This window comes from Peribacillus psychrosaccharolyticus ATCC 23296, assembly GCF_000305495.1.
Taxonomy (GTDB): Bacteria; Bacillota; Bacilli; order Bacillales; family DSM-1321; genus Peribacillus; species Peribacillus psychrosaccharolyticus.
Map to the genome: position 1 here is coordinate 1 of NZ_AJTN02000230.1, position 57,671 is coordinate 57,671.

The window sequence follows — 57,671 nt, forward strand, 5'->3', positions numbered from 1 at the left end:
ATAGATTGAAATATTTTTCTAAACCATTGAAGATTCCAGTAGCCGCCTTAGTCTGGTACGCGTCTGTGGCAATGACTTTTTCTTCAGTTGGATTGGAGATAAAGCCAAGTTCAACTAAAATTGAAGCCTGTTTATTCGAACGAATGACTTGGAAGTTTCCTTCTTTAACACCACGGCTCTTCATGCCGGTGGCTTTAATCACTTCTTCTTGAATACATTTTGCCAGCTCGTATTCATTCACATTCGTTTTGTAATAGAATGTATCCACACCATTAGCTGTTTTGCTCGTACTTGCATTGTAATGAATACTAATAAATACATCAGCTTTATATTTTTCGCTGATTTCTACACGTTTGGTAAGAGAAGGATAGATATCACCTGTGCGTGTCATAATGACAGTCGCGCCGGCATCCTCTAATTTGGATTGTAGCTTTTTAGCTGTTTTCAGGGTAAGCGTTTTTTCATTATTATTTTTGCCGCTTGCCCCAGGATCTGTCCCGCCGTGGCCAGGATCAAGCACGATTACTTTACCACTTACTCCTCTGACTGGTTCTTCATCAGTTAAATACTTCATTGATGCCCAGCCAATAACTCCGGCTGTGGTTAGTACTTTACCCCAGTTGTCATCGTTTACTTCAAGTAAGGTTACTTCATCATTTTTTTTAACGGTTGTTACAACCTTAGCTGTTGTATTGGCGTCTTTACGGATATTCAACCCGTTAGCCGTTACGTAGTATACTCCTGAATCACTATCCGGTTCAGTAGAATCCTCAGCTGGTTTTGCTTCTTCAACAGGGTCCTTTTTAACAGGTGCTTTCTTTGTTAAGTAAGAAGTATTAGCCCAGCCGCTTTTCCCAGATGCCGTTTTTAAGCTGGCCCATTTACCACTGATTTTACTAACGGTTACTTTATCATTTTTTTTCACCGATGTAACAACTGCCGCGGAAGTAGAGGCTGATTTTCTGATATTAAGTGTTGAGGCGGTAACATAATAGACTGTACCTTTAGCTTCCGTTTTTACAGCTGTAACGGGTTTTTTATCAGTTATGTACGACTTGGAAACCCAACCTGTTTTTTTAGTGGAAGGAACATACACTTTATACCATGTGCCGCTTGTGGATTTAATATTGACGAGTAACCCTTTTTTTAAGGTCGCCAAGGTTTTGCTGCTCGTGGAGGCAGATGACCGCAGATTTAAAGAAGTAGCTGTTACATAGCCGTTCTTTGTTACAGAGGCAGCCGCTGCTTTAGCTGTCTTTACTTTGGTCAAGTACTTGGATGAGACCCATCCGTAGGTCTTGCCATAAGGAATTTTGCTCCAGCCGCTCTTTTCCTGAGAAATCGTCACGGTGTTCCCTTTTTTTAGTGTCCCTAACTTTTTAGCGCTTGTGCTTGCTTTAGCCCTGACGTTAAGGGAACTTGCATTAACCTTTGCTTTTACCGTGGCAGCTGCTAATACTGATTCAGCAGGATTCACAACTGTGAATAGTGATAAGAAGAGTACCGTGGCTAACAATAGAGATCCTAATCTTTTTTTCATGCTGTTCGCCGCCTTACATAAAAGTATTTTTTCAAAACCCATTTTTTGCCTAGTACAATAATAAACTATTTTTTTACACAAAAGACAAAAAAACTAAAAATAATCTAAAAAAGTAATATTATTACACTTTTTTAGACATAAAAAACAGCTAAACTATCAAAATATGCTAAAAACAGGTATGGGTAATATCGGCTAAAATGTCATTAGTTGAATAGGTTTTACTTCATATTAAGTCTTTTGAACTATCAATAGGAATCATTTACCTTCAATTTATTTTAGAAAAGGAATATTTTCTTTAATTGAGGGATATTACTGGGTGTAAATTAAAAAGGAGGAAGAAAATTGATAAACGAAAACGAAAAAATAAAAAACGAGCAGATAATGAAAATGAAGAAACATTAACTAACAGACAAGGACATCCAGTCACTAATAATCAGAACATGCGGACCGTAGGAAATCGCGGGCCTACTACATTAGAGAATTATGATTTTTTGGAAAAGATCAGCCACTTTGACAGGGAAAGGATTCCAGAAAGAGTAGTTCATGCACGTGGTGCCGGAGCTCACGGGTATTTTACCGCTACAGGAAAAGCTGGGGACGAGCCTGTTTCAACCTATACTCGTGCCAAGTTATTTCAAGAAGAAGGGAAGCAAACTCCTCTTTTTGTGCGTTTCTCTTCGGTAATTCATGGCGGAACTTCTCCAGAAACGCTGCGTGATCCACGTGGATTTGCAGTGAAATTTTATACAGAGGACGGCAATTGGGATTTGGTCGGAAACAATCTAAAAATATTCTTTATCCGTGATGCGATCAAGTTTCCGGATCTTATTCATGCGTTTAAACCGGATCCTGTCACAAATATCCAAGATGGAAAGAGAATATTTGATTTTTGCTCTAGTTCACCGGAAACCTTCCATATGATTACGTTCTTATTTTCACCATGGGGAATACCGGCCAATTACCGTATGATGCAAGGGTCAGGTGTGAATACCTATAAATGGGTGAATGAAGAGGGCAAAGCTGTTCTTGTTAAGTATCACTGGGAACCGAAGCAAGGAATTAAAAACCTGACACAAGACGAGGCGGATAAAATTCAAGCTACTAATTTTAATCACGCGACACAAGATTTATATGAAGCCATTGAAAAGGGCGATTTTCCAGAATGGGACTTGTTTGTTCAAATTATGAGTGATGATGACCATCCAGAGCTGGACTTTGATCCGTTGGATGATACGAAACTTTGGCCAAACGATACCTTCCCATGGAAGCATGTTGGGACTATGACGCTGAACAAAAATCCCGAGGATTATTTCACTGAAGTAGAACAAGTTGCATTTGGAACCGGAGTACTGGTTGACGGGCTTGATTTCTCAGATGATAAGATGCTGCAAGGCCGGACCTTCTCCTATTCTGATACACAACGTTACCGTGTTGGTCCCAATTATCTACAGCTGCCAATTAATGCGCCTAATAAAAGGGTTGCAACGAATCAACGCGGCGGCCAAATGCAATACAAAGTAGATTTAGGTGAAAAACAAAATCCTCATATTAATTATGAGCCTTCTACCATTGATGGGTTAAAGGAAGCAAAACCTACTGCAAAGGAATACACACCTTTTATTGAAGGACATTTGGTTCGAGAGTCCATTGATCGTCCAAGTAATACGAAACAAGCTGGTGAAACGTTCCGTAATTTTGAAGAATGGGAGAGAGAAGAATTAATTGCTAACTTAGTCAGTGCACTGGGACCTGCTGATAAGCGGATTCAAGAGAAAATGATTGCACTTGCGGAAGAGGCAGATCAAGAGTATGGCCGCCGCTTAAGAGATGGGCTTGCCAATGCACCCAAAGGTGAAACAGAGCACTCAAAACCAATCAGCTCCAAAGAAGGTAATGATGCGCCTGAAGAAGCCGTAGAAAAAGGTCATGACGCTGAACCATATTAAGGATCAAAAGTAAATTTCCTATCGAAGGAAATTTACTTTTTTTAGATAATCAATAGCATTGTCGGCGATAATCCATTAAACTGAATACCAATCATATAATAAGACTTTTCTCTTTAAGGAGATGAATAAATGATTAAGCTTTTATCTGCCCTTTTTCTTCCTTGCCTATTAGTGATGCTATTCTCTAGAGTTACCTATAATCGCTATGTCGGACTGGGGTTAACCGTTGCTTTAATCGCTGCTTCAGCCTATAAAGGATATACCCATGCCTGGTGGCTGGTTATTGTTGATGCTTTGTCATTGACAGTTGGTTTTTACCTTTCTACAAGAATGATGAATCGTACCATGAAGAGCGCCTGAAAAGGTGTCTTTTTTTGGTATATTGAGCTGTATCTATTAAATAAAAAACGAATAAATGTTCGCTTTTTTATGGTTTGTTTTTTATGCTTTGTGGTAGAATGAGTATAGAAGTATTTGTAAAAGGGTTATAAATAAAGAGGGTGCAGCTTCTGGTAGTAGAGGGAGCTTCCTTTATATATATTATAGAAGTTAAACAAGAAAATCCCGTTTAGGAGGGTACTAGGTGAAGGATAAATTCGAGTTGGTTTCAAAATATACTCCCCAGGGAGATCAGCCGCTGGCTATACAGGAACTTGTAAAAGGTATTAACGAAGGAAAACGATACCAGACCCTTCTCGGTGCAACTGGTACAGGAAAAACATTCACAGTTTCTAATGTTATTAAAGAGATAAACAAACCGACACTGGTCATTGCTCACAATAAGACATTAGCAGGACAGCTATACAGTGAGTTTAAGGAATTCTTTCCTGAAAACGCGGTTGAGTATTTTGTCAGTTACTACGATTACTATCAGCCTGAAGCATATGTTCCGTCTACGGATACATTTATTGAAAAAGATGCGAGTATTAATGATGAGATTGATAAGCTTCGGCACTCTGCAACGTCTTCACTATTTGAACGCCAAGATGTCATCATCATTGCCAGTGTTTCTTGTATATACGGCCTCGGTTCACCAGAGGAATACAAGGAAATGCTTGTCTCGCTGCGAACTGGTTTAGAAATAGACCGGAATACCTTGTTACATAAACTGGTAGATATTCAATACGAACGAAATGATATTGCCTTTCAACGGGGGACCTTTAGAGTGCGTGGAGATGTTGTTGAGATTTTCCCGGCATCTCGCGACGAACAATGTGTTCGGATAGAATTTTTTGGTGATGAGATTGATCGTATTCGCGAAGTAAATGCGCTAACCGGAGAAATTACAGGAGACCGAGATCATATTGCTATTTTCCCAGCTTCTCATTTCGTAACACGAGAAGAAAAAATGAAAGTAGCCATAAAAAATATTGAAGCTGAGCTCGAAGAACGACTAATTGAATTACGTGAGAATGATAAACTCCTCGAAGCACAGCGACTAGAGCAGCGGACTCGTTATGACTTGGAAATGATGGCTGAGATGGGCTTTTGTTCTGGAATTGAAAACTATTCGCGTCATCTTACCTTACGCCCGCCTGGATCAACACCCTATACGTTAATTGATTATTTACCAAAAGACTTCCTGCTCGTTGTGGATGAGTCCCATGTGTCCTTGCCGCAAATAAGGGGAATGTTTAATGGTGATCAGGCACGTAAACAGGTCCTAGTTGACCATGGTTTTCGGCTTCCATCTGCAAAAGACAATCGCCCGCTCCGTTTTGAAGAGTTTGAGCAGAAAGTCAGCCAAGCTATTTTCGTCTCTGCTACACCTGGTCCATATGAGCTCGAGCATACGCCGGAAATGGTTGAACAGATTATTCGGCCGACGGGGCTTCTTGATCCGACAATAGAAGTCAGGCCGATAGAAGGTCAGATTGATGACTTAATTGGTGAAATTAATGAGCGCGTTAAACGAAACGAACGGGTCTTGGTCACTACGTTAACGAAGAAGATGTCTGAAGACTTGACTGATTATTTAAAAGAAATTGGCATCAAGGTTCAATATCTCCATTCTGAGGTAAAGACTTTAGAAAGAACAGAAATCATTCGTGAGCTAAGAATGGGTAAATATGATGTGTTAATTGGGATCAATTTATTGCGTGAAGGGTTGGATATTCCTGAGGTATCGCTTGTAACCATTCTCGATGCGGATAAAGAAGGATTCCTTCGTTCTGAACGATCACTCATTCAAACAATGGGCCGGGCAGCTCGGAATGAAAACGGCCAAGTAATTATGTATGCTGATCGAATGACGAATTCCATGGAGCTGGCGATTCAGGAAACAACACGTCGCCGGGAAATTCAAGAAAAGTATAATCAAGACCATGGAATTACTCCGAAAACCATACAAAAAGATATTCGCGACTCGATTCGTGCAACATATGCTGCTGAAGAGCAGGAAGAATACGCCGTTCCAAATTATAAAACACTGACAGAAAAAGAACGGGTTGAAGTGATTGCAAGTACAGAGAAACAGATGAAGGAAGCGGCTAAAGCGCTTGATTTCGAGCGTGCAGCAGAACTTCGTGATTTATTAATAGAATTAAAGGCGGAAGGATGACGATACATGGCTATGGATAAAATTACGGTTAAAGGAGCACGAGCCAATAACCTGAAAAACATTGACGTCATCATCCCGAGAGACAAAATGGTGGTTATTACAGGCTTATCAGGTTCAGGGAAATCATCACTGGCGTTTGATACGATTTATGCAGAGGGGCAGCGCCGCTATGTAGAATCACTGTCTGCCTATGCCCGCCAATTTCTTGGACAATTGGATAAGCCCGATGTTGATGCGATTGAAGGACTATCACCAGCGATTTCTATTGATCAAAAGACTACCAGCAGAAATCCTCGGTCGACAGTAGGAACAGTAACAGAAATCTATGATTACCTGCGTTTGCTTTATGCACGAGTAGGAAGACCAACCTGTCCGATTCATCATATCGAGATTTCATCACAAACAATTGAGCAGATGGTAGACCGCATCATGGAGTATCCGGAACGAACCAAACTCCAAGTGCTTTCACCGTTGGTTGCAGGAAGAAAAGGCTCGCATGTGAAAATTCTTGAAGATGTGAAAAAGCAAGGATACGTACGGGTGCGGATTGACAAGGAAATGCATGATCTAAGCGATGAAATCTCACTCGAAAAAAATAAAAAACATTCCATTGAAGTAATCATTGACCGAATTGTTGTGAAGGAAGGGGTAGAAGCGAGACTTGCTGATTCCCTAGAAAGTGCCTTAAAGCTCGGCGGTGGAAAAGTCCTTATAGATGTGATCGGAAATGATGACGAATTGCTGTTTAGTGAACATCACGCCTGTCCTTACTGCGGCTTCTCCATTGAAGAACTGGAGCCGCGGATGTTTTCCTTTAACAGTCCGTTTGGCGCTTGTCCGGAATGTGATGGTCTAGGAATTAAAAGAGAAGTGGATCCTGAGTTAGTCATTCCTAATAAAGAGTTGACGCTAAAGCAGCATGCAATCGCGCCTTGGGAGCCGACAAGTTCACAGTATTATCCACAGCTGCTTGAAACCATATGCAAGCATTTCGGAATTGATATGGATGTTCCGGTTAAGGAATTGCCAAAAGATCAATTGGATATCATTTTATATGGCTCAAAAAAGGAGAAAATCTATTTCCGCTATAAAAATGATTACGGACGGGTACATGAAAGTTTTATTGCTTTTGAAGGTGTTTTAAAAAATATTGAGCGTCGTTTCAAAGAAACCAGTTCTGATTATACCCGTGATCAAATGGAAAAATACTTAGCTAATCGTGCTTGTCCTAGTTGTAAAGGTTACAGGCTGAAACCGGAAAGTTTGGCAGTTTTAATACAAGGGCAGCAGATTAGTCAAACTACATCGCTCTCTATTGAGGAATCATTGGCGTTTTTTGCTAATCTGGAATTAACAGAAAAAGAACAGGCCATTGCGAAGTTGATCCTTCGAGAGATTAAAGAACGTCTTGGATTTCTGGCGAATGTTGGACTTGAATATTTAACGTTGAGCAGAGCAGCGGGAACTCTTTCTGGCGGAGAGGCACAGCGTATCCGTCTGGCTACACAAATTGGTTCACGACTGACAGGCGTCTTATACATTCTAGATGAGCCTTCTATCGGTCTCCATCAGCGCGATAATGACCGGTTAATTGATACATTGAAGAATATGCGTGAAATAGGAAATACCCTGATTGTTGTCGAACACGATGAGGATACGATGCTTGCGGCTGATTATTTAATCGATGTTGGACCAGGAGCAGGTTCTCATGGAGGCGAAATAGTTGCTGCCGGTACTCCGAAAGAAGTAATGGAGAATCCACGTTCTTTAACTGGTCAATATCTTTCGGGTGAGAAGTTCATACCGCTGCCGGTGGAACGTCGGGTTAGTGATGGACGATTTATCGAGATTAAGGGTGCGAAAGAAAATAACCTTAAAAATGTAAATGTGAAGTTTCCACTTGGAACATTCATTGCTGTAACAGGTGTTTCGGGTTCAGGGAAAAGCACCTTAATTAATGAAATTCTTCATAAAGCATTAGCACAGAAATTAAACCGAGCCAAAGCGAAGCCAGGGGATTTCCGAGAAATTAAAGGCATTGACTACCTGGATAAAGTCATTGATATCGATCAATCACCCATTGGGCGAACACCGCGATCCAATCCGGCAACCTATACAGGTGTCTTTGATGATATACGTGATGTGTTTGCTTCAACTAACGAAGCAAAAATCCGCGGGTATAAAAAAGGCCGTTTTAGTTTTAATGTAAAAGGCGGCCGGTGTGAAGCTTGCCGTGGAGATGGCATTATTAAAATTGAAATGCATTTCCTGCCTGATGTGTATGTACCTTGTGAGGTATGTCATGGAAAACGTTATAATCGTGAAACATTGGAAGTAAAGTACAAAGGGAAAAACATCGCCGATATTCTGGAGATGACCGTTGAAGAGGCAAATCCATTCTTCGAAAATATCCCGAAAATCAAACGTAAAATACAGACTATTTATGATGTTGGTTTAGGCTACTTACAGCTTGGTCAGCCTGCAACCACGCTTTCCGGCGGGGAAGCTCAGCGTGTGAAACTTGCATCTGAACTTCATAAACGTTCGAATGGCCGCTCATTCTATATTCTTGATGAGCCGACGACTGGTCTGCACGTACATGATATTGCAAGACTTTTAGAGGTATTGCAGCGTTTGGTTGATAATGGTGATACTGTTCTGGTAATCGAACATAATTTGGATGTAATTAAAGCTTCTGATTATATTGTTGACCTCGGTCCTGAGGGAGGAGATAAGGGTGGAACAATTTTGACAACGGGTACTCCTGAGGAGATTATGATGTTTGATGGATCGTATACGGGAAAATATTTGAAACCGATTATCCTTCGTGATCAAATTCGAATGGAAAATAAGATTAAAGCCAAAGAGCATGAATCGGTCCAATAAATGAAAAGCAAGCCTTTTAGGTTTGCTTTTCTTTACTACTAATAGGTTTAGACTGTGTCAATAAATTGTTAAATCGTGTCAGTCAATGTTAAATGTTGTAACGGGAAATTTAATTAATCGATTAATTAAAGCTGGTGATTTCTTATTATTTCCGAGGAAATCTAAGTAAATGTGCTGCAAAGATTGTCAGCATTATTTGTCGAAATCATTTAGCAGTATTATAGAGAAATCATGGAACTTTTTGTAGGTATGAGCGTATGAAACTACAAGGAGTTAAAAATCTAAGTCTTTATTTTGAAAGTGAGGAGTCGGTTATGCAGGAGGAAAAAAAGAAAATACTTCAAATGGTACAAGAAGGATTAATTACGGTAGAAGAAGCTTACACAATTCTGAATGAACTGGATAAAGCAAACAAGGAAAGTGAAAAAAAAGAGGAGAATCTTCTCAATGAATTGTCTACGGTTGTTCTAAATAAGGAAACACCGAAGGAAAATGAGTCCTTAAATAAGAGGGTTCAATTTTCAAAGGAAAAAATCCTAGGCTTTGTTGAGACAGCCATTCAAAAAATTAAAGATACGGATTTGGATTTTAATTTCGGAACGTCACAGGAAATTAATCATATCTTTCAGGATTTGCCGCGAGACTTAAAGGAAATCGAAATAGAAATTGCTAACGGAAAGCTCGCGATTGAAACTTGGGATCAGCCAGATATTAGAATTGAATGTGCCGCGAAGGTTTATCGTAGTGAAACACAGGCTCAAGCACGGGAAGAGTTCCTAAAAAATGTACACTTTACGAATGAAGAAGGCAGAGTTAGATTTCATGTTTTGCAAAAGTCAGTTAAAGTAGATACAAAAATATTTGTACCAGTTAGACACTATGAGTCTATTTCCATAAGATTGTTTAATGGTGGAATAACGGGGGGTTCATTACTCGTTGATACCTTAAAAACCAAAACAGCAAATGGCGCAATCACTTTGCAAAAAGTAGAGGGAAAAACGTGCGATGCTGAAACGGGTAATGGAAAGATTACGATTAATGATTCACGTCTTGAGATTGTTGAAGCAGAGTCGCTAAATGGAGCAATAGTGGTTAACGGTCATTACAAGCAGATTGATGCACAAAGCTTTAATGGGCAAATTTCCTGTCAGGTACTTGAAGCGGCTTGTGAATCGATTCAAGCCAAATCTGTGACAGGTTCGATTCAGCTGCAGCTTCCTTCAGGTACCTCAGCGGATGGGGAGTTAAAGTCTAATTTGGGCAGCTTTAATATAAGTATAGGCGGAATCGATGTCATTGAAGAAAAAAGTGATGTCATTCAAAAGGTACTTAAATTTAAAACCCAAAAAAATACCCTCCCAAGTCTGCATCTATTTGCCGATACAAAGACGGGTGCTATAACAGTATCATAAACCAGAGCTGTCCTAAAAAGGGGTTAGATCCCCTTTTTAGGACGCTTTTTTTGTACTTCTACTTTTTAGCCATTCTATAAAACTGAACAATACTTTTGCCAATTGAATTAGCACATGTTTTTCGGTAGATTTCGGATTTTAGCAGAGCGGCTTCGCGATGGTTTGTCATAAAGCCGCATTCAATGAGAATCGAAGGACACTGGGTATAACGTAACACGTGAAACTCAGCTGTTTTAATCCCGCGGTTTTTGAGACCTGTGACAGAAACTAGGTCTAGTTGTATACAGTTTGCGAGAGCTAATGCCTCACTCGGTTTAGATAAATAGATATAGGTTTCAATTCCTTTGGCAGCATGCCAGCCCCCGCTGCCGGCGGCATTGGCATGAATAGAGAGATATAAATCGACTGAAAGGGTGTTAGCTTTGTTTGTACGTTCTCTAAGTGGAACATCTTCGAGATCTGAGTGAGCAAAGTAAACGTAAGTATCTTTGAACCCTTTTAAGTAGTTTTTTAAATGAGCGGCAACAGAACGATTGAAGATATATTCCTTCATTCCATCAGGCGTTTGTTTTCCATGAGTCTGGTATCCGTGTCCAGCATCAATCATAATTTTCATGAGCCATCTCCTATTCTGTTTTTTCGTACAATCCTTCGAAGGATATATACCGTTCAAACGGAAAAAAGGAGCATGCTTATGAAAAAAAGTTGTATAGCTAATTAGTAAGTCACTTCCTTAAATGTGGTAATATAGTGTCAGGCAAAAGGACGTAAGTCGGAATTAACTTTATAGTTTCCTTTAGTTATTGAAAGGGATTTGCTAAAATGAAATCTATATTTACAGAAGAATACATTAACTCCATGAGAGAGGAGCAAAATAGATGGCGCGCGTTCGTACAAAGGATTTGTTAGATACATTTGATTTAGAACTAATCAGTGGGGAAGAAGGGATTAACCGTCCGATTGTAACAAGTGATTTATCAAGACCAGGTATTGAGCTCGCGGGATATTTTGAATATTATCCTTCTGAACGAGTGCAGTTGCTTGGTACAACAGAGATGTCTTTTTTTGAAACGCTGAGTCCTGCTGAACGAGTGAACAGAATGAATGATTTATGTCGTGATTTGACCCCGTGTATCATCATAACAAGGGGCTATGAGATCCCTGATGAATTAATTGAGGCTTCCGAGAGAGAATCGGTTCCAGTGATGCGTTCAAATTCGAAAACGACAAGGCTGTTCAGCCACTTAACAAACTTTTTAGAAAGCAAGCTCGCTCCAACGACTGCTGTCCATGGAGTATTAGTCGATATTTATGGCGTAGGTGTTATGATTACTGGGAAAAGCGGGGTCGGTAAAAGTGAAACCGCTCTTGAACTAGTAAAAAGAGGTCATCGTCTGGTAGCTGATGATTGTGTGGAAATCAGACAAGAGGATCAAGATACCTTAGTCGGGAATGCTCCTGAACTGATTGAGCACTTGCTTGAGATTCGCGGCCTGGGGATTATTAATGTGATGACGCTGTTCGGTGCTGGTGCGGTTCGCAGCAATAAAAAAATATCCTTGGTCATTAACCTGGAGTTATGGGAAAAGAACAAACAATATGACCGGGTAGGTCTTGATGAAGAAGTTATCAAAATTATCGATACAAACGTTACGAGATTGACTGTGCCAGTCCGCCCTGGTCGAAATCTTGCAGTTATTATTGAAGTAGCTTCGATGAATTTCCGTTTGAAAAAAATGGGTGTCAATGCGGCTGAACAATTTTCAGATCGCTTGAACAATACCATATCCAGAGGTCACGAGGATCTGTGAGTCATGCTAAATAGAAAAGAGGGGTAAAATGGAACAAGGAATACAGCCGCTTAATCCCATTGCTGTCGACTTAGGGCCAATAACTGTCCATTGGTATGGGCTGATTATTGGGTTGGGCGTCTTGCTGGGTCTATTCATAGCGGTGCGTGAAGCTGAACGTAGAGGGTTGGATAAGGAAACGTTTATAGATGTTATTTTATTTGCGGTTCCAGCAGCTATTATTTGTGCAAGGATTTATTATGTATTTTTTCAATGGGACTTTTATTCACAAAACCCGGGACAAATCATTAAGATTTGGGAAGGCGGGATAGCCATCCATGGTGCCATCATCGGCTCTGTTTTAACGGGGTATATTTTTTCTAAAGTAAAAAAATATCATTCTGGAAGCTTGTTGATATTGCTGCACCGGGTTTATTAATCGGTCAGGCTATTGGACGATGGGGAAACTTTATGAATCAGGAGGCTTACGGAGGAGAAGTGAGCCGCTCTTTTTTAGAGTCGACCTTGCATTTACCTGATTTCATCGTAAATCAAATGTACATAAATGGTGTGTATCATCATCCAACTTTTTTATATGAATCGCTATGGAATTTGGCAGGCGTCGTTTTATTAATTTTGATAAGAAGAACAAGTCTGCGTACGGGTGAAATTTTCTTATCATACCTTATCTGGTACTCCATAGGACGTTACTTTATTGAAGGGATGAGAACCGACAGCTTAATGCTGACGGAGAATCTTCGGATTGCACAAGTTATTTCAATTGCTTCAATTGCAGCGGCGATTTTGATCTGGATCTATAGAAGAAAAACAGGACAATCTGCTAAAAAGTATCTGGAGTCGTAAAAGGCTAGGGGGGAAAGCGTTGATTGGAGCTTCAGTAAAAAGCGGGCTAATCGTGGGATTAAAAACAACTTGGACGCTTAGTAAAGTGATTTTTCCAGTAACATTAATCGTTTCTGTACTTCAATATACACCTGTTTTAAAGTGGATTATAGCGGCAATTGCTCCTATCATGAACTTGCTTGGTTTGCCTGGGGATGCTGCGATTCCTCTCGTTCTAGGTAATTTTCTTAATTTATATGCAGGTATAGGTGCAATCTTAACACTTGATTTGACGGTTAAAGAAGTATTCATTTTAGCGACAATGCTGTCCTTTTCACATAACTTATTGATTGAATCGGGAGTAGCGATGAAGGTCGGTGTCAAACTATGGGTCATCCTTACAGTGAGGATTGGTTTGGCGTTAGTATCGGCTGTCGTGATTAATTTAGTCTGGCACGGCGGAACGGAAACAGCGAAATATGGCTTTATCAGCCAACAAGTTGAAATATCCGGCATCGGACCGATTTTACTGAATGGTTTAGAACGGGCAGCATCGGGAGTCTTTCAGCTTGCGTTAATTGTGATTCCGCTGATGGTTGTCATTCAAATCATGAAAGACCTGAAATGGCTGGATTACTTTTCTAGAATAATCGCGCCATTTGCTAGATTGCTTGGTATGAAACCCAATGCTTCAATGACGCTTGTCGCAGGGCTGACTATAGGTCTCGCTTACGGAGCCGGGGTCATGATTCAAGCTGCCAAAGAGGATGGAGTCAGTAAGAAGGATATGACTCTTGCATTTATCTTCTTGGTTTCCTGCCATGCGGTTGTCGAAGATACTTTAATTTTTATTCCTCTTGGAATACCTGTGCTGCCATTATTTCTAATTCGAGCGAGTGTAGCCATCATACTCACAATGATAATCGGCTTCATTTGGAATCGAAACATCAATGAAAAGAGGAAGGAACCCGCATATGAATCGTAAGACGACAACCCTGCTATTTGATTTTGATGGAACATTAGTTGATACGAATGAGTTAATCCTTTCTTCATTTACACAAACACTCGATTTTTTCTATCCAGGTGTCTATCAACGTGAAGAAATCATCACTTTTAACGGGCCTCCACTGTATGAGACCTTTTCTAAAATTGACCCAGAACGTGCTGACGAAATGATCAGCCATTATCGCGCCCATAATTGGGAAAATCACGACCTGCTCGTTAAGGAATTTACGGGTGTATTTGAGACGATTAAAACCTTGAATGAGTCCGGTTATAAACTTGCCATTGTGACGACGAAGAAACGAGATATTGTGGAAAAAGGACTAGCACTAACTAAATTGGATCAATTCTTTGATGTCGTCGTTACTTTAGACGATGTCGAAAAGGCGAAACCGGATCCAGAACCTGTATTCACCGCATTAAAGCTTTTGGGCTCCACTCCACAAGAAGCCATTATGGTGGGGGATAACTATCATGATATTCTGTCTGGACAAAGAGCAGAAACAAAAACAGCAGGTGTTGCGTGGAGTGCAAAAGGCGCTGACTATCTCAACCAATTCAACCCGGACTATATGCTTGAAACGATAGCAGACTTATTTACCATTTTAGAGGACAATCGTCTATGAGACGAACCCAAAGATTCCCAGTAGAAGGTGCGAACTCGTTACAACAAGTGTATAAAACCGTTCCTTTCGTAAAAGTCGCGAAAAATTTTATCGTGATTCAGCTGGCACGCTACACCCCGTTTCTAGGGATGAAAAACTGGCTGTATCGAACCTTCCTGCGGATGAAGGTCGGCGAGCAGACGTCCTTTGCCCTGATGGTCATGCTGGATGTTATGTTTCCAGAAAAAATTTCGGTTGGACGAAATACGGTCATTGGATACAATACAACCATCTTGGCACATGAATACTTAATAAAGGAATATCGCTTGGGAGAAGTGATTATTGGCGACGAAGTATTAATCGGTGCCAATACGACCATTCTACCAGGTGTTACTATAGGCAGCGGCGCGATTGTCTCTGCGGGAACTCTTGTACATAAAGATGTTGCAGAGGGATCCTTCGTTGGCGGAAACCCGATGCAAGTTATTTATACAAAGGAAGAAATGACTACGCGGAATTCAAATTCAATCACATGAGTTTACAGGCTGTCGAGGGTTCACGACAGTCTTTTTTTGACACTTTGGCGAGTCAATTTGGAGATGATTCGGCCCTATATCATTCTAGTGACGACGCTCTTTGTAATAACCCCACTCACCTAGAAAAAGGCGTTTGCACAGAAATGTCTTCCATTTGCACAGAAAAGCGTTTGAATTGCACACAAATTCGATCGTTTTGCACACTAATCCCATAGATCTGCACACACCAGATGTTTGAACTGTATAAAAAAGTCACAAGAGGGGTCTAACCCCGGTGTCCACTTAGCTCGAATCGCGAACAAAGGCCTGCTCCTTTTTGAGAGCAGGCCTTTTCTTTATGTATGGTAGATTCCTTTTAATTGCTCTGATAAAAGATTCATCATTTCATTTAATGAAAGATCTGGCTGGTTGGAGGCTGACTCAAATAAATTCTTTAGCCCCTCAAAAAACTTATCTTGAACGTCCTTATCCATTATAAACTGACTCCTTCACTGAAAAATAAACAACAGCTTATATCTACCCGAATTCAAGTGGATAATAAACCTATCTGTGAGCTTTTTTTTTTGAAAATAATTCCTCTCAATTCCTTGACGGAAGTATGAACGGAGAGTAGACTGATAGTAACTTCACTTTGGTAACATATTAGCGAACTAAAGCGTTTTGTTTAATACGCATATTATTGGGTTAATGATTAAAGTAAGTGAACCCTAGATAGAAGAGTAGATTTAGTAAAGGGTGTGTATGTGTGAGTAAATTATTTATGTTTGAAAAACCTCTTGGTATGCGAGATACGCTTCCGCGTCTATATGAAACGAAGGCGGCTGCCAGAGACAAGATAAGTACGGAAATAAAAAAGTGGGGTTATCAATTTATTGAAACACCAGCATTAGAATATTATGAAACGGTTGGAGAGGCTTCGGCCATTCTTGATCAACAGCTATTTAAGCTCCTTGATCAGCAAGGGCATACACTTGTATTGCGACCAGATATGACAGCACCTATTGCTCGTGCTGCGGCCTCTAAGATATTAAAGGAACAGGTGCCGCTTAGACTGGCTTATTCGGCTAATGTTTATCGTGCGCAGCAGAGAGAGGGCGGACGCCCAGCTGAGTTTGAGCAAATCGGCATTGAATGTATTGGGAATGGTTCAATCAGTGCGGATGCTGAAATGATTACCTTAATGGCAGATGTCTTGCTGGCAGCAGGTCTTAAGGATTTTAAAATATCGATTGGTCATATTGGGTTTCTACAGGAGCTTTTTCTCAGTATTCTTGGGAATGAAGAACGAGCATCGGTACTGCGTAAGTTCCTCTATGAAAAGAATTATGTAGGGTACCGGGAGCATGTTAAATCACTTCCGCTATCTTCTATAGATAAGCAGCGTTTAATTGCCTTCATTTCATTAAGAGGCGGCGAAGATACGATTTCACGGGCGCTTGAGTTACTTGAAAATAGTGTAGGTCAAGAAACACTGACAGAATTAAAAGAATTAGCCCAGCAATTAAAGGCGTATGGCGTTGAAGAATACGTTAGCTTTGATCTTACACTTGTTAGTCATATGAGTTATTACACGGGTACACTTTTTGAGGTTTATGCAGGGGAGGTTGGCTCTCCGATAGGCAACGGAGGAAGATATGATAATCTGTTAGCTAAATTCGGCTGGAATGCTCCAGCTACTGGCTTCGCAATTCGAATGGATCGTCTTGTGGAAGCGGTTGGCTCTGTAGATGAAAATAATGAAACACAATGCATTTTATTCAGCTCGGAGCGTCGTAATGATGCAATTTCAACCGCAAGAGCATTACGTGCCCAAGGGAAGAGTGTGGCTTTACAGGATATCAATTCTGTAACGAATGTCGATGCTTACACGGCTTCATTTGCCGAAGTGCAGTTTTTTGTCGGAAATGGAGACAGTAAAAAATGAACAGCTTCTTAACGATTGCTATGCCTAAAGGGAGAATCTTTGAAGAAGCAGCCGAACTGCTTCGTAAAGCTGGTTTCCAGCTTCCCCCTGAATTTGATGATTCTCGTAAATTGATTTTAGAAGTAGAGGAAGAAAATCTCCGTTTTATCCTAGCTAAACCAATGGATGTTGTAACCTATGTTGAACATGGGGTGGCTGATATTGGGATTGCGGGAAAAGACGTTATGCTTGAAGAAGAACGAGATGTATACGAGCTTCTGGATTTAAAAATTAGTGCTTGTTATCTTGCAGTTGCCGGACTGCCAGGAACAAAAATTAGTGATATTTCCCCTAAGGTTGCGAGCAAATATCCGAATGTTGCGTCGAGTTATTTTCGGCAGCAAGGTGAACAGGTGGAGATTATCAAGCTAAATGGTTCCATTGAACTGGCTCCCTTAATCGGTCTTGCGGAACGAATCGTTGATATTGTGTCAACTGGGCAGACCTTGAAAGAAAATGGTTTAGTAGAGTACGCCAAAATAACTGATGTCACCTCTAGACTAGTGGCGAATCCGGTCAGCTACCGTATTAAGGAACAACGAATTACTGAGATTGTCGACCGGCTGGCTGAAATTATTTAAGGCATAGAAAGAGGTGACCATGATGTTGATCGAAAAATACACTGAGGGAATTTCGCTTAAACGGTCAGTGGACGCTGGGACTGCCGAACAGCGTAAAGCTGTACAAGAAATTATTGCGAACGTTAGAAAAGACGGCGATCAGGCCTTATACAATTATACAGAAACGTTCGATCAGGTAAAACTTGAAAAACTGGCTGTTTCAGAGGCTGAAATAGAGCGAGCTGTTTCTTCTATTAGTAATGAAGCATACAGCATTATTACAGAAGCGGCAGAGAACATTCGCAGCTTTCATGAAAAGCAGCTGCGTAATTCTTGGATGACGACGAAGGAATCGGGAACGATGCTTGGTCAAAAGATTACTCCGCTTGATGCAGTGGGTGTCTATGTGCCAGGTGGAACAGCTGCGTACCCTTCATCTGTTTTAATGAATGTTTTGCCGGCGAAGGCTGCTGGAGTAAAACGGATTGTCATGGTGTCTCCGCCAGGTAAGGATGGCCGTTTGAGTGAGGCTGTTTTGGCAGCGGCAAAGATTGCAGGTATTTCAGAGATATACAGTGTTGGTGGTGCACAAGCGATAGCAGCACTTGCTTATGGGACGGATACGATAGCTAAGGTGGATAAAATTGTCGGACCGGGCAATATATTCGTAGCGCTTGCGAAACGCGAAGTCTTTGGTGATGTGGCGATCGATATGATTGCTGGGCCAAGTGAAATTGCTATTCTAGCTGACGAGAGCGCATTAGCTCCAGATGTAGCTGCAGATTTACTGTCGCAGGCTGAGCATGATGTGCGGGCCAGCAGTGTCCTTGTAACTACATCATCGGTACTTGCCGAAGAAGTCGCTTTAGAAGTGGAAAAACAACTTGAAAAGCTTCCTCGGCGTGAGATTGCTGAAGCAGCGATTCGAGATTATGGCCGAATTATTCTATGTACAGATATAGAAGAGGGCATACATGCCGTAAATGAAATCGCACCTGAGCATCTTGAAATCATTACGAAGGATTCATTTGAGGTGATGGCGAAAATTCGTCATGCGGGTGCTATTTTCTTAGGCAGATACAGTTCAGAACCTGTTGGTGATTATTTTGCGGGACCTAATCATGTCCTTCCAACTAACGGTACGGCACGTTTTTCTAGTCCGCTTAATGTCGATGATTTTCAAAAGAAATCGAGCATTATTATGTACAGTGAAACAGATTTTCGGGAAAATGCTGAAAAAATAGCTGGCTTTGCTCGACTTGAAGGATTAGAAGCTCATGCACGTGCAATTGAAATACGAGGCGTAAAGTAAATATTGGCCATAAAAGGAGGAGCAGTATGGAACGCGTGGGAAGTATTGTACGTAAAACGAATGAAACAGATGTAAAGCTTGAATTTGCCGTTGATGGTGAGGGCAATGCTTCAATTGAGACGGGCGTTCCGTTTATGACGCACATGCTCGATTTATTTACTAAACATGGGAAATTTGACATGATTGTCGATGCAAAAGGCGACATTGAGGTCGATGACCACCATACAACGGAAGATATCGGCATTTGTCTTGGACAGGCCTTGATTCAAGCACTAGGAGATAAACGAGGAATCAAACGATATGGAAATGCGTTTGTCCCTATGGATGAAGCAATGGCTCAAGTGGTTATTGACCTGAGCAATCGCCCGCACTTAGAATTCAGAGCTGAGTTTCCATCACAGAAGGTCGGTTCGTTCGATACGGAGCTTGTTCATGAATTTCTTTGGAAGCTGGCACTTGAAGCAAGAATGAACCTTCATGTTATCGTACACTACGGACACAATACTCATCATATGATTGAAGCAATTTTTAAAGCATTGGGAAGAGCCTTAGACGAAGCTACTTCAATCGATCCTCGTGAAAAAGGGATTCCTTCAACGAAAGGAATGTTATAAATGATTGGCATTGTCGATTATGGCATGGGCAATTTATTTAGTGTAAGCAAGGCCCTTGAACGGATTGATGTTGAGTCTTTTATTTCGGATGATCCGGCTGAGCTAGTTAAGGCAGACGGTATTTTGCTTCCCGGTGTTGGTTCGTTTCGTGATGCGATGAACCTGCTTGAGCGGCAGAAGCTGGACGTGTTTTTAAAGGAATATACCCAATCCGGCGGCTTTCTGTTAGGAATATGCCTAGGTATGCAGCTTTTATTTGATGAAAGCGAAGAAAATGGACCAACTAAGGGATTGTCACTTATTCCAGGTAAGGTTGTGAAGTTTTCGGGAATAGACAGTAATGAACAGGCTTATAAAGTTCCGCATATGGGCTGGAACTACTTGAATTTTCAACATCCTTCACCATTAATTACGGATGTAAAAGAAGACTATGTGTATTTTGTACATTCCTACTATATCGAAGCTGAGGATAAAACGGTGGTAACGGCTTCTGCTGATTATGATGTGGCTGTACCGGCGATTGTCAGTAATGGCAATGTCTACGGGATGCAGTTTCATCCAGAGAAAAGCGGAACAATGGGCATGCAGCTGTTGAAAAATTACATTGAATTAGTGGAAGGGAAGAAATGACGATGGGGAATTTCACGATTTATCCAGCAATTGATATGCGGGGCGGAAAATGCGTCCGGCTCATACAAGGCGACTACAATCAGGAAACAATCTATGGTGATTCTCCGTTCGATATGGCGAAAAACTTTGCTGACCAAGGAGCCGAATGGATTCATATGGTTGATTTGGATGGTGCTAAAGAAGGAAGCAGAATCAATGATTCCTATGTTATCAAAGCGGCCAAGGAGCTATCTGCAAAAATCCAAATTGGCGGAGGAATTCGTACAGAAGAAGATATTACGCACTATCTTGAAAATGGAATTGAGCGTGTTATTCTCGGCAGTGCGGCTGTGTCAAATCCCTCTTTTACGAAAGATATGATCCGTCAATTCGGCCATCGTATTGCGATTGGCATTGATGCCAAAGACGGGATGGTTGCTACTCATGGCTGGCTGCAGACGTCTGAAACAAAGGCCATTGAACTTGGGAAAGCACTTGCCGATGCTGGAGCTGAAACGTTTATTGTCACTGATATTGCCACTGATGGGATGCTGGCAGGTCCGAATATTGAAGGTGTAAGAGCCATGGCTGAAGCTACAGGAAAAGATGTCATTGCTTCAGGCGGGATTAGTACGCTTGCTGATATCAGTGCCTTAACGGAATATCACAGCAGTGGGATTACAGGTGTTATAGTCGGAAAAGCCCTTTACACGAATCGATTTACTGTTCGTGAAGCACTGGAAAAGGGGCGGATTTAAATGCTTACGAAACGAATTATACCCTGTCTTGACGTTAAGGAAGGGCGAGTGGTAAAAGGTGTCCAATTTGTTTCGTTACGCGATGCAGGTGACCCAGTGGAACTTGCTGCCTTTTATGACCGGGAAGGTGCAGACGAATTGGTCTTTCTAGATATCTCAGCTTCCCATGAGGGCCGTGAAACCATGGTTGATGTGGTGAAAGAGGTAGCAGGAAGTCTTGCCATCCCTTTTACAGTAGGGGGAGGCATTAATACGCTTGAAGATATGAAACGGTTGCTGAGGGCTGGTGCCGATAAAGTATCGTTAAATACAGCTGCAGTCTTACGGCCAGAGTTAATCACTGAAGGAGCCGATTATTTTGGTTCACAGTGTATCGTCATTGCCATCGACGCCCGTTATGATCCAGATATTAACACGTGGAGAGTATACACACATGGAGGACGGAAGCCAACTGAACGTACTGCCATTGAATGGGCAGTTGAAGCGGTCAGTCGTGGAGCTGGTGAAATCCTATTAACGAGCATGGATTGTGATGGTGAGAAAAGCGGATTTCATATTGAATTGACACAAGCCATATCAGAGGCGGTATCCGTACCGGTTATTGCATCCGGCGGGGCAGGAAACGCTGAACATTTTCAAGAGGTATTTGAAGAGGGGAAAGCAGATGCAGCACTTGCCGCTTCAATTTTTCACTATAAAGAGACATCAGTAAAAGAAGTAAAAACGTTTCTAAAAAAACAGGGAGTGGTTGTACGATGAATATAGAAAAAATTGCTTTTGACGAAAAAGGGTTAGTACCAGCAATTATTCAGGATACTAATACAGGCGAGGTTTTAACACTTGCCTATATGAATCAAGAGTCGCTTAAGCTTTCCATTGAAAAAGGAGAAACTTGGTTCTTTAGCCGTTCTCGGAACGAGCTTTGGCATAAAGGAGAAACAAGCGGCAATACACAGAAAATTAAACAGATTAATTACGACTGTGACCAAGATGCCTTAGTGGTGAAGGTTATACCTGAAGGACCAGCTTGTCACACAGGGACAACAAGCTGCTTCTCTGAGACATTATTTGAAGCGGAGGGATCCTCTTCTAAAACGCCGGCATCCTTCTTGTTTGATCTTGAATCAGTAGTTGCTGAAAGAAAATCAACGATGCCTGAGGGATCATATACCACCTATTTATTTAATGAAGGGGTAGATAAAATCCTCAAAAAGGTTGGAGAGGAAGCTTCTGAGGTCATCATAGCAGCGAAAAATCGCAATCATGAAGAACTTAGTCTGGAATCGGCTGATTTACTCTATCACCTAATTGTGTTATTCCAAGAGCAGGAGCTGCCGTTACAAGCAGTCTTAGATGTCTTGAAGGAAAGACACGCGAAAAAAGATTAATACATGAATAAAAGGAGTCCGCTATGGCGGACTCCTTTTTTGTGATTATAGTTTCATCGTTACACCAGATTGTTGAAGTTTTTTTGCTCTTTTTTTATTTGATCCTCTAGCAAAACTCCATTGCACTTTGAAAAATAATACATTCAAAATGACGGTTAATATGATGGAACCAAGTAAATCATACACAACATGTTGTTTTACAAATAATGTTGACATTATAATTATAGCGCCTATGATATGAATGAGTGACTTTTGGAAGAAATTAGTTTTTTTGATTTGTAAGAAGGCAAGCATGACGATACTTGTTGTCAGGACATGAATGCTTGGAAAGCAATTAACAGGCTCATCATTTCTAAATATCAAAGCTGTTAACGTTGTGAAAATAGAATCCCCTTCTAGTGCGGGTCTAGGAACCGTTGTCTGGTAAAAATAATAAATAATAAAACAAATAACTTCTCCTGCAGCAATCATAAGCAGGGTTTTCCAATAAACAATTCGGTCCATAAACCAAAAAAAGAAGATGGCAAGGAACAAATAGGCGTACCAAGCAATGTATGGAATAATAAATACGGTTAAAAATGGAATGTAAGAATCTATCGGGGTTGAAAGTTCAATTGCTTCAGAGTTTCTTAGATTTAACCAACCATAAAATATTCCAAGAACCGGAAAAATCGCGAAGCCTAATAAATCAATTATTTTCCCCCTGTTTTTTGTTGCCATATACTTCTCCTTTAGATATTGATCTACTGTGGAATAAACAGCTTTCTACAGATTTTCATTCTGTTAATTATAGTACGTTAAAACCAGATTTTCGAAGAAAATAATTTTTCCAATTAAAAACATTCTCCTAACTAATGGCTATTTAACTGTATCATAGGTACTAGCAATCGATAAAGAAAAATGTCTGAAAGCTGTTGATTTTTACTAAATAAGCGCATGAATCGAACACTTGGGATAATACGCAAAACCTATAGATTATGATATACTACTATAGCTAATCAACTTGTAGATGGAGGATTTCATGAGTAAAGACTCTAAATTGGCTCAAACAGCCAAAATATTGACCTTTCACCCAACTGGAGAATATTATTTCGCCAAGGGTTTAAAAGCATATAATAAACGTGAATTATATAAAGCAAAAAAGTATCTAGAACGTGCCATGGAGCTAGAACCAGAGGAGCCGGTTATTGTTTGCCAGCTGGCAATAACATGTACTGAAATTGGTGATTATGGCTATTCAAATAATCTACTGGAAAATATTCTTAACATTCTAGATCCATATATGACAGAATGCCATTATTTTTTAGCTAATAACTATGCCCACCAGGGTATGTTTAAAGAAGCCTTTCTTCATGCGAGTACGTATCTTGAAAAGGAAGAAGACGGAGAGTTTAGTGAAGATGCAGAAGACCTGCTTGATCTAATCACTTTGGAATCAGATGAGACAGAAGAAAGCCTTACCCTTCAGGATGGGCTTATTGGCAAACAAGAACAAGCTCGGGAATATTTGGAGTCAGGTAATTTTCTTAAAGCTGTGGATGTTTTAAAGGAAACCATTAATGAATATGAAGATTACTGGTCAGCTTATAATAATCTAGCACTCGCTTATTTTTATTTAGGACGAGTGGAAGAGGCTTATAATACATTAGAAGAAGTTATGACCAAAAGTCCAGGTAATTTGCATGCCCTTTGTAACCTGCTTGTTTTCGATTACTATCAGCAAAAAAACGAAGAAGTGGATAAACTAGTGAACACCTTAGAGAAGGTACGTCCTATTTTAATTGATCATCGTTTTAAGCTGGGTTCGACCTTTGCGTTAATTGGGAGACATGCACTTGCCTATAAATGGTTAAGACAGCTGCAAAAAGAAGGCTATGAAGGCGACGGGAACTTTTATTACTGGCTCGCAGCATCAGGTTATGAGCTGGGATATGAGGACAGAGCGGAACAGGATTGGAAAAGAGTTGTGAAACTTGACCCGGATAAAGCGGGGCATGAACCATGGTTAGAAGTAAATGCAGCGGTTAATGGATTTGAGCATCACCTTCCGTCGATTCTTAAACGTTTAGAAAGTGAATTTAAAGAAGAGCGTTTATTTGCGATATTCTTAATCAAGAATTCTATTAAAAAACAAAGTCTCACTAAACACAAATTGTTTACGGATAATTCTCGTTTTTCTAAAATAGAAAAATCGTATCGATCACTGATTCTCAAGAATAATGAAAATCGTGCAGAAGATGCAGTAGATTTCGCTGATCAAACTGCGAATGTATTATATCAACACTTTAATCCGATTCAATTTAAAGAAGCTGGTTTGTTTTTAATGTGGTTCGCAGTCTTTATTGAAGCGGTGAAAGAAGAACAAAAACTGACTAACCCAACAGGCTGGGCCGCAGCATGTGAATATATCTGGCATAAGCATGGGAATGTAAAACAAAGTCAAACAGAAATCGCTGAAAAGTATTCTATCTCGACAGCTACACTTTCTAAATACATCAAATTAGTTCAGGCGCTTATCATTTGAGCAGATATTTGGACGGAAAATTATTTGTTATATAGGATATGAGTATTAGGAAAAACTACAGCTAAGACAATTTTCTTTCACTGACATATAGAACGAAGGAGTGAACCACATGACAGAAGAAAAAATATATGACGTACTCATTATTGGAGCAGGACCTGCTGGGATGACAGCAGCTGTTTATACCTCGAGGGCTAACCTTTCGACTTTAATGGTGGAACGTGGTATTCCAGGCGGACAGATGGCTAACACAGAAGAAGTTGAAAACTATCCAGGGTTTGGTCATATTCTTGGACCTGAACTTTCAACCAAAATGTTTGACCATGCAAAAAAATTCGGTGCAGAGTATGCATACGGAGATGTTAAAGAAATTATTGATGGTAAGGAATATAAAACGGTGGTTGCTGGCTCGAAAGAATATAAAGCACGTGCCGTTATTATTTCTTCCGGAGCTGAATATAAGAAAATCGGCGTACCTGGCGAACAAGAATTGGGCGGACGTGGTGTCTCGTATTGTGCAGTATGTGACGGTGCCTTCTTTAAGGAGAAGGAACTATTCGTCATTGGAGGCGGAGATTCAGCGGTTGAAGAAGGCGTGTATTTAACTCGCTTTGCATCTAAGGTAACGATTGTCCATCGTCGTGAAGAACTCCGTGCTCAGAAAATTCTTCAAGATCGTGCGTTTGCTAACGAAAAAATTGATTTTATTTGGAATCATACGCTTAAGCAAATTAATGAGAAGGATGGAAAAGTCGGCAGCGTGACCCTTGTTTCTACAATTGATGGTAAAGAAGTAGAGCGTAAAGCAGACGGAGTATTCATCTATATTGGGATGAATCCTTTAACTAAGCCTTTCTTAAATCTAGGTATTACTAACGCAATGGGATACATTGAAACCAATGAGCGTATGGAAACAAAGGTAGACGGTATTTTTGCAGCAGGCGATATCCGTGAAAAATCTCTCCGTCAAATTGTAACAGCTACTGGAGACGGAAGTATTGCTGCTCAAAGCGCACAGCATTTTGTTGAGGAATTAGCGGAGAGTATGAAATTAAAAGCCTGAATCGCTTACGAAGACACTAAACATTAATATTTCGTAATCGTGTCTTAACTCAAGCGTAATGGTAGTGCAATATAAATTGTTTATAGTTAAGGTAGAAATTGACCCCCTTTTATAAAATATTATTTTTGCCGACACAGATGTTCCCCATCTGTGTCTTTTTTTGTCGGGATACTTCAATTGAAAACGAGAAAAATCAGCAGAGGAGAGGTTGGAGGAAATTCCTAGTCGTTGTTCATTGTGGGTGTCTTTTAAAAATAGTATAATAAAGGAATCTAAAAATAATTTTTGAGGGCAGCGCCCAATTTGAATAAACGATTAGTTTTGAGGCATTTACAATTGAGGTGAAGAATGTGCAGCGTGTGACCAATTGTGTACTAGTAAAAGATAATCAGCTGCTTTTATTAAAAAAGCCAAGACGCGGCTGGTGGGTAGCACCTGGCGGAAAAATGGAGCAAGGCGAGTCTGTCAGAGATGCTTGTATCCGAGAATATCGTGAAGAAACAGGCGTATATTTAAGAAACCCATCACTTAAAGGAATTTTTACTTTCATCATGAAAGAAGAAGATAAGGTATTATCTGAATGGATGATGTTTACTTTTTTCGCAACAGAATCTGATGGAGTCAACGTTGAGGTTTGTGAAGAGGGCGAACTTGCCTGGCATTCAACCGAAGAAATAAAGAATCTAGAAATGGCTGAAGGAGATTCACATATCCTGGATTACATGATTCATGGTACTGGGATTATCTATGGAACCTTCACATATACACCTGAATTCAAGCTTTTGTCCTATCGACTTGATCCAGGTTAAGAAAAGATAAAGAGATAGACACAAGGGGGTGCGGAGTATGGCAAATGGGGATACAAATGAAACGCAATTAGTCGTGATTACAGGAATGTCTGGAGCAGGGAAAACAGTAGCCATCCAAAGCTTCGAAGATTTAGGTTTTTTTTGTGTAGATAATTTACCGCCAACATTACTGCCTAAATTTCTAGAGCTAATGAAAGATTCTGGAAATAAAATGAATAAAGTCGCGCTCGTAATGGATTTACGCGGCCGTGAATTTTTTGATTATCTATTTACAGCACTGGATGATTTAGCTGCTGCTCCATGGATAACACCTCAGATTCTCTTTCTAGATGCAGATGACTCAGCACTTGTTCGCCGATACAAGGAAACAAGAAGAACTCATCCACTTGCTCCATCTGGATTACCACTTGAGGGCATTCAAATTGAACGAAGCATCTTAGATGAACTAAAGGGCAGAGCTCAGACTATTTATAATACGTCTAAGGTAAGCCCGCGAGAACTTCGTGAAAAAATTCTTACCGAATTTTCAGCGGATAAGAAGCCAATTTTCACACTCAATGTAACGTCATTTGGCTTTAAACATGGTTTGCCGATTGATGCCGATTTAGTTTTCGATGTAAGATTCCTGCCAAATCCCTACTATATTGAACATATGCGTACGAAGACTGGTTTGGAAGATGAGGTTTCAAGCTATGTTTTAAAATGGAATGAGACACAGAAATTCTTAGAAAAACTGCTGGATTTACTTAATTTTATGCTGCCCCATTACAAACGCGAAGGAAAGTCTCAACTTGTCATTGCTATTGGATGTACGGGAGGACAGCATCGTTCGGTTGCATTAACAGAATACATTGCGGATTATTATAAAGATGATTATGAAACTCAGGTCTCACATCGTGATATCAAGTTAAAGGCTGGCAAGGTGAATAAAGATGACGAATAATCAACCACAAGTAGTGGTTATTGGCGGAGGTACAGGACTTCCTGTTCTGCTCCGGGGACTAAAAAGTTATCCAGTAGACATTACGGCAATAGTAACGGTTGCAGACGATGGTGGAAGTTCAGGTAGACTCCGCAACGAGTTGGATATTCCTGCACCGGGCGATATTCGAAATGTACTTGCTGCTTTATCAGATGTGGAACCGCTTGTTGAACAGATGTTTCAGCATCGATTTGCCAGTACTAATGAATTGTCCGGCCATTCCCTCGGGAACCTTCTGTTAGCTGCCATGACCTCTATTACCGGTGATTTTGTCCATGCGATTCAAGAAATGAGCAAAGTGTTGAATGTCCGAGGCAAGGTTCTTCCATCAGCGAACCAGAGTGTTGTTCTTCATGCAGAAATGGAGGACGGTTCAATTGTTTCTGGTGAATCAAAGATTCCGACTTCTGAAGAGAAGATTAAACGTGTCTTTTTAACACCAGAAAAAATTAAGCCGCTTAGAGAAACGATTCAAGCAATAAGACAGGCGGATTTAATAGTCATTGGCCCGGGAAGTTTATATACAAGTATTCTTCCAAACCTGCTGGTACCTGGAATTGGTGAAGAGGTCTGCAAATCAAAGGCAAAAAAAGTATATATCTGCAATTTAATGACTCAAGCTGGTGAAACACTTGATTACACGGCAAGTGACCATGTAAAAGCCATTTACAATCATATGGACTGTGATGCGATTGATAGTATTTTAGTCAATAATCAGGATATACCGATTGAGGTACAGAACTTGTATAAAGAAGAATCAGCTAAGCCTGTCTTCTTTGACGTTGACGAACTCATCGATCTAAACCTGGAAATTGTACAAGGTGAAATCTTTAACTATGAGGAAAGTGCCATTCGCCATGATACAAAAAAAGTGGCTGGGTTACTTTATGGTATACTGCTTCAAGAAAGAAAAAGAAAGATTAAAAAATAACGAAATCATATGTCTTGATACGGCTCTACTAGTGCAGTCGTCCATGCTTAATAGAATTCGGGCTGGAGGTGTAAATCCATGTCTTTTGCTTCTGAAACAAAAAAGGAATTGACAACACTGGAAGGAAAAGATTGCTGTGACAAAGCGGAATTGTGTGCATTAATCAGGATGAATGGTTCGATTTCTCTTTCAAATCGTAAGCTGGTTATTGATATACAAACTGAAAATGCGGCCATAGCTAGAAGGATTTATAGCTTATTGAAAAAAAGCTATGTTGTACAGATGGAGCTCCTCGTTCGTAAAAAGATGAAGCTCAAAAAGAACAATGTTTATATTGTCCGAATCTCTTCAAACGGCCAAGAAATCCTAACTGATTTGCAAATTATTGGAGAAGGCTTTGAAATTCTTCATGGTGTATCACCAAAGCTAATTACAAAAAAATGTTGTAAACGAGCGTATTTACGAGGTGCTTTCCTCGCAGGCGGTTCTGTCAATAATCCAGAAACGTCATCCTATCATCTCGAAATATCGTCATTATATAAAGAACACAATGATACTCTTTGTGAGTTAATGAATAAATTTGACTTAAAAGCTAAAACACTGGAACGGAAGAAAGGCTTTATTGTCTATTTAAAAGAGGCTGAAAAGATATCTGATTTCCTAACGATTGTGGGCGGACATTCAGCCTTATTACGTTTCGAGGATGTTAGGATTCTGCGTGATATGAGAAATTCAGTAAATCGTTTAGTCAATTGTGAAACGGCAAATTTAAATAAGACCATCGGTGCTTCTCTGCGTCAGGTTGAAAATATCCGCTATATTGAAAAGGAAGCTGGTCTCAATATTTTACCGGATAAGCTTCGTGAAATTGCCGAGCTTAGAGTGGCCTATCAAGATATTACGCTTAAAGAGCTGGGGGAAATGGTGTCCGGCGGAAATATAAGCAAATCGGGTATTAACCATCGATTAAGAAAGATAGATGAGATCGCTGATAAGTTACGAGGCGGAGAAGGACTCGCAAGCCAAAAAGCATAACAAAAATAGATAGGATGGGATTAGATGGTTGTGAAACAAGTAGAAGTTCTTCTGAAATCAGGTCTGCAAGCTAGACCAGCAGCGTTATTTGTCCAAGAAGCAACACGCTTTAACTCTGATGTATTTCTTGAAAAAGACGGAAAAAGAGTCAACGCTAAAAGCATAATGGGGTTAATGAGCCTGGCTGTCAGCTCAGGAGCTACCATCTCTCTAATCGCAGACGGCAAAGACGAAGAAGAAGCAATCTCTACTCTAAAAGCGTTTATTGAACAAGAAGGATGATAGTTGACCACCATCTCTTACTGAAAGAGGATGGTGGTTTTTTTATATAGATACGAAAATTGGGCTGATCAGCCAGCAACAGATTTTTGGCAGCTATCCAGGCAGAAAAGCTCTAGGGAAGAATAAATCGAAGTTCGGGCAGAATAATTGGCTGAACGGGCAGAATAAATTGAAGTTCGGGCAGAATGATTGGCGGGTAGGGAAGAATATGTGGGTTAAAGATGACGAAAACCAGTAAAAAGAGCTTTTAAGCTTAGGGTTTTAAGAAAAGGAGTCTACCCAAAGCACACAAAAAAGAGTCAGCAATAAAAAAGAATGGCTGAACCGAAGAATTGTACCCATAAATAAAAAAAGCACCGATATGTAGCTATCGGCGCTCTTAGGTAACTTATTTATCTAACTTTTTTTCAACGTCTTCTGAGATGCTTCGAGTGATGACTTGGTCAATCAAACCATATTCTACTGCTCTTTCAGCTGTCATGAAATTATCACGCTCGGTGTCTTTTTGAATGATTTCCATTGGTTGACCCGTACGTTCTGAAAGAATTTGATTTAGTTTATCACGCAAGTGAAGGATACGACGAGCCGCAATTTCAATCTCAGTTGCTTGACCTTGTGCTCCGCCAAGTGGTTGATGAATCATTACTTCACTATTCGGAAGTGCAAAGCGCTTGCCTTTTTCACCCGCTGCGAGTAAGAAAGCACCCATTGATGCTGCCATACCGATACATACTGTTGATACATTTGGTTTAATATATTGCATTGTATCGTAGATCGCCATACCGGAAGTGATACTGCCGCCAGGGCTGTTGATGTATAAAGTAATGTCTTTCTCAGGGTTTTCTGCTTCAAGGAATAGAAGCTGAGCAACAATTGAGTTAGAAACATTATCATCAATTGCACTTCCAAGCATAATGATACGATCTTTTAATAGGCGTGAATAAATATCGTAGGCACGCTCCCCGCGACTTGTTTGTTCAATAACTGTAGGAATTAAATTCATGCTTTCTTCCTCCTTGGTTTTAACGAGTAATTTAGGTTCCTGGCAAGGAAATCCTTTATGTATGTATGATACACTTTTTGGTCAATATAGGTCAAACAAAACAGCCTTTATTTTCCCTATATTGTTCGACAATAACCTTACTAGCTATTCCTGTATTTCTATGTAGAAAAAATAGCCGTTTAACGGATATGAATTCCTTTATACATAATACCCATGTCTGGATTATTTAAAACGTGCTTTCCTCTTGCAAACTTACCTGTTCTAGCATATAATTAATCTCGTTGTTGAATTTATAAAGCCCTCGTAGTGCAACGGATAGCACGCAAGCCTCCGAAGCTTGAAATGCAGGTTCGATTCCTGCCGAGGGCATCAGTTTCATTATGCTGTTGCATAATGGCATACATAGTGAAAGCCTCTTTCCAAATGGAAGGGGCTTTTTCTTATTTTTCTGATGTTCCTTAACTTTAAATTGTCATTTTTTAGTTCTATCGTATTTCTATATAAAAGAAAAAAAGTAAGAATAAAAATGAAAAATATTGTAAAATCAGCTCAAGGGGAAAACGATGACTTAAAATGATGTGGAGGGTCTTCTTTTTGTATTATAATGATCGTCGTCTGCATATAAAATAGAAATAACCTTGTTAACCGGAGTTAGTTATCATAAAAACGTAAGCGTTTTCAATGATATTGCTATTCTGTTTTCTTTTGTTGTTGCAAAATTGAGGGAATGGAGGTCATAATGAATGGATATGAAAATGGGGCTTTTTCAACAGCAAACCTTAAAGTTAACAATGACTCAGGAATTGAGCCAAGCCATTACGCTTTTGCAATATTCGGCTCAAGAGCTGCAGGAATTCTTAGACAATAAGCTGCTGGAAAATCCACTACTGTCTCTCGAACATCCATCTCAAGTCACATATGAACCAATGTTTCGACAAAATAAGAAGCGCACTACACAGGCAAGAAACAAAGATGCAGCATATTGGTTAGAACAAATTGGCGAAGAAACTACTTCTATTGAAACAGACTTGTTGTCTCAACTAAAAGTCCATGAGCTGACAAAGCAGCAGGAGTCGATTTTACTGCAATTAATTCATAATCTGGATGGCAACGGGTACTTACGTATCGATATTGAAGAAGTAGCGGAAACGAATGGTATCTCTTCATTGGAAGTGGAGGAGTGCCTTAAGGAGTTACAACAACTTGAGCCCTATGGAATTGCCGCGAGGAATTTGCAGGAATGTCTCCTCATACAGGCTAGGCTCGATGGATCTAATGAATTGGCCGAAATGATACTCGAACATCATTTTTTCCCTTTTGTCGAAAAGAAGTGGAAAGGGATAGCGAAACACCTTGGTGTTTCAATGCAGCAAATTCAAGGTGTTTTCGATTATGTACAGGAGTTAAATCCTCGGCCGGGAGCACACTATAGCTTAGATCGTCCTGCTTATATCGTACCTGACGTGGTTGTGGAAAACCGTGGGGGAAGATTAGTTGTTGGTGATTATGATGGGAATTCGCCAAGGCTTAATGCAGATAAAACCTATCTAAAGAAGCTGAAAGAATCAAAAGATCAGAATTTGAATCGATATTGGCAGGAAAAATGGCAGGAGTATCAATGGTTATCGAAGGGAATTCAGCACAGGAAGGAAACGATACTCAACGTGATGGGTAAGATTGCTGAAAAGCAAACGCAATGTTTCTTAACTGGAATGAACGAACTAAAGCCCATGACAATGAAGGAAATTGCAGATGAACTTGGTATTCACGAATCCACAGTAAGCAGGGCAGTAAAGGAAAAATATGTTCAGACGCCCTTTGGCACATTTGAAATGAGAGAGTTTTTCTCATCCTCTCTTCAATCAACCATGGATGAAGAAATATCAGGGAAGAATGCAAGAAGTGCACTTGAAAAGATGATTAGTAAAGAGGATAAACAAAAGCCGCTTTCGGATCAGGAGTTATCAGCGCGGTTACGAGCTGAACAAGGAATCGTTCTGTCCCGTCGAACTGTAGCAAAGTATCGGGACCAGTTAGGTTTACCTTCCTCATCAAAACGTAAAAGATATGAATGAAAAGGATGAAACAATCATGGAAAAACCAAATTTAGTTTTATACACTAGAGAAAAATGTCCGCTTTGTGACACCGCAAAGGGGATTTTAGAGGACTTTTCAAAAGAGACGGGAATGCGTTATCAAGAAATTGATATCTACTCTGATGACCAACTAACCGAGGAATACGGACTGATGATCCCTGTACTTACATGGAAGAGTGAAGTTATCCAATACGGAAGAATTGAAAAAGCAGCTCTTTATTCTTTTGTTGAAAATTAATGAGGTTTAAAGTTGAATAAAAAGAAGTTTCCTGTTACTATATGAGTGTAGCAGGAATATTTTTTTGCAGTATGTGGGACACTAAATGTCTACGCGGGACTTAAATAGTCCAGCGGGTATATTTAAGGGGTTTTATAAAATGGATTCAATTATAGAGGTACAAAGAAAATTATTACCCGATTTGCTTTCCATTATGCAAAAACGTTATCACATCCTGCGTACAATTAAATTTATGCAGCCAGTAGGAAGACGTAGTCTGGCAACAGGTATGAGTCTTACGGAACGAACACTTCGCAGCGAAATTGATTTCTTAAAAGATCAAAATTTGGTGGAAGTGTACAGCTCAGGTATAAAGCTTTCAAATGAAGGAATGGAAGTTCTGGAAAATTTGGAAGGAATAATGCGTGAGATAACGGGTATAAACGTAATTGAAAAGCAATTAAGTAAAAAGTTAGGCTTAACAGAGGTCATTATTGTTCCAGGAGACTGTGATCAGTCACCTTGGGTAAAAAGTGAACTTGGAAAAGCTTGTGCAGTACGTATGAAACGGCAATGGAAAGAGAAACATATCATTGCGGTAACTGGTGGATCGACGATGGCAGAAGTTGCCGGCGAACTTATACCTGGGATGCAATCTGAAAAAGTACTGTTCGTTCCTGCAAGAGGCGGGCTTGGTGAAGAAGTTCATAACCAAGCAAATACGATTGTAGCGAAAATGGCAGAAAAAGCAGAAGCGGCCTACAAGGTCTTGTATATTCCAGATCAAGTGAGCGGTGAAGCTTATCTTTCATTTATGAAGGAACCCATGATTAAAGATGTTATTTCTTTAATTAAATCAGCTGGTATGGTGATTCATGGGATTGGTGATGCACTCGCAATGGCAAACCGAAGAAAAACATCCGCTGAAGTCATGAACGTGTTGAACGAGGGCAAAGCTGTTGGCGAAGCCTTTGGTTACTACTTCAATGAATATGGTGATGTCGTTCACAAAGTGAAGACGGTTGGCATTCAGCTTGAAGATCTTGATTCAACTAAAACAGTTATAGCTGTTGCAGGAGGCAAATCAAAAGCAAAAGCCATACGCTCTTATATGAAGAAAGCTCCTTCATCAACGATATTAATAACAGATGAAGCAGCAGCGATTGAGGTAATAAAGGGATGATTTTTTTCCCTTTTATATAATATATATGCTCTTAATTTAAAGGAGGAATTTTTCACATGGCAATTAAAGTTGGTATTAATGGATTTGGACGTATCGGACGTAACGTACTTCGTGCAGCATTAAAAAACCCTGGTGTAGAAGTTATTGCAATCAACGACTTAACTGATGCTAATATGCTTGCTCATCTTTTACAATATGACACAATTCACGGTACACTACCTGAAACAGTTTCAGTTGATGGTGAATACCTAGTAGTAGACGGACACAAAATCAAAGTATTAGCAGAACGTGATCCAGCACAATTAGGCTGGGGCGAGATTGGCGTAGAAGTAGTTGTTGAATCAACTGGACGCTTCACAAAACGCAATGACGCTGCGAAACATCTTGAAGCTGGCGCTAAGAAAGTTATCATTTCTGCTCCAGGTTCTGATGAAGATATTACAATCGTTATGGGTGTTAACGAAGACAAATATGAAGCAGCTAACCACCACGTTATCTCTAATGCTTCATGTACAACTAACTGTCTAGCACCATTTGCTAAAGTGCTTAATGATCAATTCGGAATCGTTCGTGGTATGATGACAACTGTTCACTCATACACAAATGATCAACAAATCCTTGATCTTCCACACAAAGATTACCGTCGTGCTCGTGCAGCAGCAGAAAATATCATTCCTACAACTACTGGTGCAGCTAAAGCAGTAGCTCTAGTATTACCTGAACTTAAAGGTAAATTGAATGGTATGGCTATGCGTGTTCCAACACCAAACGTATCTGTTGTTGACCTTGTAGTTGAATTAGAAAAAAATGCTACAGCTGAAGAAATCAATGCAGCATTCAAAGAAGCTTCTGAAGGAGATCTTAAAGGAATTCTTGCTTACAGCGAACTTCCATTAGTTTCTCGCGATTATAACGGAGCTCCTGCTTCTTCAACTATTGATGCTTTATCAACAATGGTTATTGACGGAAATATGGTTAAAGTTCTTTCTTGGTACGATAACGAAACTGGCTACTCTAGCCGTGTTGTTGACCTTATCGATTATATCGCTAAAAAAGGATTGTAATCAGCTCGTTTTCATCTGAAAGATGAAAACAGTTTATAAATAAAAAAGAAAAAGGGGAGTTGGGATAATTACCCTCTCTCCTTTTGTCTGATAAATACAGTGAAAAACACATTTGTTTAGAGGAGGTCACATTGATGAATAAGAAATCAATTAAGGATTTAAACGTAGCTGGTAAACGTGTGTTTTGTCGGGTAGATTTCAATGTACCCATGCAGGATGGAAAGGTATCTGATGATACAAGAATAAGAGCTGCATTGCCAACTATTCAGTACTTGGTTGAACAAGGAGCAAAGGTTATCCTTGCCAGTCACCTAGGACGTCCAAAAGGTAAAGTTGTTGAAGAACTTCGTTTAACACCAGTTGCTGAACGCTTGAGTGAACTATTGGGTAAAAAGGTAGAAAAGGCAGACGAAGCATTCGGTGACCAAGTAAAATCCCAAATTGACAGCCTGACTGATGGTGATGTCCTTCTTTTAGAAAATGTACGTTTTTACGCTGGAGAAGAAAAAAATGATGCAGAACTTGCTAAATCTTTCGCAGAGCTTGCGGATGTTTATGTAAACGATGCATTTGGTGCAGCACACCGTGCCCACGCTTCTACAGAAGGAATCGCACAATACTTGCCGGCTGTTGCAGGCTTATTAATGGAAAAAGAACTTGAAGTTTTAGGTAAAGCATTATCTAATCCTGAACGTCCGTTTACAGCTATTATTGGCGGAGCAAAGGTAAAAGATAAAATTGGCGTAATTGATAATCTTTTAGAAAAAGTGGATAACCTAATCATCGGCGGCGGTCTTGCGTATACATTTGTTAAAGCTACCGGCCATGAAGTTGGTAAATCACTTTTAGAAGAAGACAAAATTGATTTAGCTAAATCGTTCATTAAAAAGGCAGAAGATAAAGGCGTTAAGCTTTATATGCCAATCGATGTAGTAGTAGCTGATGATTTCTCTCCAACTGCTAATACTAAGGAAGTTGCGATTGATTCCATTCCTTCAGATTGGGAAGCACTTGATATCGGACCAAAAACAAGTGCACTATATGCAGATGTAATCAAAAATTCAAAACTTGTCATTTGGAATGGACCTATGGGCGTTTTCGAATTTGATTTATTTGCAAATGGAACGAAAACGGTAGCTGTTGCGCTGGCAGAATCTACTGATACTTATAGTGTTATTGGCGGCGGCGATTCAGCTGCAGCAGTTGAAAAATTCAATTTAGCTGATAAAATGTCGCATATTTCTACTGGCGGCGGAGCTTCTCTTGAATTTATGGAAGGCAAAGAGCTTCCAGGCGTTGTCGCATTAAACGATAAATAAAACTAATCAAGCTAATGAAGTTTGTATTAGATTAAGAAAGGGTGCAGATCTATTGCGTAAACCAATTATTGCTGGAAACTGGAAGATGAATAAAACACTTTCTGAAGCGTCAAGCTTCTTAGAGGAAATTAAAAGCCTAGTCCCATCAACGGACCAGATTGATTCTGTTGTTTGTGCACCAGCTTTATATCTTCAACAACTTGTACAAGCATCTGAAGGAACTAACGTAAAAATTGGTGCTCAAAACATGCACTTTGCTGAAAACGGAGCATTTACAGGCGAAATTAGTCCGGTTGCCTTAAAAGATATCGGTGTTGAGTATGTGATTATTGGTCACTCTGAACGTCGTGAAATGTTTAATGAAACCGATGAAACTGTAAATAAAAAAGCGATTGCCGCTTTTAAACACGGCTTAACTCCAATCGTTTGTTGTGGTGAAACATTAGAACAACGCGAAAGCGGCCAAACAAATGTATTAGTCGGCAACCAAATTAAAAAAGCACTTGATGGATTAACAGAAGAGCAAGTTTCCCAAACCGTTATTGCTTACGAGCCAATCTGGGCAATCGGTACTGGTAAATCATCCTCTTCAGCAGATGCTAATGAAGTATGTGCACATATCCGTACGATTGTTGCTGAGAAGTTCTCTCAAGAAACAGCAGATGCTGTTCGCATTCAATACGGCGGTAGTGTGAAGCCAGGTAATATTAAAGAATACATGGCTCAATCAGATATTGACGGAGCATTAGTAGGCGGAGCAAGCCTGGAAGGACAATCCTTCTTGCAATTACTGGAGGCTGGAAAAAATGACTAAAGCACCTGTTGCTATAATCATCTTAGATGGTCTTGGATGTCGCGAAGAACGTGAAGGTAACGCAGTATTTCATGCTAAAAAACCGAATCTTGATCGGTACTGGGAACAGTATCCTCATTCGAAGTTAATTGCAAGCGGGGAAGCGGTTGGTTTACCTGAAGGACAAATGGGAAATTCCGAGGTTGGTCATTTAAATATTGGTGCCGGCCGAATTGTTTATCAAAGCCTAACACGTGTCAACCTTGCTATTCGAACAGGTGAATTTGCAGAAAATCAAACATTCCTTGATGCAATGGAACATGCTAAGAAAAACGGAACAAACCTTCATTTATTCGGTCTTCTATCTGATGGCGGTGTTCATAGCCATATTGAACATCTGTATGCTCTATTGAAGCTGGCAGCAAAAGAAGGCTTAAAGAATGTTTTCGTTCACGGATTCTTAGATGGACGCGATGTGAGTCCTCAATCAGCAAAGGGTTATATTGAGGAAGCTGAAGCAAAAATGAAGGAAATCGGCGTAGGCCAGTTTGCAACCATTTCAGGCCGCTATTATTCAATGGATCGCGATAAACGCTGGGAACGGGTAGAGAAATCTTACCGTGCAATGGTTTATGGTGAAGGACCTGGATATACAAGCGCAGCAGAATGTGTAGCCGATTCATATAATCACGGGATCTTTGACGAATTCGTTATTCCTTCCGTTATTACAGGAAAAGACGAAAAACCTGTTGCGACGATTACTGACAACGATTCTGTTATTTTTTATAACTTCAGACCGGACCGGGCTATTCAAATCTCTAACACATTTACCAATAAAGACTTCCGTTCATTCGATCGTGGACCAGGACACCCAAATCATCTTCACTTTGTCTGCCTGACTCACTTCTCGGAAACAGTAGATGGGTATGTTGCATTTGAACCAGCTAACTTGGATAACACCATTGGCGAGGTACTTTCGCAAAATAACTTAACACAATTACGTATTGCTGAAACGGAAAAGTATCCTCATGTTACCTTCTTTATGAGTGGTGGACGTGAAGATAAATTCCCTGGTGAAGAGCGGATTTTAATCAACTCGCCTAAAGTGGCAACGTATGATCTTCAGCCAGAAATGAGTGCATACGAACTTACAGATGCACTGTTAGATCAAATCGAAAATGATCGTTTTGATGCCATTCTGCTGAATTTTGCTAACCCAGATATGGTTGGTCACTCAGGCATGCTTGAGCCGACAATCAAAGCCATTGAAACCGTTGATGAATGCTTAGGCAGAATCGTGGATGCAATTATTGCTAAGGGTGGTACGGCTATAATTACAGCTGATCATGGGAATGCTGATGAAGTTGTTACACTTGAAGGAAACCCAATGACAGCTCATACAACGAACCCTGTTCCTGTCATTGTTACCAAGAATGGTGTAACATTAAGAGCAGATGGTATTCTTGGAGATTTAGCTCCTACTATGCTTGATTTATTAAACGTTGAAAAACCTATTGAAATGACAGGAACATCTTTAATTAAAAAATAAAAGCTACAGGAAAAAGGAGAGTTTTAAATGCCTTATATTCAACATGTTTATGCACGTGAAGTACTTGATTCCCGCGGAAATCCAACAGTAGAAGTAGAAGTAATGACAGAATCAGGCTATTTTGGCCGCTCAATCGTTCCATCTGGCGCATCTACAGGTGAACATGAAGCAGTTGAACTTCGTGATGGCGACAAATCACGTTACCTAGGTAAAGGAGTTCAAAAAGCAGTTGATAACGTAAATGAAATCATTGCTAAAGCTGTTCTTGGTATCGATGTTACAGATCAAGTTGGTATTGACCGTACGTTGATCGAATTAGATGGTACAGAAAACAAAGGTAAATTAGGAGCTAACGCTATTCTAGGCGTATCTATGGCTTGTGCACATGCTGGTGCTGAAGCAGTCGGCCTTCCATTATACCGTTACATTGGTGGAGTAAATGCAAAAACACTTCCAACACCAATGATGAACATCATTAATGGTGGATCACATGCTGATAACAACGTAGACTTCCAAGAATTCATGATTCTTCCTGTTGGAGCTCCATCGTTTAAAGAAGCACTTCGTATGGGTGCAGAAGTATTCCATGCACTTAAATCAGTTCTTTCAGGTAAAGGCTTAAACACTGCTGTAGGTGATGAAGGTGGATTCGCTCCAAACCTTGGTTCTAACCGTGAAGCATTAGAAGTTATTATCGAAGCAATCAAAAAAGCTGGATACAAGCCTGGTGAAGATGTTCTTCTTGGAATGGACGTTGCTTCTTCTGAATTCTATAACAAAGAAACAGGCAAATATGATCTTGCAGGCGAAGGAAAAATGGGCGTAACTTCAGAAGAATTAGTAACTTTCTATGAAGAGCTTGTTAACGAATTCCCAATCATCTCTATTGAAGATGGATTAGATGAAAACGACTGGGAAGGTCACAAATTATTGACTGACCGTATTGGTAATAAAGTACAATTAGTCGGTGATGATTTATTCGTAACTAACACTAAGAAATTAGCTGAAGGTATCGAAAAAGGAATCGCTAACTCAATCTTAATCAAAGTTAACCAAATCGGTACACTTACTGAAACTCTTGATGCAATTGAAATGGCTAAACGTGCTGGATACACAGCTGTAATCTCTCACCGTTCTGGTGAAACAGAAGATGCAACAATTGCTGATATCGCAGTTGCTACAAACGCTGGCCAAATCAAAACAGGTTCGCTTTCTCGTACTGACCGTATTGCTAAATACAACCAACTTCTTCGCATTGAAGACGAGCTTGGAGAATTAGCAAAATACGAAGGAATCAAATCTTTCTATAACCTTAAAAAATAATTCTGTTTCGACAGTAAATGTGTAAACCAAAACCTCTTATCGATTAGTGATCATGTCACTAATCGATAGAGGTTTTTTTGTGCGTTAGGGAAGAATGAAAAGATGTTAGGGGAGAATGATGTTCAGTTTGGGCCGAATCTAAGGCAATTTGGGCCGAATAAAGGTTGAAAACGGCCGAATGTAAGTCGGGTAGAGCTTAATTTGACTGGATCATGACGAACTCATATAGATAACAAGCCAAAAGGATTTAATTTTATCAAAAAAGAGTCGCTAAAAAAGCAAAAAAGCAAATCCAGCTAAACAAAAAAGGAAAAGATACACTATTTTCGCAAGAGCTCAACCCCTGAACTTACGATGCGTTCTTAATTTGTAGTAAGCAGTGCAGGGGAGATAAAAATAGTAATAGAACAAATAGATAAGAGGGTGCTGGATGACATATTAGGCTGAGGGGAGAATGAAATCGCAGCAGGGCAGAATTAACTTCAGTTAGGGAAGAATGATGTCGCGTTAGGGAAGAATTAACTAACCGCAGTTTGGGCCGAATAAAGGTTGGAAACGGCCGAATGTAAGCCGGATAGAGCTTAATTTGACTGAATCATGACGAACTCATATAGATAACAAGCCAAAAGGATTTGGTTTTATCAAAAAAAGAGTCGCTAAAAAAGCAAAAAAGCAAAGCCAGTAAACAAAAAAGGAAAAGATACACTATTTTCACAAGAGCCCAACCCATGAACTTACGATGGGTTCATAATTTATGTAGTAAGTAGTGCAGCGGTTTAGAGGGGAGAATGAAATCACAGCAGGGCCGAATTAACTTCAGTTTGGGCCGAATCAACGGCAGTTTGGGCCGAATAAAGTTTGAAAACGGCCGAATGTAAGCCGGGTAGAGCTTAATTAGACCGAACCATGACGAATTCATATAGATAACAAGCCAAAAGGATTTGGTTTTATCAAAAAAGAGTCGCTAAAAGGAAAAAAGTGAACCCAGCTAAACCAAAAGATACACTATTTTCACAAGAGCCCAACCCATGAACTTACGATGCGTTCTTAGTTTATGTAGTAAATAGTGCAGCAGGGAAGAATTAACTTCAGTTTGGGCCAAATCAACCTTAGTTTTGCCGAATCTGAGCCTGGACTCTCACAAGTGCAGAGGTCTTAGCCAAGTTTCAAGTATAGAATGTTTGATGAAGATTTCATTTTAAAGCTAGAGGTTTTTCGTTATAGATGACGAGAGACAAATTACGATATACAATACCTACAGGTAGTAAATTATATTAATTAGGATGTGCATATAGATGAGAACCATAACAGCTGAGGAAGTAGCAGGGGGTAAAGCAGTTAAATACATTGATGTATTTGGACTGCAAGATAATATATCATTAAAGAGTGAGTTCGAAGAGAAGACATTTTGGATTTATGATTTCTATTGTATGCATCCAACTTGTAATTGTAATAATGTGTATCTGAAATTTATCAATAAAGATGATAAAGCTGAGTTCGGTGTTAGATATACGTTTAGCACGAATCAATTCATCGTAGAAGATAGTACTTTATCGAAAAAGGAAGCAAGAGACATTGCAGAAGATACGTTAAACAATAGCAGCCAAGCGATCGAATTGTTTAAACAACGCTATTTGCAAATGAAACAAGAAGGCTCCGCCATTCTTGTGAAAGCTGAAAAGAAACAGAAGCCTATACAAGTAAAAGAATTAATTGGAAGAAATGATCCGTGTACATGCGGCTCAGGGAAGAAGTATAAAAAGTGCTGCGGTGCAGCTTTATAACTGCCAAAGACCCCTCTTTATAAGAATAAGAGGGGTCTTTACGGACTACTGTTTCACTACAAGTGTCTGACTGTATTCTTCTAATGTAAGGTCTTGTTCAGTGATTTCTTGTGCAATGGCAGTACCTACATAGCGTAGATGCCATGGTTCGTATTTATAACCGGTGATATCTTCTTTGCCTTCTGGATAACGAATGATGAAACCATACTCAGCTGCATGCTGTGCAAGCCAAGCAGCTTCTTTTGTATCACCGAAGCAATCCTCTGCCGCGCAGGAGCCATCACTAGCGGTCACATCGATAGCCAAGCCTGTTTCGTGCTCACTTGTACCGGGAACAGCACAATAGCTCAGAGCTGCCTCGAGACCGTCCCTATCAACATAGTAGTTAAAAAGTGATTCTTGGGTAGCATGAGATCGGTAAGCAGAAACACCTGCTAGGCCTAACCCTTCGTTGGTTGCAGCTGTGAATAAACGCTCAATTGCGGATGCTGCAACTGTTTTAAGCATTCTTTTTTCAATTTTCTCTTCAAATGTAAATGGGATAGATGGATAGACTAAATCATCCGTTTGGTAATCTTGCGGCAGATTATTTTCTTTATTTACGAGTACTGCACTTTCTTCCGTGTTTTTCTCTACTTTTACAGTTTCTTTATGTTCATTTACTTTCACTTTTCCTTCTTCACTGTCATTTATCGAACAGCCAGAGGCTAAAAAGATAGAAGATAGCAGCACGATGCTAAGTCGAGCAGAAGACATTGTTATTTCCTCCAATAACCATATTTATTGCCTGCAATTTTATATTGCAATAATAAACAAGCCGTATGAATTATATAACAAGCCTTTCCATATTACTAACATCGTAAACCGTAAATAAATACCATTATCTAGAGATATACTCTCGGCTAAGTTCACGTTGATATTTATCTAAAAAAAGTCCAAGCCAGACGATCATTAAAATAAATGGATAATCGTGTCTGATAACAGTGTCGAGTGCTTTTTCTGACCAAAAGTGTTCAAAAAATGCAGAGGCTGAATAAAGAATTAGCGTTTGTCTTAGGACGAGGATGTGCAGGGAGATCCACAATATCGTCAGCGTATTTGTCCCAAAGCCAATTATCGCAGCACTTAGACTCACTGTTATCGCAATCAGAGCAATAAAAAAGGATGAGGCGCCTGAATGGAAATAATCCGTACTGCCTGTTGATAACGCATTATATATAATGGAAGTGAAGAAAATCGTGGTGCATAGATAAGCGAGAAACAATAACGTGCGGCTGCCCTTATACTTGGCGACTAATAATAAAAGTGGAGAAAGAATAATTAACAAACTATTGATAAGGTCCGTTTCCATGAAAACCATCGAGTAGATGGCCGTCACTGATAAGATAATGGTTAGGATATCTATAGAACGAAGAATATTCTGAAACATTTTGATATCACTTCTTTCTTTATAATAGTTTATCGATATAACAAGGCCATATTTTGCAATTTCTAACAAATCTAAGATTGTTCCAGAAGCAAGAATGTGGTACAGTAAAAGTAATGTTTATCGGGTTTTAGGAGGTGGATGTATATGCATACTTTATTAGTAACTCTTTTAGTTATTGTTTCAATTGGGCTTATTCTCTGCGTTCTTTTACAATCCGGAAAAAGTGCAGGTTTATCAGGAGCTATTGCTGGTGGTGCTGAACAATTATTTGGAAAACAAAAGGCTCGCGGACTTGACTTAGTTCTTCATCGGATGACTATCGTATTATCTGTATTGTTCTTTATTTTAACATTATCCGTTACTTATTTCGGCTTATAATTGTAAAGATTCAAAAAGTCTGGCTTAGCTGCTGGGCTTTTTTTTAGTTGTTTTTGGTACCAGATCCTTCTTTTATGTCAAAAAAATAGCAAGGTGACTGTTTATCTGATTTAATAGAAGAGGATACTAAATACGAATAAGTGTTAGTTATGTATATACTTAGCTATAACCTAGTTTCTTCTTAATCAAACGTTTGATTAATTTTATTGGAGGACGGTTATAATTGTGATGTGAATAAAGGAGAGTTTCTAGATGAAAATTAAGCTTCCAAAGCCTTTTACCTTTGAAGGCGGGAATCGGGCAGTCTTAATGCTGCATGGGTTTACGGGAAATTCAAGCGATGTCAGGATGCTGGGTAGATTTCTCGAAGGAAAAGGGTATACTTGTCATGCACCCCACTATTCTGGTCATGGAGTTCCCCCAGAAGAGCTGGTTAAAACAGGTCCTGTAGACTGGTGGAAAGATGTCATGACTGCTTATGATTATTTACGTTCGATGGGTCATAATGAAATAGCTGTCGTCGGCCTGTCATTAGGTGGGGTATTTTCACTTAAATTAGGTTACACTGTACCTGTAAAGGGTATTGTACCAATGTGTGCGCCTATGTATATTAAAAGTGAAGAAACGATGTATCAAGGAGTTCTTACATATGCTAAGGAGTATAAAAGACGCGAAGGTAAAACAGCAGAAGAAATAGAACATGAAATGACAAGCTTTGCGAAAACTCCAATGAATACATTAAAAGAGCTTCAAAAGATGATCGCCGATGTTCGGGAACATGTTGACCATATCTACGCACCGGTGTTTGTTGTGCAGGGGCGGCATGATCAAATGATTAATACGGACAGTGCCAACATCATTTTTAATGAAGTAGAATCAGAAGATAAGCATTTGAAATGGTACGAGGAATCAGGTCATGTTATCACTCTCGATCAAGAGAAGGAACAGCTTCATGAAGACGTTTATCAGTTTTTAGAAAGCTTGGATTGGTCTGATTAACCCTTCGTTAATTTTATAAAAAAAGAAATACACCCATAAAGGAGGGTTTTTTAGATGGAAGATAAAATACGCTATTTTAACGATAAGCTTCTTTCTTATATGAAAGATGAAGCCTATAAACCGTTAACTGTTCAAGAGCTCGAGGAAGCACTTGGGATTGAAGATTCATTAGATTTCAAGGATTTTGTCAAAGCACTTGTGAAAATGGAAGAAAAGGGAAGCGTGATTCGAACACGGAATAACCGTTATGGACTGCCGCAAAAAATGAATCTCATCCGAGGTAAGCTTTCAGGGCACCCTAAGGGCTTTGCATTTGTAACGCCTGATGAGCCGGCTGGTGTGGATGATATTTTTATTCCCCCTAATGAAACAAAAAATGCTATGCACGGAGATATTGTTCTTGTGAGAGTCTCTTCAGAAAGTTCGGGCTCACGCAGAGAAGGTTCTGTTGAAAAGATTATTGATCGTGGAATTAAAGAAGTTGTGGGTACGTATTCTGAAAGTAAAAATTTTGGATTTGTAATTCCAGATGATAAGAAAATAGCCAACGATATTTTCATTCCGAAAAATGTGTCTCGTGGAGCTGTAGAGGGACATAAGGTTGTTGTAAGATTGACCTCCTATCCAGAAGGACGGACAAGCGCTGAAGGAGAAGTTTTACAAATTCTTGGTCATAAAAATGATCCAGGTGTTGATATTCTATCCGTTATTCATAAGCATGGTCTGCCAATGGAGTTTCCAGAGGATGTACTTAACCAAGCAAATGAAGTGCCTGATACGATTGAGGAAAGCGATATCGGTAATCGACGTGATCTTCGCGGAGAAACACTCGTCACTATTGATGGTGCGGATGCGAAAGATCTAGATGATGCAGTTACCGTTACTAAGCTTGACAATGGCAATTATAAGCTGGGCGTTCATATTGCGGACGTCAGCCATTATGTAACAGAAAACTCACCACTTGACCGTGAAGCGTTCGAACGGGCAACGAGTGTGTATTTAGTTGACCGAGTAATTCCGATGATTCCTCATCGCTTATCCAATGGTATTTGTTCGTTAAATCCACAGGTTGACCGGTTTACCCTTTCATGTGAGATGGAGTTTGATGCAAAAGGGAAAGTGGTTAATCATGATATCTTTGAAAGTGTGATTCGAACAACTGAGAGAATGACATATAATGATGTTAAAAAAATTCTTGTCGACAAAGATGAAGAATTATTAGAACGTTACGAACCGCTTGTCCCAATGTTCCAGCAAATGGAGGAGCTCGCTGCCATTCTGCGTATGAAACGGATGGAACGCGGTGCAATTGATTTTGACTTTAAAGAAGCGAAAATTCTGGTTGATGACGAAGGTCACCCAACAGAAGTAGTTGTTCGTGAACGTTCAGTTGCTGAACGCTTGATTGAAGAATTTATGCTGGCTGCCAATGAAACAGTGGCGGAACATTTCTTCCGTCTTAAGGTGCCATTCCTTTACCGTATTCATGAGGATCCTAAAGAAGAAAAACTGCAGCGATTCTTCGATTTTATTACGAATTTTGGATATGTAATCAGAGGATCAGCCAGCTCGATTCAACCGAAAGCTTTACAGCAGATTATTGAAGCGGTTGCTGGGAAACCAGAAGAGATGGTTATTTCAACGGTTATGCTTCGATCCATGCAGCAAGCAAAATACGATCCGGAAAGCCTAGGACACTTTGGTTTATCAACGGAATTTTATACACATTTCACTTCGCCTATTCGCCGGTATCCGGATTTAATTGTCCACCGTTTGATTCGGACGTATTTGATTGAAGGAAACCAAAGTGAAGCGACTAAAGCAAAATGGGACGCAATGCTTCCTGAAATAGCTGATCATACGTCTAAACGTGAACGTCGTGCTGTTGATGCTGAACGTGAAACAGATGATCTGAAAAAAGCAGAGTACATGCTTGATAAGATTGGTGAAGAGTTTGACGGTATTATTGGTTCTGTTACCAATTTTGGAATGTTTGTTGAGCTTCCAAATACCATTGAAGGATTGGTTCATGTCAGTGCGATGACAGATGACTATTACCGATTTGATGAACGTCAGCTTGCCATGATAGGTGAACGGACCGGTAAAGTATTTAGAATCGGTGACGAAATCTCAATCCGCGTAGCTAATGTGAATAAAGAAGAACGTGCTGTTGACTTCGAAATTTTAGGAATGGTCAATAGTCGACCGCGTACCTCTGGAAGTAAGCAGATTTTCAAGGCTAATCCTGATGGCACGAATAGACGCCGCAAGGATAGTGGTGGAAGCAGTGATCGAAAAGGAAGCGGAAACGGTCAAGGAAGCGGACGTAACGCTAAAAATGGAGCTAAGTCTTCTGATAAGCCGCGGAAAAACAAAAAGTATTATGAAAATGCACCCGCAGCGAAGCGGAAAAGAAAACCTAAAAAGAGATAAAATAGTGATAGAGTCCGTTTAGGGCTCTATCCTATTAGTTAAAAAGGGGAGAGTAAGATGCCAAAGGGATCCGGAAAGCAATTGGCTCAAAATAAAAAAGCCTTTCATGACTTTGCGATTGAAGAAACCTACGAAGCAGGAATTGTATTGGTGGGAACAGAAATCAAAGCCATCCGAGCAGGAAAGGTAAATCTTAAAGACTCTTTTGCTCGTATTGAAGATGGTGAACTACAGCTGCATAATATGCACATCAGTCCATATGATCAAGGAAATCAATTTAATCATGATCCATTACGGACGAGGAAATTACTTTTGCACCGTAAAGAAATTAATAAGCTGATAGGTGATACAAAAGAAACCGGGTATACCATTGTACCGCTGAAAATGTATTTGAAAAATGGTTTTGCTAAAGTATTAATCGGCCTTGGTAAAGGGAAGAAACAATACGATAAACGTGATGACCTCAGAAAGAAAGAAGCAAAACGTGATATCGAGCGGGCCTTCCGTGATCGTCAAAAGGAATAGATTACCTGAGCGATAAGATTGATTTTCCTGCGAATGCTGGTATAATAAATAATGTACCACTGACAATTGAATATCAGCATCAAAGCTGATCTATTCATTTCTCGTACGCTCCATTTATATTCTGGGGACGCTACGGATTCGACAGGGATAGTTCGAGCTTAGGTTGCGAGTCGAGGGGATCGGCCTCGTTAAAACGTCAAAGCCTATAACTGGCAAACAAAACAACAACCTAGCTTTCGCTGCGTAACAACAGCCGATAGCTGTTCCTCCCTCCATAGCCCACGTGGTAGGGTAAGGGACTCACTCTAGTGGGATACGCCGGAATCCACCGTCTGAGGATGAAGGAAGAGACCAATCAGACTAGCTATCCTGCCGCCTGTCGATAGGCTAATGGGTTTGCGAAACGCGAATATGTCGACTACACTCGTAGAAGCTTAAGTGCCGATATGTCTGGACGCGGGTTCGACTCCCGCCGTCTCCATTACCATTAACCGCCTAAGGCGGAGATATAATTTGTGATTTAAAGCATAATTTCGCCTTCTGGGCGTTTTTATGCTTTTTTTATTTGAGCGGATATATGCTTTAAAAGTTCCTCGTTTTCTTTGAGTTATATTTATGGGAAATTAGTATTTATAGACATTGTGGTGTGATGCACTTGAATGATTGAATGAATGGCACTGATTTTAAATGAATGCTGTTTTCGTAAACTTTGTTGTTTAAATGATATGAGTAGAAAGGATGTATCCTACGTTTAATAACCACTTATATATTGTTGTCTTAGGATAATAAACTGTCTTTCCAATTTTCCCAATATAAATATTGTTTTCAATACCCCTCCTTTCGATTGAAGGAGGGATTTCGTTAGTTATCGGCTGAACAAGACCTTTATAACCATGATATTATTTCTGGGATGCTGTCTTCGCAGAATGATTTATAGCTTGTGATGGATAGATTAGATATAGTAGCAGAAAAAGAAACGTGTACAGGCCCATTCTCCATTCGGATCATGGGTCTTAAGGAACTTATGGGTTACCTTAAGAGAAGCCTTTTAGCCTTAAGGCTAACCGATAAGTTGAATTATGTTAACAAGACGGTCATTTTGCCCTCTCTTCCACTAACGGGGCAGATTAGTTGAAGTAGTGATAAAATAAAGGAGAAATTAGTTAAAATGAAAGAAGTGAAGGTTTTGATTAAATATAAATGCCTCCATCATGTAAGTCTTACTGTGACAAATTTGGTAAGAGCAAAAGAATTCTATGGTAAAACTTTATGTTTAAAAGAAATACAGCGTCCTGATTTTGATTTTCCAGGTGCCTGGTATGAAATAGAGGGACATCAACTTCACTTGATAGTCGATCCCTCATCACAGACGATTCGTAAGGATAAAAGCTTATCCAGCAGAGAAGGTCACTTTGCCCTTAGAGTCGAGAACTACTATGACACTCTTAATTGGTTAAAACAGAATGAAGTTGAAATCCTTGAAAAACCATACGGAAAAAGTGGATTCGCACAAATTTTCTGTGCCGACCCAGATGGTAATTTGATTGAACTAAATGTTAATCAAAAAGATCTATAAGTAGGCAAAGATAAAGGCTGCCATTACTGGCTCTTTTCTTATTGAAGTAACGGGGCAGGATTGTTGAACAAGGAATTAATGTTTTCAATGTTGAATTATAAATAAATTAAGATCAAGGGGGAATTAAAATGGATAAGGAAAAGCAATTAGTTATTCCTTTAGAGGGATTAATAAAATTAAAAGATAATTTAATTTTATTATTTTTTAAATATAAATTTGTAATTTACCCCGTAGCTATAGTTGGTTTTCTATATTTTCTTATAGAAAACAATGATTTATATTCTTTTGTTATTGCTTTTAAAATTCTCACTACCTATATTTTACCTTGGGGCATTTTCTTTTGTTTAATTCAAATAATGCGAAAAATAAAATAATCTTTGTTGAACTACCATGAAAGTACAAAACAGTGAAAATCTAAAAATGACAATACTAAAGTAGACCCAGCAATTTATATTTTTTAAAACTGAGCCATAAATTAAACCTCATGTCGCCAATATCAGTATGACCACAAAAACCCTACTTTCATTCTCTGTGGTGCAGCAACTATTTTTCAGCTGCATGGATGGCTAACGGGGCAGGTTAGATCAACAAGCGTAGTGTATACGAACTGTGCATATTTATATTTATTAACTTATCGATTTTCTCTCTTTCAAAAGTTGAATAAAAAGCACTTTCTATTCACTTTTCTAGAAATATAATTAAACAGAAGGGAGGCAATAAGAATGAAACATAATTCTATGCACCAATGGCATAAAGAGCATAATAAACGGGTAGCAGAATTTCACCAAAAACACGCTACTCAAGTAGCTAATGGAGAAAACGGAAACGGTTGGTTAGCCAAGCTCGAAACGTCATTTTTTAATAAAGTACTTGTTCCTCTTAAAGTTGTGAAATAACATCTTTTTTTCTACTCCTGCTCTTTGAGGAACAGTTATTTTTTGATTTTATATAAATACTTTGTGACACAGTATGTGTCAACTCTGCTATAAGTCGTATAGAACTACCATGAAAATAAGTTTCCTCTAAATTGGAAAAAGGCAATACTTAAAAAGACCCTCCTCAATCGTCAAAAAAAAGAGGAGAGCGTTAAATTAAAAGCCTATGGATTGGGTTGACTGGATTAAGGTCAGAATCAGTATTGACACTTCCTAACCATTTTCATTCTCTGTGGTGAATCGCTGATCTGTGCGATTCATGGATGGCTAACGGGGGCTTTAGCTGAAGATCGGAGCTGTCATTAAGGCAGCTTTTTCTTTATGCAACTATCGGGGCAGGTTAGTTGAAGAAACAAATGGATATATATATTAAACTATTAATAGAGGCGGTAGGTGTAGACTTAAAATAAAGTAGTACCGTTTAAAAAATTTGATGAAGTTGTGTCAGACTCTATTTCATTCGGCACGGTAAACGAGGCATATAGTGAATATTGTGTTGGTAACAAGATAACAGAATGAGTAACGCAGGAAATTAATATTATTTACACTTTGCTACGGGGGAACTTATGAAAACTCATTATTATTTAGGTTGGTTTAATAATTTTTTTCCAGATAATCTGGGCAGGGTGTTACATGGGGATATAACTGATAGAAAATCGCTAGTTATGATTAGCTCGAATCCATTATTTTTTGAGGATGATGGTGCTACTGAACGCTCGTGGTTTGACCAGGCTGGCATTATGTTTGATGAATATCATTTAATTAATTATCGCGTACATAAGGAAGATGCCCAAACCTTAATTCAAAATTCTTCAGTTATTTTCTTGTTGGGTGGAAATACTCTTAAACAAAATGGGTTTTTAATGGAATATGAATTGTCGGATTCGATTAAAAAAAGCAGAGCCGTTGTGATGGGAGCAAGCGCTGGTGCGATCAATATGTCCGCTAAATGGTTATGTTCTAAAAACTTTGGCTATAAAGTTGAAATAAGCTCTGTTTACGATGGAATCGGCCTTGACGATTTTTCCGTCCTGTCTCATTTTGATCTTGAAAATAACATATCATTGGTTCAAGGCGAACTGTCTCCCTTATCGGAAGAAATTAATATTTATGCGTCTAACAAAGATTGCGCAATACGTGTAAAGGGAGATAAAATCGACATTTTAGGCAATGTATATTTAATTTCCCGCTCAAAGATTCAGAAATTGGATGAGACGCTCTAGTAGTATGTAAAACCAATCCGACTTGTGAAATATTGTACTTAAACTATCGGGTGCGTTAGTTGAACTATGAGACATCTTAAAGGACCGAAAAAAGTGGTCCTTTTCTCTTTGTTAACGACCAACATGAATGAATTTGAGTCTTAGTGAAAGACACTAAAGGTTATCAAGACTTTATTCGTTTCTTCTTCGGTAACACCGATAATAAAGGTTTATGTTAACTAGCCGTATTTTTCAACTAACAGGGTAGGTTAGTATATTCAAAATAGAAAGGAGTCTAACAATGAAAAAGTTGATTTTTATACTCTTATCCTTATTTTTTATACTCTCATCCTTAATCAGTTGGTGGATGGTCTTTATATGGATTACTTCCAAAATATATTTATTGGAATTCGTGCCATCAAGGGACTATGGTGCAATTCTGTATACGTCAGTTTTTGCTTATAGTCCCTTCCTATCTATTTTAGTGACCTATTTAATATATAAATTCTGTTTTAAATTATTATCTAAGACTATGATTCTGTTATTAAGCATCGTTTACATACTCATATCCATTTACGGAATAAATTTTATATTAAATATTTAAGCCTCTACAAAACCTGGTTCAACTAACAGGTGCTTGAGTTGAACCAGAGACGCCAAAAAGACCATTACTAATTAACTGACCTTAGTGAAAGACACTAAATGTTTTCAAGACGTTGTTGGTTTCTTCTTCAGTAATGCCAATATACCGCAAAGTAACAGAGGATGCGAATGGTGGAGGATCCGTTGCAACATCGCAATATCCTTAGTGGCCTTGTAAAACCAGTAGCCAAACGTCTTTCGTAAGGTATGATTGCCGACATGTTCCACACCAGCATACTCTGCAGCCTTATTTAACTGTCTGTACGCCTTAGTAGGGGTAATAGGGTTGTCACCTTTACGAGACGGGAATAAACAGAGGCGCTCTGGACGTTTTTAGCGTATTCATAGACCTCCTGGAAGCAATTCGCGATATAGATGTCGCGGATTTTTTGCGTTTTGCCTTCTTTGACCCGGAGAATCTTGTTTTGTTTGCCTTTTAGCGTGATGATCTGTTGCGTGGGTAGCCTGAGAAGGTCTCCGACACGCAGGCCCGTTTCGCAGCCAAGGATAAAGAGGATGTAATCCCGTTCTGAACAATGGCGCTTAAGCGCCCATTTCATATCGTCTAGTTGCTGCTGATTCCGGATCGGCTGCACATCTTTTTCTGCTTTCATGATTTCTCGCCCTTTCTGACGACATTCAAAAACAGGGTCTGAAACCCCTTGGCGTTCAACGATTTGAATGTACGATTTTTTCTCTTTTTTAGAATAAAGAGAGAAAGCGAAAAAAGTCAATGAAATCTGGATTTTGAATGTATGATAATTATACAAATCATACATTCAAAATCCAGATAAAAAAATGCCATTGTTCAACTATCGGGGTAGTTTAATTTAAGTACATTTCTTCACACACTTATTGATAAACCTATCCCTAAAATAACAAATGCATCAAATGGACTCGATAACTGAATAGTCGCCTGCTTTTTTGCGAATTCGATATCGTTTGTATTACTAATCATCATTTTGGTCACTTTAACATGTAAATCAGTCCACAAAAATGAGCGAGTTCTTGGTCCCTTCACCAATTATTTTTAAATTATTTAGCTCTACCTGGATAATCACGTGTCTGGCTATAGTCAAAGCTGTCAAATGAAAAAAATACCTTTGAAGTTTAATAAGGGATTTTTTGATGAAAAATTTTATTGACAAGTGAAGCTAATACGTAATACTATATACTAGTAATTAGTAATACTGAATACTGGTAACACAAAATACCTGTGTTATAGAGTACTGAAAAAATTAGTATAAATATAAACGGAGGTAAATGATGGAAAATATTACTGAAATGCTGAAAGGGGTGCTTGAAGGTTGTGTGCTTGAAATCATCAGCCGTGGCGAAACTTACGGCTATGAAATCACCCAACAGCTGCGAGAACTTGGCTTTACTGATGTTGTTGAAGGGACAGTTTATACCATTACCATGAGGCTTGAGAAAAACAATCTGGTGGAAATCGAGAAAAAGCCATCCAATATGGGACCGCCGAGGAAATTTTACACACTCAACGCAGCAGGTCAAGAGCAACTTAAGGCATTTTGGAAAAAATGGGATTTTATTTCAAGTAAAATTAATGAACTTAAGTCTAAAATAAAATCATAAGGAGAGAAGTAAAATGAATATTTTTGAAAAAATTATCGGAAGTCTAGATGACAAGCGGGAATGGAGGGAGATGGAGGCACGTGCGAAGACACTTCCAAGTGACTACCGCAATGCTTACAAAGGTATCCAAAAATATATGTGGACTGCTGGTGGTGGTCCCACCGACTGGAAGGAAAGCAGCCGCATCTTTGTCGGTATTCTCGATTTCTTCGAGGAAGGAGCTGCGGAAGGCAAGAAAGTCACTGACCTTACGGGCGAGGATGTGGCTGCTTTTTGCGACGACTTGGTGAAGGATGAGCAAACTTGGAAGGATAAATATCGCAAGAAGTTGAACGATATGATTGGTGGTGGCTAACGGTGAATTCCAAGTGTAGTTTTGTCTAGCATCGACACTAACCCCGGAAACCTTCACTGGGGACGACTTGCCTTCCAGTCCGACGAACTAGTGGCCACCTCTAAAACCTATTTCGACAAGTATCACGAAGATTTGAATCAGTGTTTCATGATGCGATTGGAAAAAAATAAATTCAATAGATAATTTCGACTGAATAGCTTTGGTTACAAATGAAATGTGTCACCTTCACTATTCAGTTATATTTTAACTTAGTACTAAGTATTACAGAATATCGGTAAGACAGATTAGTGAAGCATAGCCAACCTACGCATTTCTGCGCTTATGATAAGGAGGAAAAAAGGATGAGTAATGCAACGATTTCTGTAAAAGGGTTAAAAAAATCCTTTAAAGATAAGGAAGTCTTAAAGGGGATAGATTTTGAGGTGCAGCATGGCGAAATTTTCGCACTGCTGGGTTCAAATGGAGCGGGCAAGACGACGACGGTCAACATCCTCTCGACGCTGATGAAGGCTGATGGCGGCGAAGTAGGTATTTGCGGCTTTGACGTCCAGCGTCAACCGGGTCATGTTCGACAGAGCATCAGCCTGACCGGGCAGTTCGCAGCTTTAGACGGCATGCTCACAGGAAGGGAAAATCTGATGATGATCGCCAAGTTGCGGGAAATTTCCAATCCCGCTCAAGTCTCCGACAATCTGCTTGCAAGATTCAGCCTGACCGATTCTGCCAACCGCAGGGCGGATAAATATTCCGGCGGGATGAAGCGCCGGCTTGACATCGCCATGAGCCTAATTGGGACGCCAGCAGTCATTTTTCTCGACGAACCGACGACAGGGCTTGACCCCGAAGCGCGGATTGAAGTCTGGGATACCATTAAGGAGCTTGCCGGCGGCGGCACAACCATCTTGCTGACGACTCAGTACCTGGAGGAAGCCGAACAACTAGCGGATCGTATCGCCATTCTGCATGGCGGAAAAATCATCACAACCGGTACCCTTACCGAACTCAAAGAGATGTTCCCGCCAGCGAAAGTGGAGTACATCGAGAAGCAGCCGACATTGGAGGAAATTTTCCTCGCGATCATCGGCAAAAAGGAGTAGATGTAAATGAAAAGCAAAACAGGGGTATTACTAGGGCGTTTAATGCACAACATCATGCGCAGCCCTGATACGATTATCACGGTGGCAATTATGCCGATTATGATGATGTTGCTGTTTGTCTACGTATTTGGCGGCGCCATAGAGACAGGCACGGACAACTACGTCAATTATCTATTGCCGGGAATCTTACTGATGGCTATCGCATCCGGCGTTGCTTACACTTCCGTGCGGCTGTTTACGGATGTAAAGAGCGGGTTGATGTCGCGTTTCATTACCATGCCCATCAAGCGCTCGTCGGTATTATGGGCTCACGTCTTGACCTCACTTGTTTCCAATGCGCTTACTCTCATGGTGGTTATTTTCGTCGCGCTCTTGATGGGCTTCCGTTCCAGCGCTGATATCCTGGATTGGCTGGCGGTAGCTGGGATACTCGCGATGTTTACGCTCGCGCTAACATGGCTGGCGGTCATTCCCGGATTGACAGCGAGATCTATGGAAGGGGCGACAGCCTACTCGTACCCGCTGATTTTCCTCCCGTTTATCAGTTCAGCCTTTGTCCCCACCGAAACCATGCCTAAAATTGTCCGTGCGTTTGCTGAGAACCAGCCCGTGACTTCAATAGTGAATGCGATTCGTGCCTTGTTGTATGAAGGGTCAGTTGGCAACGATATCTGGAACGCGCTTGCCTGGTGCGTCGGTATCATGGTCATCGCTTACTTCTTCGCCAGTAAAGCATTTAAACGACAGTTAGGGTAAGTACACCAGGATTAGCCATACGATGAATGCATTTCCTACACATGGAGGACTTAACCATCGATGAAATTATGGGAACCCTTAAAATATGGTGTGGTTGGTGACGCCTCGATCACTTATACCACTCGGGGGCCAGCTGCTTGCTTTAGAAATCATGTTAATTAACTTAAGGAACTATGAATTACATTTCAGTTAGAATGTAATTCATAGTTTTTTAATTCAAAGAAGAAGAATTTATTTTTTTAAAAGGCTGCATGAAAAGGGAGGATTCCCCCCCCATAAATAGGGTTATAAGTTGCTTTATCCAGCTTATCCAATGAAATGATTTTCCATGGAAAAAGGGTAATTGTGAATGTAAATAAGTCATGTGTGAATATAAAAATCTTTGTTTCTTAATGAACAAACGGGAAAGTATTTCTGAAATAAAAGCTATGTATGTGAATAAATGTACTTAAAGTGACAGGGGAGTTAGAGTCATAAGATAACTGCCAATTGGCAGCCTTCTGAATGTATGATTCTTACACTAATCATACATTCAATTTATGTGAAAAAGTTCCTTATTCAGTTAACATAGAAATTTAGTTCAACCAAGGACTTATTTGGTGCTTCTCTTTGTCATTTTCGAAGGTCTTTTTAAGTATAAAATTTTAAAATCAACTAAAAACTAGTTTGTATAAGTAAAGAGATATATTATGCTTGTTTACAATTTTTTCAAAGAGGAGTACAATACTCCAGTAAATTAAAGTAAACAAAATATCAGCCGAATCTCAATAATTGAGAACATAGGACCTATTGTTTTGGGGTAAATTCTGCATTTTAGAAGGGATGATATATACTCTTTCGCCATCCTATGCGTCAGCTAACTTCGTCGGCTAATGCGAAGGAGGTCCTAACGAAGACCGCCTGAATACAAGTAGTTTATTGTTATTTATATAACTTTAGAATGCTTATTTGAACGGTCTTTTTTATTTTTAATAGTTCAAATTAAATATCATTTGAGTTCATAGTATTGAAAAACGGGATAATTTATGTAATTAGACTTATCACTTAGGAGAAAAAAATGAAGAATGTAAAAGAAAATCTTAATCCTGCAAAGATTCTTGTTTTGGGATTCGCTATTCTTATTTTTATTGGGGCTCTTTTATTAACCCTACCTATAGCAACAGAAGACGGACATGACCTAAGATTTTTAGATGCATTATTTACTGCTACATCTGCTACATGTGTTACAGGCCTCGTAGTGGTTGATACTAGAGATACATTTTCGTTGTTTGGAGAAATTGTCATTCTCGTACTAATCCAAATAGGTGGTTTAGGATTTATGACATTTGCTACCTTTTTATTTGTTTTATTAGGAAAAAGAATCTCTTTAAAAGAAAGATTGTTATTAAAAGAAGCTTTTAATACACCTTCTACTGCTGGACTAGTGAAATTAGTTAAAAGGATAGTAATTTTCACCGTAATAACAGAGAG

Annotated in this window: 53 protein-coding genes, 1 tRNA gene, 1 other RNA gene, 2 pseudogenes and 1 riboswitch (1 of these 58 running past the window's edge); of the genes and pseudogenes, 49 read left to right on the forward strand and 8 right to left on the reverse strand. The window is 39.6% G+C overall.

Annotated elements, in window-relative coordinates; translation table 11 throughout:
- Positions 1-1,540, reverse strand: a 1,540-nt coding sequence (locus tag WYK_RS17740) for an N-acetylmuramoyl-L-alanine amidase (protein WP_040375799.1), incomplete at its 3' end; no start/stop codon positions are given.
- 341 nt (positions 1,541-1,881) lie between these two features.
- Here WYK_RS17740 and WYK_RS17745 point away from each other — a divergent pair.
- From WYK_RS17745 to WYK_RS17765, 5 genes are all read left to right on the forward strand, one after another.
- Positions 1,882-3,486: a catalase gene (locus tag WYK_RS17745; protein ID WP_040375904.1), complete on the forward strand. Its 1,605-nt coding sequence runs from the start codon at positions 1,882-1,884 to the stop codon at positions 3,484-3,486.
- Between the two features lie 129 nt (positions 3,487-3,615).
- The gene (locus tag WYK_RS17750) at positions 3,616-3,846 is read left to right on the forward strand and encodes a CsbA family protein (protein ID WP_040375800.1); all 231 of its coding nucleotides are present in this window, start codon (positions 3,616-3,618) and stop codon (positions 3,844-3,846) included.
- 223 nt (positions 3,847-4,069) lie between these two features.
- Positions 4,070-6,046 (forward strand): excinuclease ABC subunit UvrB, encoded by a 1,977-nt coding sequence (gene uvrB / locus WYK_RS17755; RefSeq protein ID WP_040375801.1) that lies wholly within the window; start codon positions 4,070-4,072, stop codon positions 6,044-6,046.
- 6 nt (positions 6,047-6,052) lie between these two features.
- Positions 6,053-8,932, forward strand: a complete 2,880-nt coding sequence (gene uvrA, locus WYK_RS17760) for an excinuclease ABC subunit UvrA (RefSeq protein ID WP_040375802.1) — start codon at positions 6,053-6,055, stop codon at positions 8,930-8,932.
- Positions 8,933-9,246: 314 nt separating this feature from the next.
- Positions 9,247-10,344, forward strand: coding sequence for a DUF4097 family beta strand repeat-containing protein (locus WYK_RS17765; protein ID WP_040375803.1), 1,098 nt, complete (start codon positions 9,247-9,249; stop codon positions 10,342-10,344).
- Between the two features lie 58 nt (positions 10,345-10,402).
- Here WYK_RS17765 and WYK_RS17770 read toward each other — a convergent pair whose 3' ends face one another.
- A complete protein-coding gene (locus WYK_RS17770) occupies positions 10,403-10,960 on the reverse strand; it encodes an N-acetylmuramoyl-L-alanine amidase family protein (protein WP_040375804.1) in 558 nt (185 codons plus the stop codon).
- Between the two features lie 262 nt (positions 10,961-11,222).
- Here WYK_RS17770 and hprK point away from each other — a divergent pair, with 262 nt between their 5' ends.
- From hprK to WYK_RS17795, 5 genes and pseudogenes are all read left to right on the forward strand, one after another.
- Positions 11,223-12,155, forward strand: a complete 933-nt coding sequence (hprK, locus tag WYK_RS17775) for an HPr(Ser) kinase/phosphatase (RefSeq protein ID WP_040375805.1) — start codon at positions 11,223-11,225, stop codon at positions 12,153-12,155.
- Positions 12,156-12,183: 28 nt separating this feature from the next.
- Positions 12,184-12,998: pseudogene (gene lgt / locus WYK_RS17780) on the forward strand (prolipoprotein diacylglyceryl transferase).
- 19 nt (positions 12,999-13,017) lie between these two features.
- Positions 13,018-13,962 carry a nucleoside recognition domain-containing protein gene (locus tag WYK_RS17785; protein ID WP_040375806.1) on the forward strand — a complete coding sequence of 315 codons (945 nt, stop codon included), beginning with the start codon at positions 13,018-13,020 and terminating at the stop codon, positions 13,960-13,962.
- A complete protein-coding gene (ppaX, locus tag WYK_RS17790) occupies positions 13,952-14,605 on the forward strand; it encodes a pyrophosphatase PpaX (RefSeq protein WP_040375807.1) in 654 nt (217 codons plus the stop codon). Before WYK_RS17785 ends, ppaX begins: the two co-directional genes overlap by 11 nt.
- Positions 14,602-15,120, forward strand: a complete 519-nt coding sequence (locus WYK_RS17795) for an acyltransferase (RefSeq protein ID WP_040375808.1) — start codon at positions 14,602-14,604, stop codon at positions 15,118-15,120. Before ppaX ends, WYK_RS17795 begins: the two co-directional genes overlap by 4 nt.
- A 335-nt stretch (positions 15,121-15,455) precedes the next feature.
- On the opposite strand, the gene WYK_RS25010 is transcribed toward WYK_RS17795, so the two are convergent.
- Positions 15,456-15,593, reverse strand: a complete 138-nt coding sequence (locus WYK_RS25010; RefSeq protein WP_161629155.1) for a hypothetical protein — start codon at positions 15,591-15,593, stop codon at positions 15,456-15,458.
- A gap of 272 nt (positions 15,594-15,865) precedes the next feature.
- On the opposite strand from WYK_RS25010, the gene WYK_RS17800 reads away from it, so the two are divergent.
- The 8 genes from WYK_RS17800 to hisIE are packed head-to-tail and all read left to right on the forward strand — an operon-like array spanning position 15,866 to position 22,324.
- The gene (locus WYK_RS17800; RefSeq protein ID WP_040375809.1) at positions 15,866-17,044 is read left to right on the forward strand and encodes an ATP phosphoribosyltransferase regulatory subunit; all 1,179 of its coding nucleotides are present in this window, start codon (positions 15,866-15,868) and stop codon (positions 17,042-17,044) included.
- Positions 17,041-17,664 (forward strand): ATP phosphoribosyltransferase, encoded by a 624-nt coding sequence (gene hisG, locus WYK_RS17805; protein ID WP_040375810.1) that lies wholly within the window; start codon positions 17,041-17,043, stop codon positions 17,662-17,664. Before WYK_RS17800 ends, hisG begins: the two co-directional genes overlap by 4 nt.
- Positions 17,665-17,686: 22 nt before the next feature.
- Positions 17,687-18,955 (forward strand): histidinol dehydrogenase, encoded by a 1,269-nt coding sequence (gene hisD, locus WYK_RS17810; protein WP_040375811.1) that lies wholly within the window; start codon positions 17,687-17,689, stop codon positions 18,953-18,955.
- Positions 18,956-18,981: 26 nt separating this feature from the next.
- Positions 18,982-19,569 (forward strand): imidazoleglycerol-phosphate dehydratase HisB, encoded by a 588-nt coding sequence (hisB, locus tag WYK_RS17815; RefSeq protein ID WP_040375812.1) that lies wholly within the window; start codon positions 18,982-18,984, stop codon positions 19,567-19,569.
- Positions 19,570-20,199: an imidazole glycerol phosphate synthase subunit HisH gene (gene hisH / locus WYK_RS17820; protein WP_040375813.1), complete on the forward strand. Its 630-nt coding sequence runs from the start codon at positions 19,570-19,572 to the stop codon at positions 20,197-20,199.
- Positions 20,200-20,201: 2 nt separating this feature from the next.
- Positions 20,202-20,936 carry a 1-(5-phosphoribosyl)-5-[(5-phosphoribosylamino)methylideneamino]imidazole-4-carboxamide isomerase gene (gene hisA / locus WYK_RS17825; protein ID WP_040375905.1) on the forward strand — a complete coding sequence of 245 codons (735 nt, stop codon included), beginning with the start codon at positions 20,202-20,204 and terminating at the stop codon, positions 20,934-20,936.
- On the forward strand, positions 20,937-21,695 hold the full coding sequence (gene hisF, locus WYK_RS17830) for an imidazole glycerol phosphate synthase subunit HisF (protein WP_040375814.1): 759 nt from the start codon (positions 20,937-20,939) through the stop codon (positions 21,693-21,695). It abuts the gene before it with no gap.
- Positions 21,692-22,324 (forward strand): bifunctional phosphoribosyl-AMP cyclohydrolase/phosphoribosyl-ATP diphosphatase HisIE, encoded by a 633-nt coding sequence (hisIE, locus tag WYK_RS17835; RefSeq protein ID WP_040375815.1) that lies wholly within the window; start codon positions 21,692-21,694, stop codon positions 22,322-22,324. The genes hisF and hisIE overlap by 4 nt, the downstream gene beginning before the upstream one ends.
- 45 nt (positions 22,325-22,369) lie before the next feature.
- On the opposite strand, the gene WYK_RS17840 is transcribed toward hisIE, so the two are convergent.
- Positions 22,370-23,044 carry a phosphatase PAP2 family protein gene (locus tag WYK_RS17840; protein ID WP_051387649.1) on the reverse strand — a complete coding sequence of 225 codons (675 nt, stop codon included), beginning with the start codon at positions 23,042-23,044 and terminating at the stop codon, positions 22,370-22,372.
- Positions 23,045-23,345: 301 nt separating this feature from the next.
- On the opposite strand from WYK_RS17840, the gene WYK_RS17845 reads away from it, so the two are divergent.
- The 7 genes from WYK_RS17845 to WYK_RS17875 all read left to right on the forward strand — a co-directional run bounded on the left by WYK_RS17845 (position 23,346) and on the right by WYK_RS17875 (position 29,947).
- Positions 23,346-24,848 (forward strand): tetratricopeptide repeat protein, encoded by a 1,503-nt coding sequence (locus WYK_RS17845; protein WP_040375816.1) that lies wholly within the window; start codon positions 23,346-23,348, stop codon positions 24,846-24,848.
- Positions 24,849-24,957: 109 nt separating this feature from the next.
- Positions 24,958-25,908, forward strand: coding sequence for a thioredoxin-disulfide reductase (gene trxB / locus WYK_RS17850; RefSeq protein WP_040375817.1), 951 nt, complete (start codon positions 24,958-24,960; stop codon positions 25,906-25,908).
- A 350-nt stretch (positions 25,909-26,258) separates the two neighbouring features.
- Positions 26,259-26,717 carry an NUDIX hydrolase gene (locus WYK_RS17855; protein ID WP_040375818.1) on the forward strand — a complete coding sequence of 153 codons (459 nt, stop codon included), beginning with the start codon at positions 26,259-26,261 and terminating at the stop codon, positions 26,715-26,717.
- Positions 26,718-26,754: 37 nt separating this feature from the next.
- Positions 26,755-27,660, forward strand: coding sequence for an RNase adapter RapZ (gene rapZ, locus WYK_RS17860; RefSeq protein ID WP_040375819.1), 906 nt, complete (start codon positions 26,755-26,757; stop codon positions 27,658-27,660).
- Positions 27,650-28,630, forward strand: coding sequence for a gluconeogenesis factor YvcK family protein (locus WYK_RS17865; RefSeq protein ID WP_040375820.1), 981 nt, complete (start codon positions 27,650-27,652; stop codon positions 28,628-28,630). The genes rapZ and WYK_RS17865 overlap by 11 nt, the downstream gene beginning before the upstream one ends.
- A gap of 78 nt (positions 28,631-28,708) precedes the next feature.
- Positions 28,709-29,665: a DNA-binding protein WhiA gene (gene whiA / locus WYK_RS17870; protein WP_040375821.1), complete on the forward strand. Its 957-nt coding sequence runs from the start codon at positions 28,709-28,711 to the stop codon at positions 29,663-29,665.
- Between the two features lie 24 nt (positions 29,666-29,689).
- Positions 29,690-29,947, forward strand: coding sequence for an HPr family phosphocarrier protein (locus WYK_RS17875; RefSeq protein WP_040375822.1), 258 nt, complete (start codon positions 29,690-29,692; stop codon positions 29,945-29,947).
- A 388-nt stretch (positions 29,948-30,335) separates the two neighbouring features.
- On the opposite strand, the gene clpP is transcribed toward WYK_RS17875, so the two are convergent.
- A complete protein-coding gene (gene clpP, locus WYK_RS17880; RefSeq protein ID WP_169732070.1) occupies positions 30,336-31,013 on the reverse strand; it encodes an ATP-dependent Clp endopeptidase proteolytic subunit ClpP in 678 nt (225 codons plus the stop codon).
- A gap of 234 nt (positions 31,014-31,247) precedes the next feature.
- Here clpP and WYK_RS17885 point away from each other — a divergent pair.
- The 10 genes from WYK_RS17885 (at position 31,248) to WYK_RS26395 (ending at position 42,278) form a co-directional block, all read left to right on the forward strand.
- Positions 31,248-31,319, forward strand: a tRNA-Arg gene (locus WYK_RS17885).
- Between the two features lie 374 nt (positions 31,320-31,693).
- Positions 31,694-33,025, forward strand: a complete 1,332-nt coding sequence (rpoN, locus tag WYK_RS17890) for an RNA polymerase factor sigma-54 (RefSeq protein WP_040375824.1) — start codon at positions 31,694-31,696, stop codon at positions 33,023-33,025.
- 16 nt (positions 33,026-33,041) lie between these two features.
- The gene (locus WYK_RS17895) at positions 33,042-33,284 is read left to right on the forward strand and encodes a glutaredoxin family protein (RefSeq protein ID WP_040375825.1); all 243 of its coding nucleotides are present in this window, start codon (positions 33,042-33,044) and stop codon (positions 33,282-33,284) included.
- Between the two features lie 139 nt (positions 33,285-33,423).
- Positions 33,424-34,446 carry a sugar-binding transcriptional regulator gene (locus WYK_RS17900; protein ID WP_040375826.1) on the forward strand — a complete coding sequence of 341 codons (1,023 nt, stop codon included), beginning with the start codon at positions 33,424-33,426 and terminating at the stop codon, positions 34,444-34,446.
- Between the two features lie 56 nt (positions 34,447-34,502).
- Positions 34,503-35,510, forward strand: coding sequence for a type I glyceraldehyde-3-phosphate dehydrogenase (gap, locus tag WYK_RS17905; protein ID WP_040375827.1), 1,008 nt, complete (start codon positions 34,503-34,505; stop codon positions 35,508-35,510).
- Positions 35,511-35,644: 134 nt separating this feature from the next.
- Complete coding sequence (locus WYK_RS17910; protein WP_040375828.1) at positions 35,645-36,829, forward strand: phosphoglycerate kinase; 1,185 nt, start codon at positions 35,645-35,647, stop codon at positions 36,827-36,829.
- Between the two features lie 52 nt (positions 36,830-36,881).
- Positions 36,882-37,643 (forward strand): triose-phosphate isomerase, encoded by a 762-nt coding sequence (gene tpiA / locus WYK_RS17915; protein ID WP_040375829.1) that lies wholly within the window; start codon positions 36,882-36,884, stop codon positions 37,641-37,643.
- Positions 37,636-39,171: a 2,3-bisphosphoglycerate-independent phosphoglycerate mutase gene (gpmI, locus tag WYK_RS17920; protein ID WP_040375830.1), complete on the forward strand. Its 1,536-nt coding sequence runs from the start codon at positions 37,636-37,638 to the stop codon at positions 39,169-39,171. Before tpiA ends, gpmI begins: the two co-directional genes overlap by 8 nt.
- A gap of 27 nt (positions 39,172-39,198) precedes the next feature.
- Positions 39,199-40,494: a phosphopyruvate hydratase gene (gene eno / locus WYK_RS17925; RefSeq protein ID WP_040375831.1), complete on the forward strand. Its 1,296-nt coding sequence runs from the start codon at positions 39,199-39,201 to the stop codon at positions 40,492-40,494.
- Between the two features lie 1,295 nt (positions 40,495-41,789).
- Positions 41,790-42,278 (forward strand): SEC-C metal-binding domain-containing protein, encoded by a 489-nt coding sequence (locus tag WYK_RS26395; protein ID WP_040375832.1) that lies wholly within the window; start codon positions 41,790-41,792, stop codon positions 42,276-42,278.
- A gap of 45 nt (positions 42,279-42,323) precedes the next feature.
- On the opposite strand, the gene WYK_RS17935 is transcribed toward WYK_RS26395, so the two are convergent.
- Positions 42,324-43,034: a M15 family metallopeptidase gene (locus WYK_RS17935; protein ID WP_081704950.1), complete on the reverse strand. Its 711-nt coding sequence runs from the start codon at positions 43,032-43,034 to the stop codon at positions 42,324-42,326.
- Between the two features lie 124 nt (positions 43,035-43,158).
- A complete protein-coding gene (locus WYK_RS17940; protein WP_152526502.1) occupies positions 43,159-43,707 on the reverse strand; it encodes a hypothetical protein in 549 nt (182 codons plus the stop codon).
- Between the two features lie 144 nt (positions 43,708-43,851).
- On the opposite strand from WYK_RS17940, the gene secG reads away from it, so the two are divergent.
- From secG to WYK_RS17975, 9 genes are all read left to right on the forward strand, one after another.
- Positions 43,852-44,085, forward strand: coding sequence for a preprotein translocase subunit SecG (secG, locus tag WYK_RS17945; RefSeq protein WP_040375834.1), 234 nt, complete (start codon positions 43,852-43,854; stop codon positions 44,083-44,085).
- 252 nt (positions 44,086-44,337) lie between these two features.
- Entirely contained in the window at positions 44,338-45,084 is a 747-nt protein-coding gene (locus tag WYK_RS17950) for an alpha/beta hydrolase (RefSeq protein ID WP_040375835.1), read from the forward strand.
- Between the two features lie 54 nt (positions 45,085-45,138).
- Positions 45,139-47,517, forward strand: a complete 2,379-nt coding sequence (gene rnr, locus WYK_RS17955; protein WP_040375836.1) for a ribonuclease R — start codon at positions 45,139-45,141, stop codon at positions 47,515-47,517.
- Between the two features lie 57 nt (positions 47,518-47,574).
- Complete coding sequence (smpB, locus tag WYK_RS17960) at positions 47,575-48,042, forward strand: SsrA-binding protein SmpB (protein WP_040375837.1); 468 nt, start codon at positions 47,575-47,577, stop codon at positions 48,040-48,042.
- 123 nt (positions 48,043-48,165) lie between these two features.
- Positions 48,166-48,526, forward strand: a transfer-messenger RNA (tmRNA) gene (gene ssrA, locus WYK_RS24150).
- Between the two features lie 702 nt (positions 48,527-49,228).
- Complete coding sequence (locus WYK_RS17965; protein ID WP_040375908.1) at positions 49,229-49,618, forward strand: VOC family protein; 390 nt, start codon at positions 49,229-49,231, stop codon at positions 49,616-49,618.
- A 128-nt stretch (positions 49,619-49,746) separates the two neighbouring features.
- Positions 49,747-49,992: a hypothetical protein gene (locus WYK_RS17970; RefSeq protein ID WP_040375838.1), complete on the forward strand. Its 246-nt coding sequence runs from the start codon at positions 49,747-49,749 to the stop codon at positions 49,990-49,992.
- 348 nt (positions 49,993-50,340) lie between these two features.
- Positions 50,341-50,514: a hypothetical protein gene (locus WYK_RS25160; RefSeq protein WP_169732069.1), complete on the forward strand. Its 174-nt coding sequence runs from the start codon at positions 50,341-50,343 to the stop codon at positions 50,512-50,514.
- A 605-nt stretch (positions 50,515-51,119) separates the two neighbouring features.
- On the forward strand, positions 51,120-51,776 hold the full coding sequence (locus tag WYK_RS17975) for a Type 1 glutamine amidotransferase-like domain-containing protein (RefSeq protein ID WP_040375839.1): 657 nt from the start codon (positions 51,120-51,122) through the stop codon (positions 51,774-51,776).
- A gap of 664 nt (positions 51,777-52,440) precedes the next feature.
- On the opposite strand, the pseudogene WYK_RS17980 reads toward WYK_RS17975, so the two are convergent.
- Positions 52,441-53,011: pseudogene (locus WYK_RS17980) on the reverse strand (tyrosine-type recombinase/integrase).
- A gap of 652 nt (positions 53,012-53,663) precedes the next feature.
- On the opposite strand from WYK_RS17980, the gene WYK_RS17985 reads away from it, so the two are divergent.
- From WYK_RS17985 to WYK_RS18005, 5 genes are all read left to right on the forward strand, one after another.
- On the forward strand, positions 53,664-53,993 hold the full coding sequence (locus tag WYK_RS17985; protein WP_040375840.1) for a PadR family transcriptional regulator: 330 nt from the start codon (positions 53,664-53,666) through the stop codon (positions 53,991-53,993).
- 13 nt (positions 53,994-54,006) lie between these two features.
- Positions 54,007-54,348 (forward strand): DUF1048 domain-containing protein, encoded by a 342-nt coding sequence (locus tag WYK_RS17990; RefSeq protein ID WP_040375841.1) that lies wholly within the window; start codon positions 54,007-54,009, stop codon positions 54,346-54,348.
- 341 nt (positions 54,349-54,689) lie between these two features.
- Complete coding sequence (locus WYK_RS17995; protein WP_040375842.1) at positions 54,690-55,445, forward strand: ABC transporter ATP-binding protein; 756 nt, start codon at positions 54,690-54,692, stop codon at positions 55,443-55,445.
- Between the two features lie 6 nt (positions 55,446-55,451).
- Positions 55,452-56,201: an ABC transporter permease gene (locus WYK_RS18000; RefSeq protein WP_040375843.1), complete on the forward strand. Its 750-nt coding sequence runs from the start codon at positions 55,452-55,454 to the stop codon at positions 56,199-56,201.
- Positions 56,202-56,946: 745 nt separating this feature from the next.
- Positions 56,947-57,087: riboswitch (cyclic di-AMP (ydaO/yuaA leader) on the forward strand.
- Positions 57,088-57,258: 171 nt separating this feature from the next.
- Positions 57,259-57,671 carry the 5' portion of a TrkH family potassium uptake protein gene (locus WYK_RS18005; RefSeq protein WP_040375844.1) on the forward strand. It continues 925 nt past the right edge of the window, so only the first 413 of its 1,338 coding nucleotides appear in the window; the start codon lies at positions 57,259-57,261; its stop codon lies off the right edge, out of view.

Coding starts and splice junctions, on each gene's coding strand:
- WYK_RS17750 (WP_040375800.1), top strand. CDS start 3,616: ATGATTAAGCTTTTATCTGCCCTTTTTCTTCCTTGCCTATTAGTGATG.
- uvrA (WP_040375802.1), top strand. CDS start 6,053: ATGGCTATGGATAAAATTACGGTTAAAGGAGCACGAGCCAATAACCTG.
- WYK_RS17765 (WP_040375803.1), top strand. CDS start 9,247: ATGCAGGAGGAAAAAAAGAAAATACTTCAAATGGTACAAGAAGGATTA.
- WYK_RS17770 (WP_040375804.1), bottom strand. CDS start 10,960: ATGAAAATTATGATTGATGCTGGACACGGATACCAGACTCATGGAAAA.
- hprK (WP_040375805.1), top strand. CDS start 11,223: ATGGCGCGCGTTCGTACAAAGGATTTGTTAGATACATTTGATTTAGAA.
- ppaX (WP_040375807.1), top strand. CDS start 13,952: ATGAATCGTAAGACGACAACCCTGCTATTTGATTTTGATGGAACATTA.
- WYK_RS17795 (WP_040375808.1), top strand. CDS start 14,602: ATGAGACGAACCCAAAGATTCCCAGTAGAAGGTGCGAACTCGTTACAA.
- WYK_RS25010 (WP_161629155.1), bottom strand. CDS start 15,593: ATGGATAAGGACGTTCAAGATAAGTTTTTTGAGGGGCTAAAGAATTTA.
- hisG (WP_040375810.1), top strand. CDS start 17,041: ATGAACAGCTTCTTAACGATTGCTATGCCTAAAGGGAGAATCTTTGAA.
- hisD (WP_040375811.1), top strand. CDS start 17,687: ATGTTGATCGAAAAATACACTGAGGGAATTTCGCTTAAACGGTCAGTG.
- hisB (WP_040375812.1), top strand. CDS start 18,982: ATGGAACGCGTGGGAAGTATTGTACGTAAAACGAATGAAACAGATGTA.
- hisH (WP_040375813.1), top strand. CDS start 19,570: ATGATTGGCATTGTCGATTATGGCATGGGCAATTTATTTAGTGTAAGC.
- hisA (WP_040375905.1), top strand. CDS start 20,202: ATGGGGAATTTCACGATTTATCCAGCAATTGATATGCGGGGCGGAAAA.
- hisF (WP_040375814.1), top strand. CDS start 20,937: ATGCTTACGAAACGAATTATACCCTGTCTTGACGTTAAGGAAGGGCGA.
- hisIE (WP_040375815.1), top strand. CDS start 21,692: ATGAATATAGAAAAAATTGCTTTTGACGAAAAAGGGTTAGTACCAGCA.
- WYK_RS17840 (WP_051387649.1), bottom strand. CDS start 23,044: ATGGCAACAAAAAACAGGGGGAAAATAATTGATTTATTAGGCTTCGCG.
- WYK_RS17845 (WP_040375816.1), top strand. CDS start 23,346: ATGAGTAAAGACTCTAAATTGGCTCAAACAGCCAAAATATTGACCTTT.
- trxB (WP_040375817.1), top strand. CDS start 24,958: ATGACAGAAGAAAAAATATATGACGTACTCATTATTGGAGCAGGACCT.
- rapZ (WP_040375819.1), top strand. CDS start 26,755: ATGGCAAATGGGGATACAAATGAAACGCAATTAGTCGTGATTACAGGA.
- WYK_RS17865 (WP_040375820.1), top strand. CDS start 27,650: ATGACGAATAATCAACCACAAGTAGTGGTTATTGGCGGAGGTACAGGA.
- whiA (WP_040375821.1), top strand. CDS start 28,709: ATGTCTTTTGCTTCTGAAACAAAAAAGGAATTGACAACACTGGAAGGA.
- WYK_RS17875 (WP_040375822.1), top strand. CDS start 29,690: ATGGTTGTGAAACAAGTAGAAGTTCTTCTGAAATCAGGTCTGCAAGCT.
- rpoN (WP_040375824.1), top strand. CDS start 31,694: ATGGATATGAAAATGGGGCTTTTTCAACAGCAAACCTTAAAGTTAACA.
- WYK_RS17895 (WP_040375825.1), top strand. CDS start 33,042: ATGGAAAAACCAAATTTAGTTTTATACACTAGAGAAAAATGTCCGCTT.
- WYK_RS17900 (WP_040375826.1), top strand. CDS start 33,424: ATGGATTCAATTATAGAGGTACAAAGAAAATTATTACCCGATTTGCTT.
- gap (WP_040375827.1), top strand. CDS start 34,503: ATGGCAATTAAAGTTGGTATTAATGGATTTGGACGTATCGGACGTAAC.
- WYK_RS17910 (WP_040375828.1), top strand. CDS start 35,645: ATGAATAAGAAATCAATTAAGGATTTAAACGTAGCTGGTAAACGTGTG.
- gpmI (WP_040375830.1), top strand. CDS start 37,636: ATGACTAAAGCACCTGTTGCTATAATCATCTTAGATGGTCTTGGATGT.
- eno (WP_040375831.1), top strand. CDS start 39,199: ATGCCTTATATTCAACATGTTTATGCACGTGAAGTACTTGATTCCCGC.
- WYK_RS26395 (WP_040375832.1), top strand. CDS start 41,790: ATGAGAACCATAACAGCTGAGGAAGTAGCAGGGGGTAAAGCAGTTAAA.
- WYK_RS17935 (WP_081704950.1), bottom strand. CDS start 43,034: ATGTCTTCTGCTCGACTTAGCATCGTGCTGCTATCTTCTATCTTTTTA.
- WYK_RS17940 (WP_152526502.1), bottom strand. CDS start 43,707: ATGTTTCAGAATATTCTTCGTTCTATAGATATCCTAACCATTATCTTA.
- secG (WP_040375834.1), top strand. CDS start 43,852: ATGCATACTTTATTAGTAACTCTTTTAGTTATTGTTTCAATTGGGCTT.
- WYK_RS17950 (WP_040375835.1), top strand. CDS start 44,338: ATGAAAATTAAGCTTCCAAAGCCTTTTACCTTTGAAGGCGGGAATCGG.
- rnr (WP_040375836.1), top strand. CDS start 45,139: ATGGAAGATAAAATACGCTATTTTAACGATAAGCTTCTTTCTTATATG.
- smpB (WP_040375837.1), top strand. CDS start 47,575: ATGCCAAAGGGATCCGGAAAGCAATTGGCTCAAAATAAAAAAGCCTTT.
- WYK_RS17970 (WP_040375838.1), top strand. CDS start 49,747: ATGGATAAGGAAAAGCAATTAGTTATTCCTTTAGAGGGATTAATAAAA.
- WYK_RS25160 (WP_169732069.1), top strand. CDS start 50,341: ATGAAACATAATTCTATGCACCAATGGCATAAAGAGCATAATAAACGG.
- WYK_RS17975 (WP_040375839.1), top strand. CDS start 51,120: ATGAAAACTCATTATTATTTAGGTTGGTTTAATAATTTTTTTCCAGAT.
- WYK_RS17985 (WP_040375840.1), top strand. CDS start 53,664: ATGGAAAATATTACTGAAATGCTGAAAGGGGTGCTTGAAGGTTGTGTG.
- WYK_RS17990 (WP_040375841.1), top strand. CDS start 54,007: ATGAATATTTTTGAAAAAATTATCGGAAGTCTAGATGACAAGCGGGAA.
- WYK_RS17995 (WP_040375842.1), top strand. CDS start 54,690: ATGAGTAATGCAACGATTTCTGTAAAAGGGTTAAAAAAATCCTTTAAA.
- WYK_RS18000 (WP_040375843.1), top strand. CDS start 55,452: ATGAAAAGCAAAACAGGGGTATTACTAGGGCGTTTAATGCACAACATC.